General features: G+C 63.7%; 54 protein-coding genes (2 of these 54 only partly in view). 27 read left to right on the top strand and 27 right to left on the bottom strand.

Annotated features, from left to right (window positions below):
* A protein-coding gene (locus CTEST_RS02800) for an acyltransferase family protein (protein WP_047252448.1) crosses the window boundary here: on the bottom strand, positions 1-681 show its start. Its footprint begins 1,431 nt before the window's first position; the window shows 681 of its 2,112 coding nt (coding positions 1-681); its start codon is at positions 679-681; its stop codon lies beyond the left edge, outside the window.
* Between the two features lie 94 nt (positions 682-775).
* On the opposite strand from CTEST_RS02800, the gene CTEST_RS02795 reads away from it, so the two are divergent.
* Positions 776-1,186, top strand: a complete 411-nt coding sequence (locus CTEST_RS02795) for a DUF3151 domain-containing protein (protein ID WP_047252447.1) — start codon at positions 776-778, stop codon at positions 1,184-1,186.
* A gap of 7 nt (positions 1,187-1,193) precedes the next feature.
* Here the strand turns inward: CTEST_RS02795 and CTEST_RS02790 are convergent, their stop codons facing one another.
* Entirely contained in the window at positions 1,194-2,258 is a 1,065-nt protein-coding gene (locus CTEST_RS02790) for a Cj0069 family protein (protein ID WP_047252446.1), read from the bottom strand.
* A gap of 251 nt (positions 2,259-2,509) precedes the next feature.
* On the opposite strand from CTEST_RS02790, the gene CTEST_RS02785 reads away from it, so the two are divergent.
* The gene (locus tag CTEST_RS02785) at positions 2,510-3,367 is read left to right on the top strand and encodes a sulfurtransferase (RefSeq protein WP_047252445.1); all 858 of its coding nucleotides are present in this window, start codon (positions 2,510-2,512) and stop codon (positions 3,365-3,367) included.
* A 178-nt stretch (positions 3,368-3,545) separates the two neighbouring features.
* Positions 3,546-5,321, top strand: a complete 1,776-nt coding sequence (locus CTEST_RS02780) for an acetyl/propionyl/methylcrotonyl-CoA carboxylase subunit alpha (RefSeq protein WP_047252444.1) — start codon at positions 3,546-3,548, stop codon at positions 5,319-5,321.
* Positions 5,322-5,367: 46 nt separating this feature from the next.
* On the opposite strand, the gene CTEST_RS02775 is transcribed toward CTEST_RS02780, so the two are convergent.
* Together CTEST_RS02775 and CTEST_RS02770 are read right to left on the bottom strand one after the other, a co-directional pair.
* Positions 5,368-5,883, bottom strand: coding sequence for a PadR family transcriptional regulator (locus CTEST_RS02775; protein WP_083985400.1), 516 nt, complete (start codon positions 5,881-5,883; stop codon positions 5,368-5,370).
* A 101-nt stretch (positions 5,884-5,984) separates the two neighbouring features.
* Positions 5,985-6,881 (bottom strand): arsenic resistance protein, encoded by an 897-nt coding sequence (locus CTEST_RS02770; RefSeq protein ID WP_047252442.1) that lies wholly within the window; start codon positions 6,879-6,881, stop codon positions 5,985-5,987.
* 43 nt (positions 6,882-6,924) lie between these two features.
* Here CTEST_RS02770 and CTEST_RS02765 point away from each other — a divergent pair, with 43 nt between their 5' ends.
* Entirely contained in the window at positions 6,925-7,410 is a 486-nt protein-coding gene (locus CTEST_RS02765; RefSeq protein WP_047252441.1) for a GNAT family N-acetyltransferase, read from the top strand.
* A 55-nt stretch (positions 7,411-7,465) separates the two neighbouring features.
* Here CTEST_RS02765 and CTEST_RS02760 read toward each other — a convergent pair whose 3' ends face one another.
* The 4 genes from CTEST_RS02760 to prpD all read right to left on the bottom strand — a co-directional run bounded on the left by CTEST_RS02760 (position 7,466) and on the right by prpD (position 14,775).
* Positions 7,466-10,900 carry a pyruvate carboxylase gene (locus CTEST_RS02760; protein ID WP_047254172.1) on the bottom strand — a complete coding sequence of 1,145 codons (3,435 nt, stop codon included), beginning with the start codon at positions 10,898-10,900 and terminating at the stop codon, positions 7,466-7,468.
* 243 nt (positions 10,901-11,143) lie between these two features.
* Positions 11,144-12,295: a bifunctional 2-methylcitrate synthase/citrate synthase gene (locus CTEST_RS02755; RefSeq protein WP_407919235.1), complete on the bottom strand. Its 1,152-nt coding sequence runs from the start codon at positions 12,293-12,295 to the stop codon at positions 11,144-11,146.
* Between the two features lie 31 nt (positions 12,296-12,326).
* The gene (prpB, locus tag CTEST_RS02750; protein ID WP_047252439.1) at positions 12,327-13,259 is read right to left on the bottom strand and encodes a methylisocitrate lyase; all 933 of its coding nucleotides are present in this window, start codon (positions 13,257-13,259) and stop codon (positions 12,327-12,329) included.
* A 1-nt stretch (position 13,260) separates the two neighbouring features.
* On the bottom strand, positions 13,261-14,775 hold the full coding sequence (gene prpD, locus CTEST_RS02745) for a 2-methylcitrate dehydratase PrpD (protein ID WP_047252438.1): 1,515 nt from the start codon (positions 14,773-14,775) through the stop codon (positions 13,261-13,263).
* A gap of 171 nt (positions 14,776-14,946) precedes the next feature.
* Between prpD and CTEST_RS02740 the strand changes: the two genes are divergently transcribed.
* Positions 14,947-16,269, top strand: coding sequence for a short-chain fatty acyl-CoA regulator family protein (locus tag CTEST_RS02740; RefSeq protein ID WP_047252437.1), 1,323 nt, complete (start codon positions 14,947-14,949; stop codon positions 16,267-16,269).
* On the opposite strand, the gene CTEST_RS02735 is transcribed toward CTEST_RS02740, so the two are convergent.
* From CTEST_RS02735 to upp, 4 genes are read right to left on the bottom strand one after another with little or no spacing between them, the layout of a single operon-like run.
* On the bottom strand, positions 16,270-17,679 hold the full coding sequence (locus tag CTEST_RS02735) for an NAD(P)H-quinone dehydrogenase (RefSeq protein WP_047252436.1): 1,410 nt from the start codon (positions 17,677-17,679) through the stop codon (positions 16,270-16,272).
* A gap of 48 nt (positions 17,680-17,727) precedes the next feature.
* Positions 17,728-18,936: a M20 family metallopeptidase gene (locus CTEST_RS02730; protein WP_047252435.1), complete on the bottom strand. Its 1,209-nt coding sequence runs from the start codon at positions 18,934-18,936 to the stop codon at positions 17,728-17,730.
* Between the two features lie 42 nt (positions 18,937-18,978).
* Complete coding sequence (locus CTEST_RS02725) at positions 18,979-19,440, bottom strand: helix-turn-helix transcriptional regulator (protein ID WP_047252434.1); 462 nt, start codon at positions 19,438-19,440, stop codon at positions 18,979-18,981.
* Positions 19,441-19,496: 56 nt separating this feature from the next.
* On the bottom strand, positions 19,497-20,132 hold the full coding sequence (gene upp / locus CTEST_RS02720; protein WP_047254171.1) for a uracil phosphoribosyltransferase: 636 nt from the start codon (positions 20,130-20,132) through the stop codon (positions 19,497-19,499).
* A 62-nt stretch (positions 20,133-20,194) separates the two neighbouring features.
* Here upp and CTEST_RS02715 point away from each other — a divergent pair, with 62 nt between their 5' ends.
* From CTEST_RS02715 to CTEST_RS02705, 3 genes are read left to right on the top strand one after another with little or no spacing between them, the layout of a single operon-like run.
* Positions 20,195-20,473 (top strand): hypothetical protein, encoded by a 279-nt coding sequence (locus CTEST_RS02715; protein ID WP_047252433.1) that lies wholly within the window; start codon positions 20,195-20,197, stop codon positions 20,471-20,473.
* Positions 20,470-21,330 carry a C40 family peptidase gene (locus CTEST_RS02710; protein WP_047252432.1) on the top strand — a complete coding sequence of 287 codons (861 nt, stop codon included), beginning with the start codon at positions 20,470-20,472 and terminating at the stop codon, positions 21,328-21,330. The genes CTEST_RS02715 and CTEST_RS02710 overlap by 4 nt, the downstream gene beginning before the upstream one ends.
* A 31-nt stretch (positions 21,331-21,361) precedes the next feature.
* Positions 21,362-22,591 (top strand): hypothetical protein, encoded by a 1,230-nt coding sequence (locus tag CTEST_RS02705; protein WP_047252431.1) that lies wholly within the window; start codon positions 21,362-21,364, stop codon positions 22,589-22,591.
* Between the two features lie 9 nt (positions 22,592-22,600).
* Here the strand turns inward: CTEST_RS02705 and CTEST_RS02700 are convergent, their stop codons facing one another.
* Both CTEST_RS02700 and CTEST_RS02695 read right to left on the bottom strand, forming a co-directional pair.
* Complete coding sequence (locus tag CTEST_RS02700; protein WP_047252430.1) at positions 22,601-23,575, bottom strand: adenosine deaminase family protein; 975 nt, start codon at positions 23,573-23,575, stop codon at positions 22,601-22,603.
* Between the two features lie 10 nt (positions 23,576-23,585).
* Positions 23,586-24,419: an RDD family protein gene (locus tag CTEST_RS02695; protein ID WP_047252429.1), complete on the bottom strand. Its 834-nt coding sequence runs from the start codon at positions 24,417-24,419 to the stop codon at positions 23,586-23,588.
* A 164-nt stretch (positions 24,420-24,583) separates the two neighbouring features.
* On the opposite strand from CTEST_RS02695, the gene CTEST_RS02690 reads away from it, so the two are divergent.
* Positions 24,584-25,774, top strand: coding sequence for a D-alanyl-D-alanine carboxypeptidase family protein (locus tag CTEST_RS02690; protein WP_047252428.1), 1,191 nt, complete (start codon positions 24,584-24,586; stop codon positions 25,772-25,774).
* Positions 25,775-26,003: 229 nt separating this feature from the next.
* The gene (locus tag CTEST_RS02685; protein WP_144413203.1) at positions 26,004-26,354 is read left to right on the top strand and encodes a hypothetical protein; all 351 of its coding nucleotides are present in this window, start codon (positions 26,004-26,006) and stop codon (positions 26,352-26,354) included.
* Between the two features lie 155 nt (positions 26,355-26,509).
* On the opposite strand, the gene CTEST_RS02680 is transcribed toward CTEST_RS02685, so the two are convergent.
* The 6 genes from CTEST_RS02680 to CTEST_RS02655 all read right to left on the bottom strand — a co-directional run bounded on the left by CTEST_RS02680 (position 26,510) and on the right by CTEST_RS02655 (position 31,903).
* Positions 26,510-27,589, bottom strand: a complete 1,080-nt coding sequence (locus CTEST_RS02680) for a YhjD/YihY/BrkB family envelope integrity protein (RefSeq protein ID WP_047252426.1) — start codon at positions 27,587-27,589, stop codon at positions 26,510-26,512.
* An 81-nt stretch (positions 27,590-27,670) separates the two neighbouring features.
* A complete protein-coding gene (gene trpS, locus CTEST_RS02675) occupies positions 27,671-28,699 on the bottom strand; it encodes a tryptophan--tRNA ligase (RefSeq protein ID WP_047252425.1) in 1,029 nt (342 codons plus the stop codon).
* Between the two features lie 36 nt (positions 28,700-28,735).
* Entirely contained in the window at positions 28,736-28,930 is a 195-nt protein-coding gene (locus CTEST_RS02670; RefSeq protein WP_047252424.1) for a hypothetical protein, read from the bottom strand.
* 53 nt (positions 28,931-28,983) lie between these two features.
* Entirely contained in the window at positions 28,984-29,787 is an 804-nt protein-coding gene (locus CTEST_RS02665) for a trimeric intracellular cation channel family protein (RefSeq protein ID WP_047252423.1), read from the bottom strand.
* Positions 29,787-30,686, bottom strand: coding sequence for an exodeoxyribonuclease III (locus tag CTEST_RS02660; protein WP_047252422.1), 900 nt, complete (start codon positions 30,684-30,686; stop codon positions 29,787-29,789). The genes CTEST_RS02665 and CTEST_RS02660 overlap by 1 nt, the downstream gene beginning before the upstream one ends.
* 5 nt (positions 30,687-30,691) lie before the next feature.
* Positions 30,692-31,903, bottom strand: coding sequence for an MFS transporter (locus CTEST_RS02655; RefSeq protein WP_047252421.1), 1,212 nt, complete (start codon positions 31,901-31,903; stop codon positions 30,692-30,694).
* 98 nt (positions 31,904-32,001) lie between these two features.
* Here CTEST_RS02655 and CTEST_RS02650 point away from each other — a divergent pair, with 98 nt between their 5' ends.
* From CTEST_RS02650 to metX, 8 genes are all read left to right on the top strand, one after another.
* A complete protein-coding gene (locus tag CTEST_RS02650) occupies positions 32,002-33,045 on the top strand; it encodes an ABC transporter substrate-binding protein (protein WP_047252420.1) in 1,044 nt (347 codons plus the stop codon).
* Between the two features lie 94 nt (positions 33,046-33,139).
* Positions 33,140-34,051 (top strand): FecCD family ABC transporter permease, encoded by a 912-nt coding sequence (locus CTEST_RS02645; protein ID WP_201774827.1) that lies wholly within the window; start codon positions 33,140-33,142, stop codon positions 34,049-34,051.
* Entirely contained in the window at positions 34,048-35,070 is a 1,023-nt protein-coding gene (locus CTEST_RS02640; protein ID WP_047252418.1) for a FecCD family ABC transporter permease, read from the top strand. Before CTEST_RS02645 ends, CTEST_RS02640 begins: the two co-directional genes overlap by 4 nt.
* Positions 35,067-35,870 (top strand): ABC transporter ATP-binding protein, encoded by an 804-nt coding sequence (locus tag CTEST_RS02635; RefSeq protein WP_047252417.1) that lies wholly within the window; start codon positions 35,067-35,069, stop codon positions 35,868-35,870. The genes CTEST_RS02640 and CTEST_RS02635 overlap by 4 nt, the downstream gene beginning before the upstream one ends.
* A gap of 4 nt (positions 35,871-35,874) precedes the next feature.
* A complete protein-coding gene (locus CTEST_RS02630; RefSeq protein ID WP_047252416.1) occupies positions 35,875-36,750 on the top strand; it encodes a siderophore-interacting protein in 876 nt (291 codons plus the stop codon).
* An 80-nt stretch (positions 36,751-36,830) separates the two neighbouring features.
* Positions 36,831-39,044, top strand: a complete 2,214-nt coding sequence (locus tag CTEST_RS02625; RefSeq protein WP_047252415.1) for an NADP-dependent isocitrate dehydrogenase — start codon at positions 36,831-36,833, stop codon at positions 39,042-39,044.
* 132 nt (positions 39,045-39,176) lie between these two features.
* On the top strand, positions 39,177-40,484 hold the full coding sequence (locus CTEST_RS02620) for an O-acetylhomoserine/O-acetylserine sulfhydrylase (protein ID WP_047252414.1): 1,308 nt from the start codon (positions 39,177-39,179) through the stop codon (positions 40,482-40,484).
* Entirely contained in the window at positions 40,481-41,587 is a 1,107-nt protein-coding gene (gene metX, locus CTEST_RS02615; protein ID WP_047252413.1) for a homoserine O-acetyltransferase MetX, read from the top strand. Before CTEST_RS02620 ends, metX begins: the two co-directional genes overlap by 4 nt.
* A gap of 1,192 nt (positions 41,588-42,779) precedes the next feature.
* Here the strand turns inward: metX and CTEST_RS02610 are convergent.
* The 4 genes from CTEST_RS02610 to CTEST_RS02590 all read right to left on the bottom strand — a co-directional run bounded on the left by CTEST_RS02610 (position 42,780) and on the right by CTEST_RS02590 (position 46,081).
* A protein-coding gene (locus CTEST_RS02610) for an IS3 family transposase (protein ID WP_407919233.1) occupies positions 42,780-43,972 on the bottom strand; the annotation gives its coding sequence in 2 pieces (ribosomal slippage) (positions 42,780-43,685 and positions 43,688-43,972; 1,191 coding nt in all).
* Positions 43,973-44,514: 542 nt separating this feature from the next.
* Positions 44,515-44,694 carry a hypothetical protein gene (locus CTEST_RS02600; RefSeq protein WP_144413202.1) on the bottom strand — a complete coding sequence of 60 codons (180 nt, stop codon included), beginning with the start codon at positions 44,692-44,694 and terminating at the stop codon, positions 44,515-44,517.
* 210 nt (positions 44,695-44,904) lie between these two features.
* Positions 44,905-45,222: a DUF3017 domain-containing protein gene (locus tag CTEST_RS02595; RefSeq protein WP_047252411.1), complete on the bottom strand. Its 318-nt coding sequence runs from the start codon at positions 45,220-45,222 to the stop codon at positions 44,905-44,907.
* Positions 45,223-45,226: 4 nt separating this feature from the next.
* Positions 45,227-46,081 (bottom strand): bifunctional methylenetetrahydrofolate dehydrogenase/methenyltetrahydrofolate cyclohydrolase, encoded by an 855-nt coding sequence (locus CTEST_RS02590; protein ID WP_047254170.1) that lies wholly within the window; start codon positions 46,079-46,081, stop codon positions 45,227-45,229.
* Positions 46,082-46,105: 24 nt separating this feature from the next.
* Between CTEST_RS02590 and CTEST_RS13230 the strand changes: the two genes are divergently transcribed.
* Positions 46,106-46,576 carry a tRNA (cytidine(34)-2'-O)-methyltransferase gene (locus CTEST_RS13230; RefSeq protein WP_083985661.1) on the top strand — a complete coding sequence of 157 codons (471 nt, stop codon included), beginning with the start codon at positions 46,106-46,108 and terminating at the stop codon, positions 46,574-46,576.
* Here the strand turns inward: CTEST_RS13230 and CTEST_RS02585 are convergent.
* Both CTEST_RS02585 and CTEST_RS02580 read right to left on the bottom strand, forming a co-directional pair.
* Entirely contained in the window at positions 46,458-47,882 is a 1,425-nt protein-coding gene (locus CTEST_RS02585) for a PH domain-containing protein (protein WP_047252410.1), read from the bottom strand. The two genes, CTEST_RS13230 and CTEST_RS02585, sit on opposite strands and share 119 nt — an antisense overlap.
* On the bottom strand, positions 47,879-48,328 hold the full coding sequence (locus tag CTEST_RS02580; RefSeq protein ID WP_047252409.1) for a PH domain-containing protein: 450 nt from the start codon (positions 48,326-48,328) through the stop codon (positions 47,879-47,881). Before CTEST_RS02580 ends, CTEST_RS02585 begins: the two co-directional genes overlap by 4 nt.
* A 40-nt stretch (positions 48,329-48,368) precedes the next feature.
* Here CTEST_RS02580 and CTEST_RS02575 point away from each other — a divergent pair, with 40 nt between their 5' ends.
* The 4 genes from CTEST_RS02575 to CTEST_RS02560 all read left to right on the top strand — a co-directional run bounded on the left by CTEST_RS02575 (position 48,369) and on the right by CTEST_RS02560 (position 51,386).
* Positions 48,369-48,572, top strand: coding sequence for a hypothetical protein (locus tag CTEST_RS02575; RefSeq protein WP_047252408.1), 204 nt, complete (start codon positions 48,369-48,371; stop codon positions 48,570-48,572).
* Positions 48,573-48,866: 294 nt separating this feature from the next.
* Positions 48,867-49,322: a helix-turn-helix domain-containing protein gene (locus CTEST_RS02570; protein ID WP_144413201.1), complete on the top strand. Its 456-nt coding sequence runs from the start codon at positions 48,867-48,869 to the stop codon at positions 49,320-49,322.
* Positions 49,323-49,371: 49 nt separating this feature from the next.
* On the top strand, positions 49,372-49,875 hold the full coding sequence (locus tag CTEST_RS02565; RefSeq protein WP_047252407.1) for a PIN domain-containing protein: 504 nt from the start codon (positions 49,372-49,374) through the stop codon (positions 49,873-49,875).
* A gap of 665 nt (positions 49,876-50,540) precedes the next feature.
* Positions 50,541-51,386 (top strand): hypothetical protein, encoded by an 846-nt coding sequence (locus CTEST_RS02560; protein ID WP_047252406.1) that lies wholly within the window; start codon positions 50,541-50,543, stop codon positions 51,384-51,386.
* Between the two features lie 290 nt (positions 51,387-51,676).
* Here CTEST_RS02560 and CTEST_RS02555 read toward each other — a convergent pair whose 3' ends face one another.
* Positions 51,677-54,805, bottom strand: coding sequence for an error-prone DNA polymerase (locus tag CTEST_RS02555; protein ID WP_047252405.1), 3,129 nt, complete (start codon positions 54,803-54,805; stop codon positions 51,677-51,679).
* A gap of 140 nt (positions 54,806-54,945) precedes the next feature.
* Between CTEST_RS02555 and CTEST_RS02550 the strand changes: the two genes are divergently transcribed.
* The 4 genes from CTEST_RS02550 to CTEST_RS02535 form a co-directional block, all read left to right on the top strand.
* A complete protein-coding gene (locus CTEST_RS02550) occupies positions 54,946-55,830 on the top strand; it encodes a MetQ/NlpA family ABC transporter substrate-binding protein (protein ID WP_047252404.1) in 885 nt (294 codons plus the stop codon).
* A gap of 76 nt (positions 55,831-55,906) precedes the next feature.
* On the top strand, positions 55,907-56,959 hold the full coding sequence (locus CTEST_RS02545; protein ID WP_236686123.1) for a methionine ABC transporter ATP-binding protein: 1,053 nt from the start codon (positions 55,907-55,909) through the stop codon (positions 56,957-56,959).
* Positions 56,956-57,633 carry a methionine ABC transporter permease gene (locus CTEST_RS02540; RefSeq protein ID WP_047252402.1) on the top strand — a complete coding sequence of 226 codons (678 nt, stop codon included), beginning with the start codon at positions 56,956-56,958 and terminating at the stop codon, positions 57,631-57,633. Before CTEST_RS02545 ends, CTEST_RS02540 begins: the two co-directional genes overlap by 4 nt.
* 10 nt (positions 57,634-57,643) lie before the next feature.
* Positions 57,644-57,671: the 5' end (the start) of an HAD hydrolase family protein gene (locus CTEST_RS02535; protein WP_047252401.1), read on the top strand. Its footprint extends 731 nt past the window's final position; only the first 28 of its 759 coding nucleotides appear in the window; it begins with the start codon at positions 57,644-57,646; its stop codon lies off the right edge, out of view.

Below are 57,671 nucleotides of genomic sequence, written 5' to 3'. Positions count from 1 at the left end.
CAACGCCCCCAGCGTAAGCTGCCACAACCGCGACCACGTGGAGTAATAGTTTAGCTGCTGATCGACGCCATGCAGCATCCACGCATAGATAAACGACGCAACCGTGACCACCACCAGCAGTGGCCCAACCAGCTTGGAGATATCCAACCCAGCCCGGCGCACCCAGATGACCAGCATCGCCAGGCCGATCGCCATGAGATAGAACTGCCCCTGCACCGCCATCGACCACAGATGCTGCAGCGGGCTGACGTACAGCGAGGCCGAATCGTAGGCCGCATCCTGGGTGGCCAGTTCCCAGTTTTGGTAATAGCCCAGGCTGGCCCACAGTTGCCGCCCCAGAGTCGTCGTGCGCAACTCGGGGGCCACCACGACCAACGCGGCGACAGTTCCAGCCAGCACCACCACCAGAGTGGGCACTAATCGGCGGATCGTCCGCCAGATCGGCCACCACGGATTGGCACTCGCGTCCGCGCGGCGGGCATAACGCAACTGCGAGCCGAGGAAAAAATAGCCCGACAGCAACAGGAACACATCCACGCCGCCTGACACCCGTCCGACGAAGATGTGGAAAAAGACGACGAAGGCAATCGCGATGCCGCGCAGGCCATCGAGGTCATAGCGGTAGGAAACGCTCCGTGGACGGATACGCTCCGCCTGAGCTGCCGCCACACCTGAAACCATGAGCCCTCATCTTCACTGCTGAAATGTCCCGTAACAGAAACAGACTACCCACTCGCCTGACTTCTCCAGACATCTCCGCATATGGTGGGTGGACATGGAACTCAATGACATGCTCGCACCGCCCCCAGTGACACTGCCTGCCGACCCAGCGGCCGACCTCGATCCGACCTCTGCGGCCGCCGCGTTCGCCCACCCCGACAGCCCCCTCATCTGGGCCACGCGCGCCGAACAGGCCCTCGCCGACGCCGCCAGCGATGAGGACAAGCTCGTTGCCTACGCCTACGCCCGCACCGGCTACCACCGCTCCCTCGACCGACTGCGCGCCAACAAGTGGAAAGGCTGGGGGCCCGTGCCGTGGGACCACGAGCCGAACCAACCCGTCCTGCGGGCCATTGCTGCGCTCGCACAAGCGGCCGCACTCATCGGGGAAACCGACGAGTATGACCGCTGCCGTCAGATGCTTTCCGACGCCGACCCCGGCGCCGTCGAGCGACTGCTGAACTAAGCCCTTCTTAGGCCTGAGTTGCTGCCACCTCCACACGGCCAATGGCTTCCTTGGCTACGAGTTCCTGGATGCCCATGTCCAGCTCGGAGGTGAAGCCGACGCAGGAGCAGTTGATTTCGCCGAGCACGTAGGTGTCGGAGCCGTCCTCGCCGTCGGCGAGCATGAAGTCGGCGGTCCAGATCAGCGGGATGTTGTCGCCGCCGAGCTTCTCCGCGATGACGGGGCGGGCGTCGGCGAACTGGTCGACGAGCTCCTGCCAGGCCTCGGGCTTGTCGTAGGTGTACTTGGCGCCGGAGAACAGCGTGGCGGAGAAGTTGTCGCCACCAGCGGCCGGCTTCTTGTGCACGACGAAGACGGGGTGCGGGCCGACGAGGAGGATGCGGATTTCGCCTTCGACGATGCGCGGCATGAAGCGCATGTCGACGAGCATGCCGTTGTCGCCGATGATGTACTGGTCGCAGAAGTCCATGAACTCGCCGAGCTCACGGATCTCGGTGTGGTTGTCCACGGCTTCGGTGGCCTTGAGCTTGGTGTCCAGCGGCAGGGCGGTGCCTGGTTCGACGGAGGCGGCGAGGTCTTTGTCTTCGAGCTGGACGCGCCAGATGCCGGAGCCGGTGGAGCCGCGGTTCTGCTTGAGCACGCGCTCGCCGTAGGACAGCGACGTGGGGAAGGTGTTGTGGAAGCTCTCCACGTCGTAGTACGCGGCGGTATCGGCCGGGACGAGGTCGGTGTCGTTGAGCTTGACCAGTGCATCCTTGGCGCCGTAGGCCATCATCTCTGCCGGGGTGGACATGCCGACGAGGCCCGCGTCGGAAAGACGGGTCAGCAGGTCGAAGTAGCCCTTCTCGCCGCCGGGGATGTTGCCGGGGTTGACGCGGGAGATGTATCCGCCGAAGTTTTCGGATACGTAAGTGAACAGGTCCTCGGTCCATTCGGGGCGGTAGAAGACGACCTCGGCGTCCCAGCCGGCCTCCTTGATGGCGTTGACGATTGGCATGGTGTCCCTGCGGTGACCGTCGATGTACTTGTCAGATCCGCCCTCGACCTCGAAGACGACGATTGCCTTGTTCACTGAAGTATTCCCTTTCGCGAGAAAACGTTGACGTGGACCACTCCAAAAAATAGCGGTTCATCTGCGATTTTAGTGCCTAGGAACTCCGCCCGTGGGCACGGGGGTATTGGAGTTACCAAAGACACACTCCCCCGCCCACCATGCCTCCCCCCACTCATAAGCACTAGTCTCTAAGTGAACCTCTCTGAGATCTGTCAATCGATCCCAGAAACGCACTGTAAGTAGACCGTAAGTAGAAAGGCGTCACCGCCGTGGCCACTCCCTTTGACCCGTATCCCCAGTTCCAGGAGTACGCCCACCCGGAGCGTCTGGTGTCTGCCGCCTGGCTTTCCGCCCGGCTGGGTAGCCCCGGTCTGCGCGTCGTCGAGTCTGATGAAGACACTCTTCTCTACGATATTGGCCACCTTCCCGGCGCGGTGCGCATCGATTGGCGCAATGATCTCAATGACCCGGTCACCCGTGACTTCATTGACGGTGAGGCTTTTGCTCGCCTCATGAGCGAGAAGGGCATTGGCCGCGACGACACCGTTGTTATCTACGGTGACCAGGCCAACTGGTGGGCGTCGTACACGTTGTGGGTTTTCGAGTTGTTTGGCCACCCGGACGTTCGACTGCTGGATGGCGGCCGTGATGCCTGGATGGCTGAGGAGCGCGATACCTCGTTCATGGTGCCGGATTACCCTTCTACTGATTACCCGGTTGTTGAGCGCGACGATGTCTCCTCCCGGGCGTTGGTGGAGGAGGTCCGTGGGGCCATCGACACAGATGTGCTTATCGATGTCCGATCGCCCGAGGAGTTTGCCGGCACCGCCGACGCCAGCTCGGCGCCCACCCTGCGCCGTGGGCACATTCCCACGGCACGAAACTTCCCCTGGGACACCACGGTTCACCCGAATTCGCGCTTCCGCTCCTACGAGGAGCTGATGGAGATCTACGCTGATCTCACGGGTGAGGATCCGACGATTCTTTATTGCCACTTGGGTGACCGTTCGGCCCACACGTGGTTTGTTTTGAAGTACCTCCTCGGCTTCACCAACGTCCGTAATTACGATGGTTCGTGGTCCGAGTGGGGCAATATGGTGCGGATGCCGATCGCCCTGGGAGAATAATTACTCCTCTGCCACCTGGGAATATGCCCCTCCCTAGCCCCTTTTTTGGCGCGAAACACCAGACCTGACGAAATGCTCACGTTTTTGTGTGCAAGAATAGTCTGCATGCGTTGCGCGGCCCCCTGCTGTTGGCCGGCTAGCGCGACCCACAATCGCAGCACATGAAAGGGATTTCCCAGTGGCAGTTGAGACCAAGAAGATCACGAAGGTCCTCGTGGCTAACCGCGGCGAGATCGCCGTCCGCGTGATCCGAGCCGCCAAGGATGCGGGCATCGCCAGCGTCGCCGTCTACGCCGAGCCGGACGCGGATGCTCCGTTCGTCGCCATGGCAGATGAGGCCTTCGCTCTCGGTGGGCAGAGTTCCGCCGAGTCCTACCTCGTCTTCGACAAGATTCTCGACGCCGCCGCGAAGGCCGGCGCTGACGCCATTCACCCCGGCTATGGCTTCCTCTCCGAGAACGCGGACTTCGCGCAGGCCGTCATTGATGCCGGTCTCATCTGGATCGGCCCGCCGCCGTCCGCTATCGCTGATCTGGGGGATAAGGTCACCGCTCGCCACATCGCGGAGCGCGCTGATGCCCCGATGGCTCCGGGCACCAAGGACCCGGTCGCCAACGCTGGTGAGGTCGTCGCCTTCGCCGAGGAGCATGGTCTTCCCATCGCCATCAAGGCTGCCTTCGGCGGCGGTGGCCGCGGCATGAAGGTCGCCTATGAGATGGGCGAGGTCGCTGAGCTCTTCGATTCCGCCACCCGTGAGGCCGTCTCGGCTTTCGGCCGCGGCGAGTGTTTCGTTGAGCGCTACTTGGATAAGGCCCGCCACGTCGAGGCTCAGGTGCTGGCTGATCAGCATGGCAACGTCGTCGTCATGGGTACTCGTGATTGTTCCCTGCAGCGCCGTTTCCAGAAGCTCGTGGAGGAGGCCCCGGCTCCGTTCCTCAGCGATGAGCAGCGCGCGGCTATTCACGAGTCCGCGAAGGCTATTTGCCGCGAGGCTGGTTACTTCGGTGCCGGCACCGTGGAGTACCTCGTCGGCGCGGATGGCCTCATCTCCTTCCTGGAGGTCAACACCCGTCTGCAGGTGGAGCACCCCGTTACTGAGGAGACCACCGGTGTGGACCTCGTGCGCGAGCAGTTCCGCATCGCGGAGGGCCAGGAGTTGCGCTTCACCGAGGATCCGACCCCGCGCGGTCACTCCTTCGAGTTCCGTATCAATGGCGAGGACCCGGGCAACAACTTTATGCCGGCCCCCGGCTCGGTCACCGAATACGTCCAGCCCAACGGCCCGGGCGTGCGCGTTGACTCCGGCGTGACCAAGGGTTCGGTCATTGGCGGCCAGTTCGACTCGATGCTGGCCAAGCTCATCGTCACCGGTGAGGACCGCGATCAGGCGTTGCAGCGTGCTCGTCGCGCGCTCGATGAGTTCGTCGTCGAGGGCATGCCCACGGTCCTCCCCTTCCACCGCCACATCGTTTCCAATGACGCGTTCATCGGCGATGGCGAGTCCTTCGAGGTGTACACCAAGTGGATCGAGGAGGCGTGGGATAACCCGCTGGAGCCCTTCGTCGATCCGGCTGATGTGGACGATGAAGACGAGGCTGTGCCCGCCCACAAGATCGTCGTTGAGGTCGATGGTCGCCGCGTGGAGATCGCACTGCCCGGTGATTTGGCATTGGGTGGCGGGGCCGCCCCGAAGAAGAAGGCCAAGAAGCGTCGTTCAGGCGGCGGAGGCTCGGGCGCATCGGGCGACTCGGTTGCCGCGCCGATGCAGGGCACCGTCATCAAGGTCAACGTGACGGAGGGCGCCGAGGTGACCGAGGGCGACGTCATCCTCGTCCTCGAGGCTATGAAGATGGAGAACCCGGTCAAGGCCCACAAGTCGGGTGTTGTCACGGATCTGGCTGTCGATGCCGGGGCGGGCGTGACCAAGGGTCAGGTCCTGCTCGACATCAAGTAGGCCGTACACGCTACAACCTCCCTCGATTGAGGGAGGTTGTGGTGTTTTAGAGGGCTTCGATCTTGTCGGTTGCCTCTTGCAGGATCTCAACGATCCGCTCGGTGTTGTCGTCGTCGGCGCCGCGCACGGCCTCCTTCAGGCGGCGAAACGCCGCCCTCCGTTCGCCATGTGGGCCGCCAGGTTGTTCTGGGTCACGGTAGGCGTCCAGAATATCGCCGTCGTCGGCTCGCTTATCGACGCTCTCTTGTCCCCGATCAGTCAAGGTCGCCAACTTGCGGCCGTCGTTGACGGTGATGGTAATGAGGCCTTCGTCTTCCAGCATGGCCAGGCGCGGGTAGATGGCTCCGGCGCTGGGGGTCCAGCGCTGCTCGGTGCGCTCGGCAATGGTGGAGATGATTTGGTAGCCGTGCATGGGCTGCTCCGCGAGGAGGGAGAGGATGACATTTTTCAGGTCTCCCCGACCGGCGCGACCGCCGCGCCCGCGTCCGTGGCCCCGGCGTCCGCGTCCGCGGTGCTCCCGATGCTCGTGGTGGGGGTGGTGGTGATGGTGAAACTCGCTCATGATTGTTGAGCCTTTCTCGTTCGATGTCAGGGGGCGTGTCCCCCTGCGACATCGCTAACGATATATCACTAACTGTCGACTGTCAACGATATATCGCTAATTCATTTTTTCGGCACGACCCGGGGCACCAACCGAACCAAGATCACCATGGCGACCAGCTCCACGAGCGTCTGCGTGACCACCACCGGCGCGACCCCCGGCACCGCCAGGGCCAGCGGCAACACGACGAGCGAATTCCTCGTCACGCCCGAAAAGACGAGCGCCCGGGTCGCGGGGACGTCTTGGCCAAAGAGCCGCCCCACGATCTTTCCCAGGGGAACCATGAGAGCCACGAACACCACATAGATGGGCACCACCCTGAGCATCGACGCCTCCACTCCCCCAATCTGCGAGGCGACGACGACCACCAACGTCAGCATCATCAACGGGACCATGAGCGCATTCATCGCCACCATGACCCTGTTCAGCTTGAGCCACTGCGTACAAGCCGCCAAGCCCAGCGGAATGACAATGAACAGGACCAGCGCCTCCAAGAAGGGCCCCGCCTCGATGAGGTCCGTCGGTCCGCCCAGCAGCCGCACATACACCGGAATGAGCAGCATCTGGACGGCCATGAGGATCGGAGCCGCCGCCAACAGGCGCTCATTCGCCGCGCCCGCCAACCCCGAGAACACAATCACGTAGTCAATGCAGGGCGCCAGCAACACCAGCAGCACACCCAGCAACAGCACCGGATCACTGGCGACAAAGCGCGACAGCGCGAAGACGACGACCGGGACCACCACAAAGTTGAGGATGAGCAGGGCGGTGAGAAACCGGACGTCGATAAGCGCAGCCCGCAGGGCACGCAACGGAACCGCCAGGAACGTGGCGTAGAGCAACGCCATGAGGACCGGATTGATAGCCGGGGTGACATCACCAAGCGGGGCGATGAGCACGCCAAGGCCCAACGCCACGATGAGCAGGGGGACCTGCCAGCGCTCCAGGAATGCGACCATAGGCTACGACCTTAGCCAAGATAGCCTCCCTACAATGGTGCCCATGTCTGACTTCCACCTGCGCCCCGCAACCGAATCCGACCGGACCTACCTGGAACGGCTGTTTCACCTGGCCGACGTGTGGGGTGATGAGTCCCAGGCCCCGGGCGAGGGCTACGCCGATGACCTGGCAATGTACGTCGATGCCTGGACTCCGGACCAGGGTGGCATCATCGCCTACCAGCAGCGCGTGCCTGCCGGAGGTCTGTGGTTGCGCTCGGGCACAGACCGTCGCCCACCCTACGGATTCGTCGCCGAGGACATCCCCGAACTAGCCATCGCGGTGGAAGCTGCTTTCGGTGGCCTCGGTCTCGGACGCGAGCTCCTCAATGCGGCCCTTGATCTCGCCCGCAAGCAAGGACGCCAAGGCCTATCGCTAGCAGTCGACGAAGGGAATGAACGCGCCCGGCGCCTCTACGAGAAGATCGGGTTCGAGGTGGCGGAAGAACGCCCCGAGCTGCACACGACCACGATGGTGACGTACTTCTAGACCCAGAAAAAGCCAAAGCGCTGTCCCCTCATGGGGACAGCGCTTTGCTGATGAGCTAGCCGATGACGACGATCAAGTCGCCGCCTTCGACCTTGGTGGCCTTGGCCAGGGCCAGGCGCTCGATGGTGCCGTCGACCGTGGCGGTGATGGTGGCTTCCATCTTCATGGCCTCGATGACCGCGATCGGATCGCCCGCCTTGACCTCGTCGCCCACCTGCACGGTGATGGAGACGACGCCCGCGAACGGGGCGGCGACGTGCCCGACCATCGTCGGGTCGGCCTTCTCCGCGGAGGCGGTGACGGACTCAGCGCTGCGGTCGCGGACCTTCATCGGACGGATCTGGCCATTGACGTTGGCAACGACCTGGCGCATGCCCTTCTCGTCGGGCTCACCGACGGCGTCGAGACGCACGACCATCGGCGGGGTCCCCACATCAGAGGCGAAGCGGATGATGCTCTCCTCGCCCTCCTCCAGACCGTAGAAGAACACGCGGTCTTCCAGGGCTTCGGTGTTGCCGTACTGGCGGCGGTGCTCGAAGAACTCCGCGGCCTGCTTGGGGAAGAGGAGGCGGTTGAGGGTGATGCGGCGCTCGTCGCGATCCGGGCTCTCCAGCTTGGCCTCGTCCTCGGGGTTGACCTCGACGAGGCCCTTGGTGCCTTCCCCGCGACCAGCCAGCGCCTTCTCACGCAGCAACGGCCAGCCTCCGGGCGGGTTGCCCAGGCCACCGCGGAGGAAGTCAATGACCGAGTCCGGGATGTCGTACTTCTGCGGGTCCAGCGCGAAGTCGTGCGGATCCACCCCAGCACCGACGAGGTGCAGGGCGAGGTCGCCGACGACCTTGGAGGACGGGGTCACCTTGGTCGGGCGGCCCAGCATCTCGTTGACGGCCGCGTAGTTGTCCTCGATGAGCTCGAAGCGGTCCTCCAGGCCGAGGGCCTTGGCCTGCGTGCGCAGGTTGGACAGCTGGCCGCCGGGGATCTCGTGCTTGTACACACGACCGGTTGGGCCGGGAACGCCCGCCTCGAAGGGGGCGTAGAGCTGGCGGACGGCTTCCCAGTAGGGCTCGAGGTCGGAGACGGCGTCGAGGGAGATACCGGTGTCGCGGTGGGTGTTGGCGAAGGCCGCGACGATGGCGGACAGCGACGGCTGGGAGGTGGTGCCGGCGAGGGGGGCGGAGGCACCATCGACGGCGTCGGCACCTGCCTGGGCAGCGGCGTAGTAGGTGGCCAGCTGGCCACCTGCGGTGTCGTGGGTGTGGACGTGGACCGGCAGGTCGAACTCCCGGCGCAGCGCGGAGACCAATTTGGCAGCTGCCGCAGGACGCAGCAGGCCAGCCATGTCCTTGATCGCGAGGATGTGAGCACCGGTGCCAACGATCTCCTCGGCCAGCTTGAGGTAGTAGTCCAGCGTGTACAGGTTCTCATTCGGGTCGAGCAGGTTGCCCGAGTACGCCATCGCAACCTCGGCGACGGTGTCGCCGGTCTCCAGGACGGCGTCGATAGCCGGTCGCATCTGCGAGACGTCGTTGAGGGCGTCGAAGATGCGGAAGATATCGATGCCCGAGGATGCGGCCTCTTTGACGAAGGCGCGGCATACCGAATCCGGGTACGCGGTGTATCCGACGGTGTTGCGACCGCGGAGCAGCATCTGAATGTTGACGTTGGGCATAGCCTCACGCAGCATGTCCAAGCGCTGCCACGGGTCCTCGAAGAGGAAGCGCATGGCGACGTCGTAGGTGGCACCGCCCCACGCCTCTACCGACAGCAGCTGCGGGGTCAGGCGTCCGACGTGCGGCGCGGCAGCCACGAGTGCCGAGGTGCGCAGGCGGGTGGCCAGCAGCGACTGGTGGGCATCACGGAAAGTGGTGTCCGTGACGGCCAGGGCATCCTGCTCGCGCAGGTGCTTGGCAAACTTCTCCGGCCCCAGATCACGCAGGAGGTCGCGCGAACCGCGCGGCATCGGGCCGTCGTTACGCGGCGGCAGCTTCTTCGCCGGACGCACCTTGGTCGGGCGCTTGCCGTGCGGACGGTTAACGGTCACATCGGCCAGGTAGTTAAGGATACGACCCGGCTCATCATCAGCCGGCGGGGCCGACAGCAGGTGAATGTGGTCGTTGATGAAGTTGGTGGAGATGCGGTGGTGCTGGAAGTCATCCTCGCGCAGCAGCGCGCGGAGGAAGCCGATGTTGGTGGCCACGCCGGAGACGGTGAACTCATTGAGCGCGCGCTGGGCGCGAGCCACGGCAATCTCGAAGGTGGCACCACGGCAGGTCATCTTGACCAGCATGGAGTCGAAGTTCGGGGAGATCTCGCCGCCGAGGGACGCCGCGCCGTCGAGACGCACACCCGCGCCGCCCGGAGAGCGGTACGCGGTGATGGTGCCGGTATCCGGGCGGAAGTTGTTGGACGGGTCTTCGGTGGTGATGCGGCACTGCAGGGCCGCGCCGTGGAGCTTGATCTTGTCCTGGGTCAGGCCGAGTTCCTTGAGCGTGGCGCCAGCGGCCAGGTTCATCTGTGCCTTGACCAAGTCGATCGAGGTGACTTCCTCGGTGACGGTGTGCTCGACCTGGATGCGCGGGTTCATCTCGATGAAGACGTGGTTGCCCTTCTCATCAACGAGAAACTCGACGGTGCCGGCACACTGGTAGCCGATCGTCTCACAGAACTTGACGGCATCCGCGCAAATCTTATCGCGCAGCTTCGGGTCAAGGTGCTGCGCCGGGGCGATTTCCACGACCTTCTGGTGGCGGCGCTGGAGGGAGCAGTCGCGCTCGTAGAGGTGAATAACGTCGCCCGTGTGGTCGGCGAGGATCTGCACCTCAATGTGCTGCGGATTAATCACGGCCCGCTCGAGGTAGACGTGTCCGTCACCGAAGGCGGCCTCGGCCTCGCGGGAAGCCTCGGCGGCCAGCTGGGCCACGTCCTCGGGCTTTTCCACGAAACGCATGCCACGTCCGCCGCCACCGGCCACTGCCTTGACGAAGATGGGGAAGGTGAAGTCCTTGGACATTTCGACCAATTCGTCGATGTCCACGGAAGGCTCGGAGTCCTGCAGGACCGGCAGGCCCGCCTTCTTCGCCGCTTCCACCGCCGCAGACTTATCACCAGTCAGGTCAAGGACTTCCGGAGGCGGGCCGATGAAAGTGATGCCGTTCTCGGCACACTCACGAGCCAGCTGGGCGTTCTCCGAAAGGAATCCGTAGCCCGGGTACACGGCATCCGCGTGCGACTTCTTGGCCGCGCGGATGATCTCATCGATATCGAGGTAGGCCTTGACCGGGGAGCCCTCGGTACCGATGCGCACTGCCTCAGAGGCGAAGGACCGGTGAAAAGAGTTCCGGTCTTCGACTGGGTACACCGCGACGGTGGAGGAACCAGTTTCAAAGGCGGCGCGGAATGCACGCACGGCGATTTCGCCGCGGTTGGCGACGAGTACCTTCTTGAATGCTGGCGGGATGTAAGTAGCCACGTTGGAGTCCTTTCCAAGCATCATGCCGGGGTGGGCGGCATGCGGGAATTATTGGGGTGCAGACAAGAGCACAGTCTCTCGCTACTCCACATTAATGCAACAGGTGATTTCTGATTCGGGTGAGCTCAAATAGCTAAAACGGGGGTAGTCCGGCTATTCGTCAGTGGTCTGACCATAAAAGCATAATCCCACGACCAGTCCCCGTCATGGAGACCGGGACATTTGGCCGTGGGATCCTCTGCGAAGCAGGTAAAGCGGTGAAAATTAACGCTCCGCGATGGGGGTAACCTCGCGCTGTTCCGGGCCGACGTACTCAGACAGCGGACGGATCAGCGAGTTGCCTTCGAACTGCTCCACGATGTGCGCGGTCCAGCCGGCGATACGGGCGACGACGAACAGCGGGGTGAAGAAGTCGACCGGGAAACCGAGGAGGTAGTACGCCGGGCCGGCCGGGAAGTCCAGGTTCGGCTTGATGCCGGTGCGAGTATCCATGGCGGCAGCCATGTTCTCGTACATCTCGACCCACTTCGCGCCGTCGTGGCGGGCGGCGAGCTCACGGAGAGACTTCTCCATGCTCGGGACGCGGGAGTCACCCTTCTTGTACACGCGGTGACCAAAGCCCATGATGAGGTCCTTGTTGTCGAGTGCGTTGTTGACCCACTCGGTTGCCTTCGCCGGGTCCTCGATCTGCAGCATGGTGTGCATGACGAACTCGTTGGCGCCACCGTGCAGCGGGCCCTTGAGGGCACCGATCGCGCCGGTGATGGCGGAGTACACGTCCGAGCGGGTGGAGGTGATCACGCGCGCGGTGAAGGTGGAGGCGTTGAAGGAGTGCTCGGCGTAGAGGATGAGGGACTTTTCAAAGTCGCGCACATCATCTGGGTTGGAGGCCGGGGAGTCCGGGCCGGTACCGAAGACCATGGCCAGCAGGTTCTCCGCGACGGACTTGTTGGAGTCCGGGGCGATGATGTCCTTGCCTTCGCGGCGGCGGATGTCCATGGCCAGCACCATCGGCAGCTGGGCGAGGAGGTTGTGGCCGACGTGGGTGATGTGATCGACGTCGGGGGTGAAGTGCTCCGAGTCCTTGGTGCCCATGTAGGACACGGCGGTGCGCATGACGTCCATCGGGTGGCAGTCTTTGGGCAGGGAGTGGATGAGGGCGATGAGGCCCGCATCGAGGCAGCGGTAGGACCGGCCACGGGTGGTGAACTCGGCGAGTTGCTCCTCGTTCGGCAGCTCACCGTTCCACAGGAGGTAGAAGACCTCTTCAAAGGAGCAATGCTCCACGAGGTCCTGCACGGCGTAGCCACGGTAGGTGAGAGAGTTGGTTTCCGGCATCACCTTGGACACGGCGGTGTAGTCGGCGATGACGCCGTAGAGACCCTTGCGGACATCGGGATTGTTGTTCTCGGACATGGTGCTCATCCCCTTTCGAAGGAGTGAAGTGTTAAGGCTGGGTGAAGGTGGGCTGGTAGCTGTCGACCGAGTAGGTGAACACCTGCTGATCGAAGTCGTTGTATTCCGAGTAGCGCAGGAGCTCGTAGAGGCGGGAGCGGTGCTGCATGCGATCAAGCCAGTCGGTCTGCGTGCCGGTCTCGGCGATGTCGCCGAGGGCGGCTTCGACCTGTCCCATCGCGATGCGCAGGGTGGTCACCGGGTAGATGACGGCGTTGTAGCCGAGATCCTCGAGCTGCTGGGCGGAGAGCAGTTCGGACTTGCCGAACTCGGTCATGTTGGCCAGCAAGGGTACGTCGACGGCGGCGCGGAACTTCGCGAATTCTTCCGGGGTGTGCAGGGCCTCCGTGAAGATGAGGTCGGCTCCGGCGTCGGCGTAGGCCTTGGCGCGTTCGATGGCGGAGTCGATGCCCTCGACCCCGGCGGCGTCGGTGCGGGCGCAGATAACGAAGGTGTCATCGCGGCGCTCCTTGACCGCGGCGCCGATGCGTCGCAGCATGAGGTCGGTGGGCACGACCTCCTTGCCGTCGAGGTGGCCGCAGCGCTTGGGGTTGACCTGGTCTTCCAGGTGGCAGCCGGCGAGGCCGGCGTCTTCCAGGGCGGCGACCGTGCGGGCGGCGGACATGGGCTCTCCGAAGCCGGTATCGGCGTCGACAAGCACGGGGAGGTCGGTGACGCGGGCGATCTGCTGGGAGCGTCCGGCGACCTCGGTGAGGGTGGTCAGGCCGATGTCCGGCAGGGCCAGGTCGGCGGCGACGACGGCGCCGGAGACGTAGACGCCCTCAAAGCCGGCGTCTTGGATCGCGCGGGCAACCAGCGGGGAGAACGCGCCTGGGAGGCGCTGGATCTTGTCGGAGGCAAGTCCGTCACGGAATGCTTGCCGACGCTGCGTCGGGGTCACCGTGGAGGAGAAAAGTCCACTCATATCAGAACAGTCCCTTGCCCAGAGTCGGGGCCTTAGCCAGCACGTCAGCATCGAGTTCGATGTTGAGTTCAGCCAGGTCGGTGAGGTTTTCGGTGTTCTCGGCGGCGGCGAGGAAGCGGTCCTGCTCGGCCGGGGCGACGACGCCGTCGGCGAGGATGCGGAACTTCTCGATGTACTGCTCGCGGGCGAACGGGCGGGCGCCGAGCGGGTGCGCATCGGCCACGGCCAGCTCATCCTCCACGACGGTGCCGTCGGTGAAGGTGATGACAGCGCGGGCGCCGAAGGCCTTCTCGTTCGGGTCGGTGGAGTGGTAGCGGCGGGTCCACTCCGGGTCCTCGACGGTGGAGACCTTCTTCCACAGCTCGATGGTCTCCGGGCGGTTGGCGCGCTCCGGGGCGTAGGAACGCTCGTGGTGCCACGCGCGGTCCTCGAGTGCCACGGCGAAGATGTACATGATGGAGTGGTCGAGGGTCTCGCGGGAGGCCTGCGGATCGAACTTCTGCGGGTCGTTGGAGCCGGTGCCGATGACGTAGTGGGTGTGGTGCGAGGTGTGCAGGACGATGGACTCGACGTCGCGCAGGTCCTTGCCCTCGGCGAGCAGCTTCTCGCCCATGCGGCGGGCCAGGTCGATCGGGGCCTGGGACTGGTACTCCGCGGAGTGCTCCTTGGTGTAGGTGTCCAGGATGCCGCGCTTGGCTTCCCCCTCGCCCGGCAGCGGAACGATGTACTCGTGGCCCGGGCCGGACAGCAGCCAAGCAATAACGCCGTCTTCGCCTTCCCAGATCGGGGAGGGAGCGCCCTCGCCGCGCATCGCGCGGTCGATGGCCTCGATGGCCATCTTGCCGGCGAAGGCCGGTGCGAATGCCTTCCACGAGGAGATCTCGCCCTTGCGGGACTGGCGGGTGGCGGTGGTGGTGTGCAGGGCTTGGCCGATGGCCTGGTAGATCGTCTCGACGTCGAGGTCGAGCAGGGTGCCAATACCGGCGGCGGCCGAGGGGCCGAGGTGGGCAACGTGGTCGATCCTGTGCTCGTGGAGGCAGATGCCTCGAACGAGGTCGACCTGGATTTCGTAGCCGGTGGCGAGGCCGCGGATGAGCTCGCGGCCGCCCTTGCCGGCCTGCTGGGCAGCGGCGAGGATCGGCGGGATGTTGTCGCCGGGGTGGGAGTACTCGGCGGCGAGGAAGGTGTCGTGGAAGTCGAGCTCGCGGACGGCGGTGCCGTTGGCCAGTGCGGCCCACTCGGCGGCGTACTTGCCCGGGAGGCCGAAGACGGAGGCGCCGCGGCCGTCGGTGACGGGGCGGGCGGCGGCCATGGCGCGGCCGTCGGTGACGGGGCGGCGGATGACGGAGGCTGCCTGGACGGAGGCGTTGTCGATGATCCGGTTGATGATCATCTCTTTGGTGTCCGCGGGGACCTCAACGGGGTCGGCGGCGACGCGGGCGATCTTGTAGGCCAGGTGCTCCTCGTGGGGGAAGTCCTCAGCGGAGCGGTAGGTGCGAACGGTGTGGTTGATCATGTGGTTGATCTACTCCTTCACGAAGTCTTGTTGAGTTAGCCCTCACAGTACGGCGAATCTTGTGTTAACAGTCACAGCGAAGGATGCGTAAAGGAGTGGCACATTGTGGTCATTTTTGCGAAACTTGTGGAAACAGCAGGCCACAGCAGATTCCGGGCAGGAAGTACACCAATGGCGAAGCACTTTGCGGGGGCACGTATCCGCAACCTCCGGAGGGGGCGCAAACTTACTCAGCAAGAAATGGCGAAGCGCCTCAACCTCTCCACCAGCTACCTCAACCAGCTGGAAAACGACCAACGTCCCCTCACCGTCACCGTGCTCATGGCGCTGTCTCAGCACTTCGATGTTGACCCCGCCTTCTTCTCCCCCGACCACGAGGCCCGCACGGTCTCCGAGCTGCGCGACGCATTCCCCACCACCCCCGACGACCAGCTCGCGGACCTCGCCGCCCGCTACCCCGACCTCGTGGCGGAGATCTTAGAAATCGCCGATCGTGAGCCCCCCGAGGTGGAAAAGGGCCCCTACGGCCTGGTCCGCGACTTCTTCTATGAGGCGCGCAACTACATCGACAGCCTCGACCGGCTCGGCGAGGAACTGGCCAGCCGCCTCGGCGAACCGCAGCTGCGCGTCACCCGCCTAGCCACGGCCCTCGACCGCGACCTCGGGGTGACCGTCCGCTTCCGCAAGATCACCTCCGGCCCCCGCCGGATCTTCCACCCCGACACCCGCGAGCTCCACTTGCGCACCGGCCTCTCCGAGGCCCAGCTCACTTTCGAGTTGGCGCTCCAATACGGTCTGCTCGCCCACGTCTCGCTTCTCGACGACCTCGCGTCCCCCCTCCCCACCGAGGAGTCCCGCTCCATCGCGGTCCTGGCACTTGGCCAGTACTTCGCCGCGTCCGTCGTCATGCCCTACGGGGCCATGTTGGAGCAGGCCGAGGCCACTCGCTACGACATCGACCGCCTCGCCGATCACTTTGGTACCGGCTTCGAAACCACCTGCCACCGCCTCTCCACCCTGCAGCGCCCCGGTGCCCGCGGCGTCCCCTTCTTCTTCGTCCGCACCGACCGCGCGGGCAACATTTCCAAGCGCCAGTCCGCGACGGGCTTCCACTTCTCCCGCACCGGCGGCTCCTGCCCCCTGTGGGTCATTCACCGCGCGTTTGAAACCCCCGGCCGGGTGACCCGCCAGGTCGCCGGCATGCCCGATGGGCGCAGCTACCTGTGGATCGCCCGCACCGTCGCCGGGCAGCTGCGCGGATTTGGCCAGCCCCGCAAAGAGTTCACCGTGGGCCTGGGCTGCGACCTGGAACAGGCCCAGCGGCTGGTCTACGCCAATGGCCTCGACCTCAATCCGGCGTCCGCTATCCCCATCGGGCCGGGCTGTCGGGCGTGCCCTCGCGAGCGCTGCCCCCAGCGCGCCTTCCCTCAGGCAGGCCGAAGGGTGGCCGTCGACCTCGACGCCACCCTCGATGAGTCCTACGTTACGCTTTAACTACTCCAGATCGTCGTGCGCCACGAGGCGGCGCGCGGCTTCCGTGATGGAGCCAGACAGCGAGGGGTAGACCGCAAAGGACTCCGCCAGCTGCTTGACGGTGAGGTTGTTCGACACCGCCACCGCGATCGGCAGGATGAGCTCCGACGCCGTGGGGGCGACGATGACGCCACCGATGACGAGGCCGGAGTTCCGGCGGCAGAAAAGCTTGACAAAGCCGTGCTTGAGCGAACGCATCTTGGCGCGCGGGTTGGACTGCAGCGGCAGCACGACGGCGCGCGCGGACACCTCACCCGCCTCGATCTGCGCATGGGTGATACCCACGGCGGCGATCTCCGGCCGGGTGAACACGGCAGTAGCCACCGTCTTCAACCGGATGGGCGTCACTCCCTCGCCGAGAGCGTGATAGACGGCCATGCGGCCCTGCATCGCGGCGACTGAGGCCAGCGGGAACAGGTCAGTGCAGTCGCCGGCCGCGTAGACGCCGGTGACGTTGGTGCGCGAGACCCTATCCACGTGGATGTGGCCCGACGGGGTGAGCTCCACTCCGACGGCATCCAGCCCCAGATCCTTGGTCGCCGGGACGGAACCGATGGACATGAGCGCGTGGGAGCCGAGGATCTCACGGCCATCGGTGGTCCGCACACACACGCCGCCGTCCTTGGTGCGAGTGACTGACTCCACACGGGCGTGCTTTTCCAAAGAAACTCCGCGCTGGGACAGGACGTGCTCCAACACGTCCGCGGCATCAGCATCATCGTGAGGCAAGATTCGGTCGCGGGAGGCCACCATGGTGACCTTGACACCCAACTCGGCGAAAGCGGACACGAACTCGGCGCCGGTCACACCCGAGCCCACGACGATAAGGTGCTCGGGGGTTTCGGTGAGGTCATAGACCTGCTGCCACGTGAGGATGCGCTCTCCATCGGGCTCCGCGCCCGGCAGGATGCGGGGGGTAGCGCCGGTGGCCAAGAGGACGAGCTCCGACTCCAGCAATTCCTCGGTGCCGTCAGCGTGGGTGGCCACCACGGAGTGGAAGAGGTGCTCATCCTGAGCCTGCGCGAATCGGGCGCGGCCGTTGATGATGCGCACGCCAGCGCGATCGAGCTGCACCTGCACGTCATCGGACTGCTCCTGCGCGAGCACCTGCACGCGCTTGTTCAGCGCCCCCAGGTGGATGCGGGCTCGTCCGAGGAGGCTGTTGAGGCCCATGTCATCGGCCCGGCGAAGGTCAGTTTTAATGCCGGTACCAGCGATGAAGGACTTGGAGGGAACGCAATCGAGCAGGACTGAGGAGCCACCCATTCCTTGATCCTCAACGAGGGTGACCTCCGCCCCGTATTTGGCTCCGGCTAGTGCTGCTTCGTAGCCGGCCGGCCCGCCGCCAATGATGACGATCCGCTTGTTCAAAGAGGTCTCCTACTCGATTGCTGGTTCTTCGGCCACCGAGTCTAGTCGCTAGGACAGGAAACCGTCAGCTTGGCCTATGCGGGCGGGGCTGCTCCCGAACTGTTCCGCGATGGAGGCGAACAGACGAATGCCGACCTCAATCGAGCGTTCGTCGAAAATGATGTCACCTTGGTGCAAGTCATACACCCGGCCGGAGCCTGATCCGCAGCCAAGGCGAGCCATGGAGCCGGGAACGTGCTCGAGGTACCAGGAGAAATCCTCACCCCCGGAGGACTGCGGAGCCTGGACGACGGACTGCGGGTCGACGGTGCGGGCGGCGTCGGCAAGCAAGGCGGTAGCCACGTCGTCGTTGAGCACGGGCGGTACCCCGCGCTGGTAGGTGAGTTCGTGCGAGCAGCCGGTAGGCGCGAGCACCTGCGCGATGAGCTCTTCAAGCAGCACATCGATGCTCCGCCACGTGGAAATGCTGGCCGTGCGAACCGTGCCGGTGATGCTGCCGTTTTCCGGAATCGCGTTGGCGGCATAGCCGGCGTTGATGCTGCCGAAGACCAAGACGGTGCCCGTGCGCGGGTCGATGCGACGAGACAGCAATCCGGGGAGATCAGTGACCAGTTTTCCCAGCGCATAGACCACATCGGCGGTCAAGTGCGGTCGGGAAGTATGTCCGCCGGGGCCGGAGACGTTGATCTTGATCACGTCCGCGGCGGAGGTGATCGCGCCGGTGCGCACCCCAATCTTGCCGACGCTCAGTTTCGGTTCCACATGCAGCGCATAGATCGACCCCACGCCGTCGAGACCACCCCACGCGATGACCTCCGGGGCGCCACCATCCATGACCTCTTCACAGGGCTGGAAGATGATGCGGATGCCGTGGGTCAGCAGATCCTGATTGTCTGCCAAGGCACAGGCCACGCCCAGGGAAATGGTGGTGTGGATGTCGTGGCCGCAGGCGTGAGCGACACCGGGGACATCGGAGCTGAACGGGAGGCCAGTAACTTCGGTGACGGGGAGGGCATCAATGTCCGCCCGAAACGCCAGGCGGTTCGGGGTGTCCGGGCCCAGATCCACCATGAGGCCGGTGCCGGGGAAACGCACGGGGCTCAGGCCGCGCTCCCGCAGCCGCGCCTCGATGAAATCGGTCGTCGCGTATTCCATGTGCGACAACTCGGGATGGGTGTGGATGTGACGGCGCCAACCGATCACTTCGTCGTAGTTGGTGCGCAACCACTCATCGACACGTGCGGCAATTCCCTCCACGGCAGCGGTCCTTTCACCAACCCGAACACATCGCCGCTGAGTCTACTCGCCGGGCGGTAGCTGCTCACCATCTACCTCATCGATATCCAGGTCCTCGCGGGGCGCGGCCACCGCATACTCCGGCGGGTCTCCCGGCTTGGCCAGCTGGAGATACGCCGCGCTAAATGGCAGCGTGTCACGCTCCGCCCGCGGCCAGGTGATGGAGATGTTGAGCGAAGAATCCGGGCAGATCGCGTCGACGCGCTGGTCACCGGCAGGAATGAGGACCGATGGTGGCACATCGAGGACCTTGGCCAACCGGTAGAGCGTGGACAACTGCGGGTCAGTGGCCTGGCCGTTGTTGTTCTCATTGCGCTCAATGTTGGAAATGGTATTGCGGGCCAGGCCCGCGAGATCACCCAGGCGTTCCTGCGTGAGTCCGCGCAGGCGCCGAAGGTCACGCAGATTCTGGCCGAGCCGGTGACCGTAGCTCGGCCACGGCTTCCATGTCGGCTCCTGGCTCATGCCTCCACGGTGCCCACCGGAGTGGGAACTCACCGCCCACTACAGTGGGCGCGGGCTCAGATGTCGATGTTGCGCGGCCCATACAAGCGATCACCGGCATCGCCCAGTCCCGGCACAATGTAGGCATCCTCATTGAGCTCTGGATCAATACACGCGGTGACCAGGCGAACCGGCAGGCCAGATTGAGCCAGCGCATCCACGCCCGGCTGCGCGGAGACCATGCAGATCGCGGTGATATCGGTCGCGCCGCGGGCCGCGAGCAGGCGAATGGCATGCAGCAGCGATCCACCGGTGGCCAGCATCGGGTCCACGACGAAGACCGTGCGACCACTCAGGTCGTGGGGCAGCGCCTCCAGGTACGGCACCGGCTCGTGGGTCTTTTCATCGCGGGCCAAGCCGATGAAACCGACCTGCGCATCCGGGATCATGGACAGGGCCGGATCCACCATGCCCAACCCGGCGCGGATCACCGGAACGATGATCGGCGGATCTTCCAGGCGAATGCCCTCGGCCATGGCCACGGGGGTTTTGCACTCAAAGCGCTCCACGGGCAGGTCGCGGGAGGCTTCGTACACGAGCATGGTGCCCAGGTCAGCGAGGGCGGCGCGGAAGGCGGCGTTGTCACTGCGCTCGTCGCGCATGATGGTCAGACGGGAGGCGGCAAGCGGGTGATCAACCACGGTGATGTCCATGACCACCATGCTAAACCCCTTCGGTAGGGAACCGCGAAGCGGTTTTTCCGGTCCAATGGTGCATGAGAGCTTTCGACTTTGATCCCGACCACGCCCGCCTGCTCACCACCGAGCTTTTTGATGCCGCTGTTGCCCGCCCCCACACCCCCACCCTGCCGGTGGAGGCCCCCTCCCCCGCGCTGGACCGGTTCACGGATGCGCTATCGCGCGCCCTCGGGGGCGTGGAAAAGCAAACTCACCTGGTGCATGAGGAGGCGCTCCGATTGGCGGATGTCGCCTCCGTGGTCATTGATGCTGCGGTGGACACGGACGCGGACCTCGCCCGGAGGTTGTCATCGTGAGGGAGATCATCACGGCGTTAAGCCGCATCGCTGAGCTGGAACCGGCGTCGCTGTCGCCCCTGGCGTTGGACAGGCTGCCCGATTTCGCCACAGCCGCTCCGCTGGCTCACGTGCTGGCCAATGAAGCTCCTGGCGGGCTCCGCCTCATCGAGGCCGCCGCCGGGGTCAGCGCTGATCGCGAATTGATTGACACGATCGCGGCTACCGCCGGTGGCCTCATCGAAGGCACCCGCGGGGACCTTGTGTCCCTTGCCCTGGATTTGGGCCAGCAGGCCCTCCCCCTCCTGCCCGGCCTGCTATCCCCTGTCCCCGGCGTCCGAGCAGCCACCCTCACCCAGTTGGAGCAGTTGGCTCAGAGTTTCCTCGGTGCCGCCCTCGCCCGCTCCGATGGGCTGATGACCTCCCTCGATCCGCTGGCCGATGACTTGGATCGGATCGCCACCACCTCCCACGCGGGCGACTTCACTGCCGCCTCCTTCGAGGAGACCACCGAGGTCCCCAACGACGTCAGCGGCGGCAGCGGCGAAGCAGCCGTCGCCGCCGCCATGTCCGCGCTGGGCACCCCCTATGTGTGGGGTGGCACGAGCACCGCAGGCTTTGATTGCAGTGGCCTTACCCAATGGGCGTGGCGCCAGGCCGGGGTTGAACTCCCCCGGTTGGCGGAGCACCAGACCGTCGGGCGGCAGGTCTCCGCCGACCAGCTCCAGCCGGGGGATCTAGCCGTGTGGGACGGGCACGTGGCCATGTACGCCGGAAACGGGCAGATGGTCGAAGCCGGGGATCCCGTGCAAACCAACCCAGTCCGCACCACCAACATTGGGATGCCGTTCAAGGGATTCTGGCGGCCCACCGGATAACCGCAGGCCCCATTGGGTAGGATTTTGCCCCATGAGCAACCGCGCAATTGTTCCCGTCAAACTCTCCCTCACCGAAGGGGACTTCTACACGCTGTGGGCCCCCACGTGGAAAGAGCATGGTGCGGAATGGCAGGCGTTCCTCGGCGACGACGAGCACGTCCTCGGCTTCGCTTCCCCCGCCGACCTGCTGGTGTTTTTAGAGACGGGCACCAAGCACGACCTCTCCTCCCACCCCAAGTGGGGCGCCTTTGAGGCCAGCAACGCCGACCGGGTCGTCCCGGGCAAGCGCGACGATATCGACATTATCGGCGCCCCGGAGTACCTGGCTGGCCGCCCCTCCCATGAAAACGTTGCCTCCCTGGCCCGCGTTTTCGCCGTCACCCGCAGTCTGGCCGAGGTCACTGCCGCGAGCGATGCGGTGTTGTTCTTCGCGTCCCACTCCATCCTGGGCAATGTCGCCCGCGGTTCCGAGCACTACGCCGGTGAGCACGGCCTCGGCGAGTGGACGGCCGTCGGCCGCGCCGTCCTGAGCAACTGGGACAAGGTCGTTCACTCCCTTGACCCGCAGGTCCGCCTCGTTGAGGTCGACGCGAAGGCATCCGAGGATGCCTCCCTGCGTATCGACGCCGCGGTGGCCGCCGCCACCGAAGCCCGCGAGCGCCAGGAACTCGCCGAAAAAGAAGCCGCCACCCAGGCCGATCCCTATGATTCGACCCCGTGGGCCGCCGCCGGCATCGATCCAATCAAGATCACAATGCAGGGCAAGTCCGTCTACACCCTGCGCACCTACGTCGACGGCGCCCCGCTATTCCTGGGCAAGTACGGCGAGATCTTCACCTTCCCCAGCAGCAAGCACCTCGTGCGCTGGATGGTGGAAAATGACGATCATGACCTCGCCCGCACCGCCACCTGGGAAGACCTCATGGTCACTGCCAACGCCGGCGAGCTTGAGGTCATGGTGCACAAGGACAACTCGTACTCTTACTCCGGGCTTGTCGCCGACATTGAGAAGGGCCCGGAGGCCGTCGACACCGATCAGATGGCCCGCGGCTACGAACTCTTCGCTGATGCAGCCGACTGGGCAGCCGACGACTCCCTCAACTCCTTCTTCCTGGCCAACCCGCGCATGCAGGACTACATCTCTTACATGCTCGGCTCGACCGAAGCCTCCGGCTACGTCCCCTCCAAGCCCTACTCCGACCACGCCGCCGGATGGAAGGAGCTGGAGGAGATGCTGCTCAAGCGCTTCTCCAAGTTCTAGGCGAAGAACCTAGGCGAAGTCCGTCGCGTCGAACTCATCGAGGCCTGCTTGCATGTCCAGGGCCTCATACGCCGGGAGGATGATCCGCTCGAGCAGCTCTTGACGCTCGACCTCGGTGAGGTAGGACGCCTGGACCGCGTTGACAGTGAGGTCGAAGAACTCTTCCACCCCGTATCCGAAGGTATCGGCCAGGGCAAGGAACTGATCACTCATACCCGTGGCCGAACGAATGCCAGGATTAACGGTGCAGGTAAAGCCCAACTGTTGGAGCAGGGTGAGCGGATGATCCCCAAGGGAATCTGCTGCGCCCAGTTGGACCTCCAGGGTGGGGGCGATCTCTAGCGGGATGTGGCGATCCCGCACCCACGAGGAGACCTTGCCGGGGACGATGCCCTCAATATCGACCCCGAAGTCATCAACAATGCGAGTCGCGTGCCCCAGGCGCGTCGCCCCCAATTGGATGGCCTCCGCGATGGACTCGATGCCCGCGTCGAGACCGACATGGACAGAGAACGGGACGTAGTTCGCCCGCAACAACGCGAACGACTCGGAATCCCCCGCCAACGGGTAGCCATCCTCGGGCCCGGCGACATCCATTCCGACGACGACGCCACCGTGCCGGGCGACGGTGAGAGCAGCGACGTCGGCAAGCGACGTGCCAGAGCGCTGAGCAGTAAGCACCAGACGGACGTCGATGCCGTCGGCGGCGTCGAGTCCGCCAATGGCGCTGTCCACCGCCTCGCTGAGGGTGAGACCGCCCGCCGTGTAGAGCTCCGGGGACATACGCAATTCGGCGTAAACGACGTTATCGGCCGCCAGGTCACGAACGGCCTGCGCGACCGCGTCACGCAGCGCGGTCGGGGTCTGCAGGGCGGCGATATCGATGCCGGGGCCGCCCTCCAGGTGGTCATGGATGACCACCTTGGGCAAAGAGGTGACAATGTCGTGGATGGTGGGTTCTTGGCTGGTGGGTTCCTCGTGCATGCCCACCAGGCTACCGGCCGTTCTTCTTCACCACTTCCAACCCTGCCCAACGATCATGGGCGCCGAGGTATCCACTTCCGGGATTGATGGAGCTACCAAGAATGATGAGAGCCACAAAGGAAATCACGTTGCCGAAGACGGGCAGCAGACTCACCAGGCGCCACCAGTTGCGCTTGGCAGCTTGCTCGATGGTCGGCTTCTGACCCGTGGCGATATCACGAATCTGATAACCCGCCAATTGCTTCGCGGGAGTTCCTCCCATCCCTATTTCGAATCCGATGAAGTAAAGAACAGTAACGATGCCGCCGAAGAGATATCCGAAGATCGAGTACTCATCGATGTTGAAGGCCCCAAAAACGACACTCGAGGCAATGCCCACGATAAAGAGGTCACCGATGAACAGCAGTAGGCGCTTGCTGGCAGTGGGGCGATCAACGGCCACACCCTCAATAACTCCCATATTCGGGGCGGCCGCAAAGGGGGCAACATACGGCGCAGTGGTCTGGGGTTCAGCCGTGGGATAGCCGAAGGGGTACCCATAGTCCGGGGTCGACGCGGCTGGCATCGGGTTTTCGGGCAGCTCACCGACTTCTGCGAGCCATTCCAGATCATCCCAGGACAATTCGCGCCCGATGATGAGGGCCTGGTCGTAGATCCTTCGGCGGCTATCGTCGCTGAGGATACCGAACGCGATGACGAGGTGCCGACGGCGTTCATCGGTTTCGGCGACTCCCTCGCTTTCGAGCTGGTGGTCCTGGGCGGCAATCTCCACGGAGATTGCTTCACCGGGAAGTGATCGATTGAGGGAGAATAGGTCGTAGATGTTGATCTGCTGAGCGGGCATCGCGGGCAACCTTTCGCAGGAATCTGACGTGTAGCTCCACATTAAGCCACCACTGGGCCCTCGGGGCATCCGGGAATGCCCTGATCGGTCCCCTATTTCCCGGTGCGGTGTAAGAGAGTCGCACGCAGGGTCGGGCGAGATTCCGGGCTTAGAATGAGCTGGCCATGAAACCCTTCCTCATTAGCCTTGCCGCTGTCGCTGTCCTCGCGGTCGGTGTCCCCGCCAGTGCGGAATCCGATCAACCCGTGCCCTCGACCACTCGGGAACACGCCCCCGACACTGATAACTGCCCGAATCAGCTTTTCCCTCCGTCGGGCCGATCGACCTCCGAGACCCCCACTCCGCTGCCGGTAGCCGTGGCGGGGAACTGCGGTGTCACGGCCCCGGCCGGATTCGACGTACCCGAGGAGGTGCTGGCGAGCGCCTGGCTCATCGCTGACATGGACACCGGTGAGATCATCGCGGCAAAAGACCCTCACGGGCGCTACCGTCCGGCCAGCATTATCAAGGTGTTGCTGGCTTTGCTTGTCATCGACCGCCTCGACCCGAACCAAGAAGTCACCGTCAGTGAGGAATCCGCCGGGCAGATTGGCTCCGCCGTCGGTATCGGCGCCGGCGGGCACTACACCGTCGACCAATTGCTTCACGGCCTGTTGTTGGTCTCTGGCAACGACGCCGCGCATGCACTCGCCCAGGAACTAGGCGGGGACGACCAGGTCCTCGCCGACATCAACGAGCTCGCCCGCGAGCTGGGTACCACCGACACGGTGGCCGCCAGCTACTCCGGCCTCGACGCCCCCGGCCTGTCCACCTCCGCCTTCGACATGGGGCTGATCTACCGGGAGGCTTACTCGCGGCCGGAGTTTAGAAAAATCATCGATACGGACCACGTGCCTTTCCCCGGTTATGACGATCGCCCCGGCTACGAGGTGTGGAACGACAACGGCCTATTCCTCAATGACCCGGACGGCATCGGCGGCAAGACGGGATTTACAGACGACGCTAACCACACCTTCGTCGGCGCGATGGACCGTGATAATCGTCGGCTATTCGCCGTCATCCTCGACACCACGACCGACCGCGCCCGGCCGTGGGAGCAGGCCCGACTGCTCCTCAACACTGCCTACGGCATCCCGGAAGGCGAAGGCGTCGGACTGCTGGAACCAGTAGCAACCGAGGGTTCGTCCGCCACTCCCACCCCCGCGGCGGAACTGCCGGGGGAGGCGGTTGAGGAACCCGGCGTCCACCCGCAGGAATCAACCTGGCCCCAGGGGGCGATTCCGGGAATCATCGCCGTACTCGCAGTGGGTGTTCTCGTAATCCTCGGAATTACCGTCAACCGGCGCAGCCGCTGAGGTTTTCCCCCGCGATTGGCGGCGTTAAATCTGGAACATCATTCATTACCATCTAATTTTCGGGCAAAACAACTGCTACCACCAAGGCTCCGCCACTTCGTCATCCGGCATTCGCTTGTCCTCTTCATCAGATTGTGACGTGATTCCAAAGAATCGAGCAAACGAGATGTACCATCAGGACTATTACCGCAGGCTACCGCTTATTGAGTGCGTACTTTTAGTTGCCAGCATGTCGCTGATCATCTCGGGCAAAGTCATCGATTTAAGTTTCAGGCCCGACTTGGCAGAATTAATCCTGTTTGGTACCTGGGGAGGTTCCTTTCAGGCAATATTCTGGTCGCTGGCCTGGTCACATAAATCACTGGCATTCCACATCGGGATGACAATGGTGAGCACGTTGGTTGCGATCGGATCATTCGTTGCGGCTGCGGCAACGGGACCGACAGCGATGTTGAGCCCAATCCTGCTAGCCTGGCTCAGCTTGGGACCAGCTATCTCGGGGCTGTCCACCATGGCGAGTCGAACTTTCAGTAAAGGGAACGACGGACGACCACGGGCCGCGGACAAGGCGATCACCTAGCTAGGCATTCCCCTCCCCTGTGCGTTCTAGCGCCCGCTCGGATGCCACTTGTCCGAAACTAGCTTCCCGCCATCAACACACCGAATGCGCATGGGCAAGCCTGCCTGCCCATCATTTCGCCCGCTGGTGGTCTGCTCGACGAGAGCCGACCGGAGTTACTTGCGGGTGAGCAACGCGATGAGGCCGGCGCCTGCGGCTCCGAGGGCAGCGCCCACGCCGAGGCTCGTTCCCGTGCCGGGTCCCTGGTTGATTTCTTGGCGCACACGGATGATGGCGGGCTCCGGAACGGGAACCTGCGCCAGCTTGAGGGATTCCTCCGAGGTAGCGGCCCATGCGGAGACGTACATGACCAGGCGCCACACCAGATAGAGGATGACCATGAGGCCGATGATGGGGCCGAAGGTCGCGCCAGCCGGGTTGGAGAGAGCATTAGAGGCGAACAGCGAACCGAGCTGCTTGATCACTTCCAGGGCGATGGCGCCGATGAACGCGGCCTGCAGGCCGGAACGGCGCGGCACGGTCGTGCGTGGCAGGTAGAAGACCATCCACGCCATGACGAGGAAGTTCGCTAGGACTCCGACGAGGATCGCCACGGTGAGAGTGATGTAGCGGATACCGGGAACGTCCCCGAGTCCCACCAGGTCCAGCAGGGTTTCCGTGAGCCCGGAACTACCAACGGCGGTGACACCGAAGGCGATTGCGAACGCAACCATGAGGCCGACCAGGCCGAGGAGGTCACTGATTTTGGACTTGAGGAAGCCCCCGGTGTCGGTGGGATCGAGCTTCCACATCTTGGACACGCCGTAGCGGAGATTGCTCATCCATCCCAGGCCGGACCACAGGGCGGTCAGGGCGCCGATGCCCGCGACAGCGCCACGCTGGTCGATGGCGGTGGAAAGGATGTCGTTGAGGAGAGTGCCCAATTCGCCATCGACTGATTCGGTGATGCGGTTTTCAAGGTCGGCGAGCAATTGATCGTTGTTGGCCAAGACGCTGGCGGCGGCAGCCATCACGAGCATGAGGATGGGGAAGATGGAGACGACAGAAAAGTAGGTAATGCCTGCGGAGTATTGGTTTCCGCCCATGGTTCCGTAGCGCTCCTGCATGCGCATGGTGTGGTCGACCAGCTGTGACTTGCGGCGGACCTTGTCTACGGCGCCCGGCTCGTCCTGGTGGGCGCGCTCTATCCCAAATTCGTCGGTGTAACGATCATCTGGCTGCGTGCTCGTGGCCACAAGGGTTCCTTCCCGAATAAATCAGTACTGATGTATCAACGTTAGGTAATGATGTGGCCAGCCGCACATGAAGCGGACAATTTAGCGGCGCGGGGCGAGGAATCCGACCTTGGCGTACACCTCTTCCAGGAGCGGCTCGGAGACCTCGCGGGCCCGCTCAGCACCAGCGGCGAGAATGCGCTCGAGTTCGCCCGGATCGCCCATGAGCTCCTCGTATCGGGCCTTGAGCGGCGTGGTGAAGGCCTCCAGCGCTTCGGCGGTGTCGGTCTTCAACGCGCCGTATCCCTGGCCCTCGTAGCCAGCGACGAGGGCATCGACGGGGGTAGAAGTCAGGGCCGACTGGATGACCAGAAGGTTGGACACGCCGGGCTTGTTGTCCTTATCAAAGGCGATGACGCCGTCGTTGTCCGTGACGGCCGATTTGATGCGCTTGATGGACACCTTCGGATCATCAAGAAGGTTGATGCACCCCTTGGGGTTGTCCGCCGACTTGGACATCTTGGCGGTAGGGTTTTGCAGGTCAAGAATTTTCGCCGCGCCCTGCGGAATGAAACCCTCGGGCACGACGAAGGTCTCCCCGTAGCGGGAGTTGAACCGCTCCGCGAGGGTGCGGGTGAGTTCGAGGTGCTGGCGCTGGTCCTCGCCCACGGGGACGAGTTCCGGGCGGTAGAGGAGGATGTCCGCGGCCATGAGGACGGGGTAGGTAAACAGGCCGACCGTGGTGCGGTCCTGGCCCTGCTTTGCGGACTTGTCCTTGAACTGGGTCATGCGCCCGGCCTCACCGAAACCGGTGATACAGCTCAAGACCCAGTTCAGCTCAGCATGCTGCGGCACGTGGGATTGCACGAAGAGGGATGACTTCGCCGGGTCGATGCCCAGGGCGATCAGCTGGGCGGCTCCGGCGACGGTGCGGGCTCGCAGCTCCGCGGGGTCCTGCTGGACCGTGATCGAATGCAGGTCGGGGATGAAGTAGAACGCCTCATACGTGTCTTGCAGATCGATCCATTGCTTGAGCGCACCGAGGTAGTTGCCCAGGTGATAAGAATCCGCCGTGGGCTGAATCCCGGAAAGGACGCGCTGGCGAGTATCGGTCGACGTCTGCTCACTCATGGGGAACAAGTCTAGTCCCCCACGAATGTGGAGGTACTACTTACCCAGTTTGCGGGAGGTGGGGCTGAGCTTGTCCAGGCCCATGGCAATAGCGGCGACGATCAAGGCACCGCCGATGCCCATGACGATGGCCGCGACCATGGTCATGACGGAGTGGCCGAGATCGGCGGCCCAGAAATAGCCGCCCACGAGGAGGACAGCACCGAGAACGAGCGAGATGAGTGCGCGCATGAGCGGATTCCACTTCTGTTGTTGTGATTTAAGGCAATATCGGGGTCATTCTATCAACCGGCTGGCTGATCTGGGTCATCTCTCCGCCTCCACTTCTGCTTCTTCTCCCCCTCTGGTCGTTTTTTCCGGTCGAGGAGGGAGTAGCGGGAGATGTCGAAGGAGACGCGGCGGATGCCGCGGCGCATGTAGCGGTAGGAGCTGCGCAGGCGGGGGTCGATGGGCTGGTCTTTGCCTTGGTAGTCGAAGACGGGCAGGCTCCAGCCGCGGTACATGGCCAGCACGCGCACGGCGAAGGCGGTGATGAGGGTGATGACGATGACCCAGTTCTCCCCCAGCCCTAGTTCCAGCAGGCTGACGTAGGTGATCGTGGCCAGGATGGAAATCGACGCGTAGAGCTCCTTGGAAAACACCAAGGGCACCCGGTCGGACATGAGATCGCGCAGCACACCTCCGGAGACACCGTTGACCACGGCAGCGACGCAGGCGATGACGAACCCGTGTCCCATCTCCAGGGCGACCTGGGTGCCGATGACGGAGAAGGCGGCGAGGCCGACGGCGTCGGCAAGCAAGAACAGCTTGCGGAAGTAGTGCATGATGAAGGACAACGCGACCGTCGTTAAGGCGGCGGCGACCACGATGATGAGGTAGCGCGGCTCCGCGACCCACGCCAGGGGGTAGTGGTCAAGGAGGACATCGCGCATCGTGCCGCCGCCGAGGGCCGTGAGGCCGGCGAGGGCGATGACTCCGAAGAGGTCCATGCGCTGCCGGCCGGCTGCCAGGGCCGCGGTGATCGCTTCGGCGGTGATGCCGATGATGAACAGCGTGGTCAGCAGCTGCGCGGTGTCCAGGGCATCCATTAGCGGTAGGTGACGTTCAGCGGCGAGTGGTCGGACCAGCGGGTTTCCACGGATGGTGCGCGATCAACCCAGGAGCGCTCGGCGCGCTCCAGCATGGACGCGGTGGCGGCTTGGTAGTCGATGCGCCACCCGGCGTCGTTGTTGAAGGCTTGCCCGCGGAAGGTCCACCACGTGTAGGGGCCCTCGCCTTCCGGCTGGAGGCGGCGCGCAACATCGAACCATTGCGGCTGCGTGGCGGCGGTGCGGACGGTGCGGCCGGGGTAATCAACCACGCCGAAGTACTCTCCCAGGCCGGGCTTTTCTTGGCTGGTCTCTTCTGGGAAGGCGCCGAATACGGAGTCCATGAAGGCGCGCTCGTCGGGGAGGAAGCCGGACTTCTTCTGGTTGGTCTTCCAATTCTTCAGGTCTTCGCGGCGGTGGCAGATGTTCCAATCGCCGCCGATGACCATGTCACCGAACTCCTCGGCGCGGGCATCGAGGATCCCGGTGAACTCGTCGAGGAAGGTGTACTTTTCGTCCTGCTTAGCCGTACCGGCGGAGCCGGACGGCAGGTACAGGGAGGCCACCCGCACGCCCTCGTAGGTGCCTTCGATCCACCGGCCGGAATCGGGGAAGGAACCGAAACCCACGCGGACGTCGAAAAGCGGGGAGCGAGAGAGGATTCCCACACCTGCGCGGCCCTTCGCTGCGGCAGGTGCGCCGACGTAGTGCCAGCCGGAATCCAGCGCCGGCTGGAGGGCTGCGACCGTCTCCTCCACGGTGGCGCGCACCTCCTGGAGGAGGACCACCTCGGCGGCGGTCTGATCAAGCCAGGCATGCATGCCCGGGTTGTCCTCGTTGCGCTGTTTGACGGCGGCGCGGATGCCATTGACGTTGACGGAGGTGATGGTCAGACTCATTCCGATCACCTTAGTCGGGTGGCTGGGATCCAGATGAGGATGGCCAGCACTGCGAGCCCTGCACCGGCGATGGCGGGCGCGGAGTAGCCCCAACCGGCGGCGATGACCACGCCACCCAAAGCCGCGCCGAATGCGTTGGCCAGGTTGAGCGCCGAGTGGTTGAGCGAGGCGGCCAGAGTTTGGGCATCCCCGGCGACATCCATGAGGCGCAGTTGCAGGCTCGGGACGAGACTGGCGCCAAAGAAGCCGACGAAGGCGAAGGCGATGGTGCCGGGCACGACCCAGGCGGAAGCCCAGGAGAAGGTGAGGAGGATGACGCCGATCATGATGAGGGCGAAGAGGATGCCGCGATCGAGGTTGCGGTCGGCCAGGCGCCCACCAAACCAGTTGCCGGCGACGCTGCCCACGCCGTAGGCCATGAGCACCAGCCACATCCAGGACACGTCCATCCCTGCGCGCTCGGTCATCGTCCAGGAGATGTAGGTGTAGACGGCGAACATGCCGCCGAATCCCACGGTGCCCATGGCTAGCGTTAGCCACACTTGGCTGCGGGTGAGCGCGCCCAGTTCGGTGCGGACCGAGGTGGTGGGCATCTGGGTCATGTGCGGCATGAGGAACCACAGGGCGGTGACGGTCATCGCCGCCAGCACAGCCACGAGGACATAGGCGGTGGCCCAGCCGAAGGCCTGGCCGAGTGCCTGCGCGGCCGGAACACCAGCGACAGTGGCCACGGATAGGCCCATGCCGACGAAGGCGATGGCGCGGCCCCGCTGTCCGGCGGGCGCCATCGACGCCGCCGAGAGGGCCGCGACGGAGAAGTACGCGCCGTGCGGGAGGCCTGCGATGAACCGGGCGGCCAGCAAGGTGGCGTAACTATCGGCCACTGCGGCGAGGACGTGCCCGAGGGTAAAGGCCGTCATGAGGATGAGCAGCAGGCGACGCCGGGGAACGAATCCCGTGAGCGCGGTGATGAGCGGGGCTCCGACGACCACGCCGAGGGCGTACGCGGAGATGATGTGTCCGGCTTGGTTTTCGGCGATGCCAAAGTCGTCGGCGATGAGCGGGAGCAGGCCCATGGAGACGAATTCGGACGTGCCGATGGCGAAGCCGCCGAGTGCCAGGGCGATCATGACGATGATGCGGCGGGGTTCGGATATCTCAGTCTGCCGGGGAACGGGTTGGCGGGTCACATGCACGGGGCGCCACCATACACCCACTCCGGCTCGTGCAAAACTCTCTTCCGCAACCGAATAAGGGCGTGCTATCTTTGCCTAGCCTTACCTACTTATCTCATTCTTCCAGCGAAAGGTCCGCCATGCGCGCTGCCATTCCAGTTATCCTCGTCGCCTCTGCCCTCACTCTGGCAGCATGCGGTTCCGCGTCCGAGTCCACCTCTACCTCGGAGTCCGCCGACGCCAAGACGACCGCCACCTCGGGCGAGTTCCCCGTGACCCTGGACCACGCGTTCGGGTCGACCACCATCGAGTCCCAGCCCGAGCGCGTGGCCACGATTGGCTGGGCCAACAACGAGGTGCCCCTGGCTCTCGACGTGGTTCCCGTCGGCATGTCCAAGGCTGCCTTCGGCGACGATGACGGCGACGGCATCCTCCCCTGGGTCGAGGAGAAGCTCGAGGAACTGGGCGGCGAGACCCCGGTGCTCTTCGACGAGACCGACTCCATTCCTTTCGAGCAGATCGCTGACACCCAGCCCGATGTCATCCTCGCTGCCTACTCCGGCATCACCCAGGATGACTACGACAAGCTGTCCAAGATCGCTCCCGTCGTCGCCTACCCGGGAATCCCGTGGGGCACCTCATTGGATGAGATGATCACTCTCGATGCCACCGGACTGGGCATGGAGGACAAGGGCACAGAACTCAACACGGCCCTGGACACCGAAGTCGCTGACACCCTCAACCAGTTCCCCAATCTCAAAGAGGCCAAGGTCCTGTTCACCGCCTTCGGCGGCCAAAACGACAACTCCAAGATCGGTTTCTACGGCACCAAGGACCCGCGCGCGGGCTTCCTCGCCGACGCCGGAATCGGCGTCCCCCAGATCGTGCAGGACGAAAGCGGGCAGGCCGAGAGCTTCTGGATCGAGCGCTCCGCCGAAGATGTCGAGGCTTTCAGCGACGTCACCCTCATGATCTCCTACGGCTCCGATGATCCGGCGGAGAACGCCAAGACCCTGGCCGAGCTCCAGGCCCACCCCCTGCTGGGACGCATCCCCGCCATCCGCGACGGCCACGTTGCCTTCCTGGGCAACGGTCCCCTGGCAGCAGCCGCCACCCCGTCCCCGCTGTCCATCCCGTGGAGCATCCAGGATTACTTCTCACTGCTCAACGACGCCCTGAACTAATCTCTTGGACCGCTCACACCCGCGCCGTCTCCTGTTCACCCTCGCGCTCATCCTCGGATTGGGCGTGGTGGGTGTGGCCTCCGTGGCCTTCGGCATGCGCGATATTTCCTTCACCGACGTCTGGGCCGCGTTGCAGGGCCACACCGACACCGTCGACCAGGCGGCAGCTCACCAGCGGATCCCGCGCACCATCCTCGCGATGATCATCGGGGCAGCACTGGCGGTATCGGGAACCACGATGCAGGCGATCACCCGCAATCCCTTGGCTGATCCCGGCATCTTCGGCGTCCTCGCCGGCGCCGCGCTGGCCGTGGTCATTGGCATTGCCTTCTTTGGGCTCAACAATCAGGTGTCCACGTTTTTCGTCGCCATCATCGGTTCCGCCGCCGCGGCGATCTTCGTGTACACCGTGGGATCGCTCGGCGGGGCCGGGGCGACGCCGCTGACGCTCGCCCTCGCGGGGGCTGCGACGGCTGCGGCCGCTACCTCGCTGGTCAGCGCCATTCTTCTCCCCCGCGTCGACGTCATGGACACCTTCCGTTTCTGGCAGATCGGCAATGTCGGCGGTGCGGACTTTGAGCAGATGGCACTAGCCGCCCCCTTCCTCATCGTTGGTGGCCTGTTGTGTTGGGGAAGTGCGACCGGCCTCAACGCCCTCGCGCTCGGCGATGACATTGCTACCGGCCTCGGCGCTCGCACGGGCACCACACGGCTGGTTTCCACCCTCGGGGCCGTGACCCTCTGCGGAGTGGCCACCGCCTTGGCCGGGCCGATTGGCTTCGTCGGGCTCATCATCCCGCACCTGTGCCGCCTGCTCGTTGGTACCGATCACCGCTGGCTCATGCCGATCACGGCGCTCGCAGGGGCAATTCTCTTGGTCAGCGCCGATACCCTCGGCCGGGTGGTCAACCGTCCCAGCGAGATCGCCGTGGCCGTGCTCACCCCGATCATTGGTGCCCCGCTGTTCATTTGGATCGTCCGCCGAACGAAGGCCCGCGAACTATGACCACCTCTCTGCGCGCCGGCCGCGCTGCCCGTCGCCGCTCTCGTGTCATCACCATCAGCGTTCTCAGTCTCATCCTCGCGGCGCTCGTCGCCACCGCCCTCATGGTCGGTGAGACCTTTTACCCTCCGGGCGATGTCATCGCTGTCATTGCCGGCGAGCGAGTACCCGGCGCGTCTTATACGGTCGGTGAGCTGCGGCTGCCCCGCACTGCACTCGCCGTCGTCGCGGGCGCGTCCTTCGGTGTGTCTGGCGTGGTGTTCCAAACCATGCTGCGCAATCAGCTCGCTTCGCCCGATATCATCGGCATCTCTTCCGGCGCTGGTGCAGCAGGGGTCGTCGGCATTGTGTTCTTCCATCTCAATCAGGCCACGGTGTCCCTCCTCGCCCTTCTCGCGGCCCTGCTCGTTGCGGCCTTGATTTATGCCTTGTCGTTGCGCAGCGGCTTCGCGGGAACCCGGCTCATTCTCATCGGCATCGGCGTCGCGGCCTTGCTGCAATCGGTGGTTACCTACACGCTCTCCCGCGCCGCGGCGTGGGATCTTCCCACCGCCACGCGTTGGCTGACGGGATCGCTCAACGCCGCCAGCTGGACGTGGGTGGTGCCGGTGGCGATCACCGCCGGGTTGATGATCCCCCTCATTGTGGTGCTCAGCCACCGTCTCTCCGTTTTGCGCATGGGCGATGATCTGGCGTCCGCGCTGGGCATCCCGGTGACCGCCACCCGCATCACGATCATTATCGCTGCCGTGGCCCTCATCGCCGTGGCTACGGCCGCGTGCGGTCCCATCGCGTTCGTCGCGTTCATGTCGGGTCCTATCGCCATGCGGCTCATTGGCCCCGGCGCCTCCCCCATCGCGGCTGCCGCGCTCGTTGGCGCGCTGCTCGTGCTCGGGGCGGATCTGCTGGGCCAGTTCGCGTTGGGCACCCGCTACCCGGTCGGCGTCATCACGGGCATCCTTGGCGCGCCGTACCTGATCTTCCTTCTCATTCGTTCCCAGCGCACCGGAGGTGCCTCATGACCGCATCCCATTCGTTATCCGCCCGGGATCTCACCCTCGGATACGGTACCCGCCAGGTCGCCACCGACCTCAACGTTGAGATCGCGCCGGGCGCCGTGACCGCCATCATTGGCGCCAACGGCTGCGGCAAATCAACCCTCCTGCGTGCGCTGTCCCGCCTGCTCACACCCGAGTCCGGGCAGGTGCTTATCGACGCCGCGCCGATCAACGATCTGCCCACCCGCGAGCTGGCCCGCATCCTGGGTCTGCTTCCGCAGACCCCCACCGCGCCCGACGGCATCACCGTCGCCGATCTCGTTGGTCGCGGCCGCACACCCCATCAGGGGTTGTTCGGCCGGTGGAGCACCACAGACTACGAGGTCGTTGCCGATTCCCTCGCCGCCACTGGACTCACTGAGCTGGCTGAACGCAGCGTCGATGAGTTGTCCGGCGGCCAGCGGCAACGGGTGTGGATCGCCATGGCGCTGGCCCAAGATACCGATATTTTGCTCCTCGACGAACCAACTACCTACCTCGACGTCGCCAACCAGCTCGACATTCTTGATCTCTTGCTCGACCTCAATGCCCGCCGCGGCACCACCATCGTCATGGTGTTGCACGACCTCAACTTGGCGGCCCGCTACTGCGATCACCTCATTGCCATGCGTGAGGGGGCGATCGTGGCCTCCGGTACTCCCGACGAGGTGGTGACCGCCGCGACGGTCAAAGAGGTCTTCGCTCTCGAATCCCATGTCATGCCCGACCCCGTTTCCGGCCGCCCGATGGTCATGCCCATCGGCCGTCACCACATCCTGAGGTAATCCAGTGACTTTTCAGCCCTTCACCGTCCGCGTCCATTCCCTCGAGCGCCTGACCCCCACGTTCCTGCGGCTGGTCCTCTCCGGCGATACGCTCCACGATTTCACCATCAATGGGCCCATCTTGGATCAGCGCATCAAGTTCATCATCCCCACCGCTTCCGGCAACCTGCCAACGCTGCCCACCGACGGCACCTGGTTCGACTACTGGCGCGGCCTCCCCGAGGACGAGCGAGGCCACATCCGCACCTACTCCGTCCGTGAGCTGCAGGACAACCTGCTCACTGTCGACGTCGTCTTGCACCTCAAGGAGGGCGAGTCCGGCCCCGCCGCCACGTGGGCCGCCAACGCTGAGATCGGCGACGAGCTCATCGTCATCGGCCCCGGGCCGGAAAGCCAGTACGGCGGCGGCATTGAGTTCTTCCCCGGCCGCGCCACCGAGGTGCGGCTTATCGGTGATGAAACCGCCGTCCCCGCGGTCGCCCGCATCCTCGAAGACCTGCCCGCTGATGCCCGCGGCGAAGTCCTCCTCGAGGTACCAGCGGCAGAGGACCACCTCCCACTCCAGGCCCCGCCCGGTATCCGGGTGACCTGGCTCGACCGCAACGATGAGCCGTTTGGCGCACCCTTGACCCGCCACCTGCACATCGCCCTGGATGGTGATGACACCGACGAAGTGACGTGGGAGACCCCGACGTTTTCCGCGGCGGGTGAGCCCGTGGACGTCGATAAGCAGCCCGGTGAGGGCATCTACTACTGGATCGCCGGTGAGTCCGGCGTGGTGACAGCACTGCGCAGGCATTTGGTGAAGGAACGCGGCATCCCCCGGCACCAGGTGTGCTTCATGGGGTACTGGAAAGTGGGGGTCCCCATGGGGACCTAGCTTGGTAGGTGGCGCGTATCGGCCACCAAACAGGTATCCTGGTGGACTGACTCTATCGCCAAAACTTTAAAGGGAGACTCATGGCAAAGATCATCTGGACCCGTACCGACGAGGCACCGCTGCTGGCGACCTACTCGTTCAAGCCGGTCGTGGAGGCCTTCGTTGGCACCGCCGGTGTTGAGGTGGAAACCCGTGACATTTCCCTGGCCGGTCGCATTATCGCCCAGTTCCCCGATCGCCTGACCGATGAGCAGCGAATCGATGACGCTTTGGTGGAGCTGGGCGAGCTGGCTAAGACTCCGGAAGCCAACATTATCAAGCTCCCGAACATCTCCGCTTCCGTCCCGCAGCTCAAGGCCGCGATCGCCGAGCTGCAGGCCCAGGGCTATGATCTGCCGGATTACCCGGACAACCCGTCCACGGATGAGGACAAGGATGTCCGCAAGCGCTACGACGCCGTCAAGGGCTCGGCCGTCAACCCCGTCCTGCGTGAGGGCAACTCTGACCGCCGCGCGCCGGAGGCAGTGAAGAACTTCGTCAAGAAGCACCCGCACCGCATGGGCGCCTGGTCCGCTGACTCCAAGACCAACGTCGCCACCATGGATGCCGATGACTTCCGCCACAACGAGAAGTCCGTCATCATGCCGGCCGCAGACACCCTGACGTTCCAGCTGGTCGACGCCGCCGGGAACACCACCAAGCTCCGCGAGGACCTCGACGTCCTCGCCGGTGAAGTTGTTGACGGCACCGTCATGCGCGCCGCATCGCTGCAGCAGTTCCTCAACGAGCAGGTCGCCCGCGCCAAGGAAGAAGGCGTGCTCTTCTCCGTGCACCTCAAGGCCACGATGATGAAGGTCTCCGACCCGATCATCTTCGGCTACGTCGTTCGCACCTTCTTCGCCGACGTCTTTAACAAGTACGGCGATGAGCTCCTCGCCGCCGGCCTCGACGGCGAAAACGGCCTCGGCGCCATCTACTCCGGCCTGGACAGCCTGGACAACGGCGCGGAGATCCGCGCCGCCTTCGACGCCGCTCTGGCCGCCGGTCCCGAGCTGGCCATGGTCAACTCCCACAAGGGCATCACCAACCTGCACGTCCCCTCCGATGTCATCGTCGACGCCTCCATGCCGGCCATGATCCGCACCTCCGGCCACATGTGGAACAAGGACGACCAGGAGCAGGACACCCTCGCCGTCATCCCCGATTCCTCCTACGCCGGCGTCTACCAGGCTGTCATCGAGGACTGCAAGGCCAACGGCGCCTTCGACCCGACCACCATGGGCACCGTCCCCAACGTCGGCCTCATGGCACAGAAGGCCGAGGAGTACGGCTCCCACGACAAGACCTTCAAGATCGAGACCGACGGCACCGTCCAGGTCCTCAACGCTGCCGGTGACGTCCTCATCGAGCACGAGGTTTCTGCCGGTGACATCTGGCGCGCCTGCCAGACCAAGGACGCCCCGATCCAGGACTGGGTCAAGCTCGCCGTCGACCGCGCCCGCATCTCCGGTATGCCCGCCATCTTCTGGCTGGACCCCGCCCGCGCGCACGACCGCAACCTCATCTCTCTCGTGGAGAAGTACCTGGGCGACCACGATACCGAGGGCCTGGACATCCAGATCCTCTCCCCAGAGGAGGCCACCAAGGTCTCCATCGAGCGCATCCGCCGCGGCGAGGACACCATCTCCGTGACCGGCAACGTGCTGCGCGATTACAACACCGACCTCTTCCCCATCCTCGAGCTGGGTACGTCCGCCAAGATGCTCTCCGTCGTGCCGCTCATGGCCGGTGGTGGCCTCTTCGAGACCGGCGCCGGTGGCTCCGCCCCGAAGCACGTCCAGCAGGTGCAGGAAGAAAACCACCTGCGCTGGGATTCCCTCGGCGAGTTCCTCGCCCTGGCTGAGTCCCTGCGCCACGTCGCCCGCACCGAGGACAACGATCAGGCCGCCATCCTGGCCGACGCCCTGGACAAGGCCACGGAGAAGCTCCTCAACGAGGGCAAGTCCCCGTCCCGCAAGGTCGGCGAGATTGACAACCGCGGTTCCCACTTCTACCTGGCCTCTTACTGGGCCGAGGAACTGGCCGCGCAGACCGAGGACGCCGCACTCGCGGAGGCCTTCGGCCCGATCGCTACCGCCCTTAACGCCGACGCTGCTGTCATCGACCAGGAACTGATCGACAACCAGGGTCAGCCCGTTGACCTGGGTGGCTACTACCAGCCCAACGATGAGAAGACGAGCGATGTCATGCGTCCGTCCTCGAAGTTCAACGAGATCATTGACGGCTTGAAGTAGGTTGCAGTATCAAAGGCGCCCTTCGGGGCGCCTTTTTTATTCATACGGTGGCCTGGGTGTTTCCGAGAATTCTAGACAGCTCGGTTTGTTTGCCGCGTAGGGTGATTGCAACCAACCCGAAGGAAGCACACCATGACCAAGTACGACAACACCCAGGCCGCCGAATGGGCATTTGATACCCGCGCTATCCACGCCGGGTCCACGCTGGACGCCGATAACCGTTCGCGCAACCAGCCGATCCACCTCACCTCCTCATATGTCTTCGAGTCCGCCGAGCACGCCAAGCAGCGGTTCGCACTAGAAGACCTCGGCCCGGTGTACTCCCGCCTCACCAACCCGACGGTGGAGGCTTTAGAAAACCGCCTGGCTTCCCTCGAAGGCGGCGTGCACGCCGTCGCGTTCGCGTCCGGCCAGGCCGCGGAGACTGCCGCGATCCTTAACCTCGCGGGCGCGGGCGACCACATCGTGGCCTCCCCCCGCCTCTACGGCGGCACAGAGACCCTCTTCCAGGTCACGCTCAAGCGCCTGGGCATCGAGGTCAGCTTCGTGGAGAATCCCGACGATCCAGCCTCCTGGCAGGCCGCCGTCCGCCCGAATACCCGCGCATTCTTTGCCGAGACCTTTGGCAACCCCATCGCCGACGTCCTCGATATCCCGGCCGTCGCGGAGGTGGCCCACGCCAACCAGGTCCCGCTCATCGTCGACAACACCCTGGCCACCGCGGCCCTGGTCCGCCCGCTGGAGCTCGGCGCCGACATTGTCGTCGCCTCCTTGACCAAGTTCTACACCGGCAACGGCTCCGCCCTCGGCGGCATCCTCGTCGACGGCGGCACCTTCGACTGGTCCACCTTCGAGCAGTTCACCACCCCGGACCCCGCCTACCACGGCCTGCGCTACGTGGATCTCGGCCCGGCCGCGTTCGGCCTCAAGGCCCGGGTGGGCTTGCTGCGTGACACCGGCGCGGCCCTGTCCGCCTTCAATGCCTGGACGACCCTGCAGGGTCTAGACACCCTCTCCCTCCGGGTGGAGCGCCACAACAGCAACGCCGCGGCCGTTGCAAAGTTCTTGTCCACTCATCCGCAGGTGGCGTCGGTCAACTACGCCGGCCTGGCAACCTCCCCCTGGTTCGCCGTCAAGGAGAAGCTCGGCCTCACCCACACCGGCTCGGTGCTCAGCTTCGACCTCACCGGCCCGACCGATGACCACACCCGCGCCTGGGCGTTCATCGACGCCCTCAAGCTGCACTCCAACCTCGCCAACGTCGGCGACGTCCGCTCCCTCGTCGTCCACCCCGCGACCACCACGCACTCCCAATCCGACGCCGCCGGGCTCAAGCGCGCCGGAGTCAGCCAGGCCACCGTGCGCCTGTCTGTGGGCATCGAAAACATCGATGACATCCTCGCCGACCTCGAGCGCGGTTTCCAGGCGGTGAGCTCGTGACCCTTCACCAGGTCACCATCGGCGACCTCCCCACGGAAGCCGGTGCGCTCATCCCCGATGTCACCATCGCCTACCAGCAATGGGGCACGCTGCGCATCAACGACGACGGCACTAACAACCTCATCCTCGTCGAGCATGCTCTCACCGGCGACACCAACGTCGCCGAGTGGTGGGGTCCGCTGCTTGGCCCGGGAAAGGCCCTGGACACCGATGCCTGGTGCATCATCTGCACCAACGTCATCGGCGGCTGTCAAGGCTCCACCGGGCCCGGGTCGCCGCACCCCGACGGCGGCCGCTGGGGGTCGCGCTTCCCCGCCGTCAGCATCCGCGACCAGGTCACGGCAGAAAAGATGCTTCTCGACGCCCTCAGCATCACCCGAGTCCACGCCGTCCTCGGCGGCTCCATGGGCGGTGCCCGCACCCTCGAATGGGCGTTGATGTTCCCCGAGATGCTCGACACCGCTTGCGTCATGGCGGTCTCCGCCCGCGCCAGCGCCTGGCAGATCGGCATCCAATCCGCCCAGATCTCTGCCATCGTCCGCGACCCGCACTGGCACGGCGGCGACTTCTACGAGACGGGCTCCTCCCCCGACGCCGGTTTGGCCGCCGCTCGCCGCATCGCCCACCTGACCTACCGCGGCGAGCAGGAACTCGAAGAGCGCTTCGGCGCCCGCCCGCAACACGGCGAAAACCCCCTGGGCCCCTACCGCGATCCCTCCCAACGCTTCGGAGTGGATAGTTACCTGCAATACCAGGGCCAAAAGCTCGTCGAGCGCTTCGACGCCGGCAGCTACGTCACCCTCAGCGAAGCAATGAACCGCCACGACATCGGCCGCGGGCGGGGAGGCCTCAACAAAGCACTGGCCTCCTGCACCGTCCCCACGATGATCGTCGGCGTCGACACCGACATCCTCTATCCCTACCACCAGCAGGAACACCTCTCCCGCAACATCGGCAACCTCTTGGGAATCGCCCGGATCGTCTCCCCCGTCGGCCATGATGCCTTCCTCGCCGAGTTCCGACAAATGGATCGAATCCTTCGCCGCTTCCTCATCCTCAGCGTCCTCACCGAGGAAGAACATGAGGATGGCTACATCATCTAGAACGGTGTGGGCGCGCAGAGCCTCCAGACGTTTTCGGCGTCACTCCTTTCCGGGACCTGTCTAAGGCCATTGTCGCCAGGCCAAAATCCGATGGGCCTGGCGTCACCAACAAAGGAGACTTCGGGAAGAAACAGCTTGTTGTCTTGGTAGGCTAGTACACAACGAACCAGGCACTCACAATCGAAAGTCATTCACCGCTGGCCTTGGCGTTGCTTTTCGCCACCGGCTCATTGCCCGAAGCTGTGCTATTCGTGTCAAAAGCTCGTCGAGGAACGTCCAGTCACGAAATCCGATCTCATTACTGAAACGGAGACCAGACGAATCTTCGACCACGTGTCGAAAACCACAGAAAGTGGCGACGAGATGATTATCAGCGAAAGTCTGGAATGACGATTCGGCGTCTACCGCAAAAGTCACATCACCACAGGTCACAGTTACTGTTGGAGAGTAGGTTTGCAAAAATGAGTACTGTGGAATCTCTCTGACGCCAAAGTCAATATATCCAACCATGAAAACGATGAAGCCCGATTTCCCGAGGTACCACTCCGGCCCACTTCCGGCGGCGACGATAGCCTCAGCTGGGCCATCCTCTTCGTTTAGTCTAAAAAGATGAGGCGAAAGAAGCTGCCCAGCGCCACATGACGACGAATCCTCAAATTTAAGCGGTAATGGGTGATGGAGTGGCTGGACCTGGAGAAGAATCGACTTAACCGTCGAGTCTGGCAAGGGCAGGTGTGCCGAAATCTCCCCTCCGACAGCCCTTCTCACCCGAGCCATTAACCTATACATGGGCGCCGAGCCTGGTTTGAGAAGTCCCGACAAGCCCTGGGACCAGCCCACGCCAGATTCTTGCTAGGCGTACTTGTTCGGCTAGGGCGAACGCCGCCAACAACTCCATCGTTCATACGCGATTGTTTCCGCAAGGTGGAGACAACCCTTCACTTCGCCAATGTTGCCTTATTTAGGTTCTTCGCAGATCCTGATCCGGTTTAGTGAAAGAAGGCCACTCTCACGATATATCTGCTCAAGACAGTGTTTTCCGGTTCTTCCTACTCAACCACAGCGTGTACAAAATACCAGCGATCGCTCCGGTTATCGACAGAGACCGACCGGCGGACAGTACCGGGTTGGACCAATCGCCAGTAATAATCTGGATCACGGGTCTGCTGCACGATCAGGTGACAGTGGTTAGTCACGCAGCCTGATCGGCTGGTGTGGTCATGATTGTCTCGAACTCGATCGGGGTCAAGCGGCCTAGGCGGTCCTGTCTGCGGCGTCGGTGGTAGGTCCTCTCGATCCAGGTAACGATGGCGATCCGGAGCTCTTCTCGGCTGGCCCATGCGCGGCGGTCGAGGACGTTCTTCTGCAGGAGTGCGAAGAAGCTCTCCATGGCTGCGTTGTCCCCGCACGCACCGACGCGGCCCATGGATCCGGTCATGTCGTGAATGCCCAGAGCGCGCACGAATTTCCGGCTACGGAACTGAGACCCGCGGTCGGTGTGGACCACGCAGCCGGCCACGTCGCCGCGGCGGGCGACCGCGTTGTTGAGGGCAGCCACGGCTAGGCGGGACTTCATCCGCGAATCGATCGAGTACCCCACGATCCGGTTGGAGTAGACATCCTTGAACGCACAGAGGTAGAGCTTGCCCTCATTGGTCCAGTGCTCGGTGATATCGCCGATCCACAATTCGTTCGCGCCATCGGCCTTGAACTCGTGCCGGGTTCTGCCCTCCTCATCGGTGACGGCGCAGAGGTCATCGTGGACCGGTGGACCGGGCTTCTTACCGTTCTTGCCGCGTTTCTTCCCGAACACCGACCACCAGCGGTTGTCTGAGCAGATCCGCCACGCAGTGCGCGCTGCCATCGGTTGACCGAGATCGCGGGCCTCATCCACCAAATAGCGGTAGCCGAACTCGGGATCATCCCGGTGGGCGTCGAACAAGGCATTGGCACGGTAAGCCTCATTCAGCTCTGCATCGGTGATCGGGTCCGCCAGCCACCGGTAGTAGGGCTGGCGAGCAAGATTGAGCACCCGACACGTCACCGTGACGGGGACACCGTCCACGGCCAACTCACGAACGAGCGGGTACATCATTTTCCCGGCAGATTGGCCTGCGAGAGATACGCCGCGGCACGGCGGAGGACCTCGTTCTCCTGCTCCAAGAGACGGATCCTCTTCTTGGCGTCGCGCAGTTCAGCCGACTGAACCTGAGTCGAGCCCAACACTTCACCGTCCTCGAGGTCAGCCTTCTTCAGCCACGAGTACAGGGTAGTGAAGTGGACCCCGAAGTCCTTGGCGATCTGGGAGAGCTCGACACCGGGCTCACGATTCCGTGCGACACGGACAACGTCATCGCGGAACTCTTTGGGATAGGGCTTGGTCACGGTGTACATCCTTCCAGCCCAACCATCTGATTAGGCTGCTCGGTTGTCACCTGATCGTGCAGCAGACCCCACGGATAGGACTATGCCCACCGCGATGACCAGCATGAGGCAAAGCCCAAGCTTCCCTGGGTTCGTCATTGTTCCTCCCTTGCTGCGACCTTCGTCCACGAGTGGCGAAGATTTTAGGGCCGATAGTAACAGAGCTAGCCGATGGAGCTTCAGCACTCAGACTGCCGCTAGCAGTCTATCAAGTCTTGACCGGGGGAAATAGTCGCTTGAGGAGTGGCCCCCAGGCCAGGAAGAGCACCCTAAACTGCGCATCTGCAATGTCGAGATGGGGGCGGTCATTCTCCGCAAGACCGCTCGCCAACCAGAACTCCAGATAGAGAGCAACTGCTGGGGCATGAGCCTGTGCAGGTGTCGGTTGTGTGTCGGCTGCTAGGGCCGTTAGGCCTCCAGTTTTATCGGAAGGTAGAAATACCACGTCCGTGGACTTGACCACCCTTCCCGGACCCGCAAACTAGCTCACCCGACCAGCTAGGTTAACCCTCGATTGAATCACTTTGCTTCGTGCCTCGTAATTTCCGGGGGTCCCACAGCATGAAGGCGGCAACGATGAACGCACCCCAAGCAATGATGGCGATCGTTGTTTCATCCGATGTCATTGCGTAGATCGCAACAAAGAACGCGATCACGAACAGGGTGAGCCAGGGCTTTTTCAACTTACTGAACCTTTCCTTCGAGACTGTCCAGGGAAACACGGCCCCACCGTGGGGCCACGCCCGATCCTATTCAGATCCTCTTTCGCTATACAAGCAGCACCATCGAAATGAATTGAATACATGGACAGGTCCGTTCCCCGGCTGGCGCCCTTACATAAATGCCAGCAGTTCAGGCACTACCGTCAGGCCCAGCCCGCGGAATCCGCTCGCCTAGGATCCCAGCGCGTCGACCGAGGCCGATAGGAAGGCCATGGTTCCGCCGATGAGGAGGCAGAAGAAGGCGTCGAAACGCCGGGAGCGGACCGCGAATACTCCGAGGACGCGGGAGTCGCAGGTCAGGCGCAACAGGGCCAGCCACAGCATGGAGGCGCCAAGGACGAAGGTGGCTCGGCGCCAGTGTTCGGTGGCGGCGAATACGGAAGCGACGACGACGCCCACGACGAAGAGGATCATGCCCGCCCACTGCACCACGCGGGGGATGCGGGAGGGCGGCAGGTCCAGGTCGTGGGGGTTGTCGAGGGCTCCCATCGGATTATTCACCGGCGAGTAGTTCCGCCCTCTCGACGACGTTGCGCACGAGGAACGCGCGGGTCAGGGGGCCGACGCCGCCGGGGTTCGGGGAAACAAAACCAGCCACCTCCCAGACGTCGGGGTGTACGTCGCCGGCGAGTTTGCCGTCGAGGCGGGAGACTCCGACGTCGAGAATGGCGGCGCCTGGTTTGACCATGTCGGCGGTGAGCATGTGGGGGACGCCGGCGGCAGCGACGATGATATCGGCCTCCCGCGTTTCTGCGGCAAGGTCCTTCGTGCCGGTGTGGCAGAGGGTGACGGTGGAGTTTTCGGAGCGGCGGGTGAGCATGAGCCCGATGGGGCGGCCAACGGTGACTCCGCGGCCGATGACGACGACCTTGGCGCCGTTGAGCTCGATATCGTAACGCTTGAGCAGGTGGATCGCACCGTTCGGGGTGCACGGCAGCGGCGCGGTTTCGTTGAGCACGAGCTTGCCCAGGTTCATCGGGTGCAGGCCATCGGCATCTTTGTCGGGGTCGATGGCAGCGAGTACGGCGTTTTCATCCAGGTGTTTCGGCAGCGGGAGCTGGACGATGTAGCCCGTGCAGGTGGGATCATTGTTGAGCTCATCAATGACGGCCAGCAGCTCTTCTTGCGTGATGTCCTCGGGCAGGTCCTTGCGGATGGAGTTCACGCCGATTTGTTCGCAATCGCGGTGCTTCATCTTCACATAGGAGTGGGAGGCGGGGTCGTCGCCCACGAGCACGGTCGCCAGGCCCGGCACGATTCCCTTCTCTTTGAGGGCGGCCACGCGCTTGGTCAGGCCGTCAAAGATCTCGTCGCGGTAGAGCTGTCCATCAAGTTTCGTCGCAGTCACGCACCCCATCCTAGACTCATGGGCATGCCCATCCTGCACGTCATCTTCGATAATCCCGTCATTCCCCCGAATACGGGCAACGCGATTCGCATGTGCGCGGGCACCGGGGCGCACCTGCATTTGGTGGAGCCCCTGGGATTTGATCTCACGGAGAAGAATCTTCGCCGGGCGGGGTTGGACTATCACGATTTGGCGGATGTCACGGTCCATCCGGACTTTGACAGCTGCTTATCGACGCTCCCCTCCTCCCGCATCTTCGCCTTCACCACCACGTCAAGCACGTGGCACACGGCGATTGACTACCAGGAGCGTGATGCGTTGCTGTTCGGCACGGAGCCCTCCGGGCTCCCCGCCGAACATCTAGCTCATCCCCGGATTACTGGGGAGGTGCGGATTCCCATGCTTCCGGGGCGTCGGTCGATGAATCTGTCGAACTCGGCGGCGGTGGCGACGTATGAAGCATGGCGTCAGCTGGGGTTTCCTGGCGGGGTGTAGGGAGCTTTCGCTGGCGCAGGGTATCCACGAGCGTCCGGCCGTCCTCCGGGGTGAGGTCTTCACCGGCCATCATGACGGGGCCGGGAACGAGGTCGAAGCGGACGGTGCACAGGCCAAGGGCCTGCTGCAACGGGCCGCGGGTGAGCGATAATTCCTGGATGTGGGCGGGGGCGACGACCTTGACGCGGCGGGCGAGGCGCCCGCTGTGGACCACGACGGCGTCGATAAGCACAGTGACAGCTTGTTGCTGCAGGTCGATGGGTGACACCCACCGGGCGGAAGCCGGCGACGTAAACGTCGGTGTGGTGGCGCCCTCCGGGCGGGCGGAGGCCTCGATCTGCTCCGGGTCGAGCGGACTGACCAGTGCCAAGAGGGCGACGGCCTGCTCACGGGAACCAACGGGCAGCAACGTGCTGCTTGATTCCTGCTTGGTATCCACGCCGTAGCCGGCGACGGAGACCTTGACGTACCACCAGCCGAAGAAGCGCCACAAGATCGGCTGATGGACTGTCACGCCGTGGATGCGGTGGAGCGGGATGGATTGGCGGCGGCGATCGGCCAGACCGTAGGAGAGGTTGAGAGTGTCGCCGTCGAGGAAGGCGGTGAACTTCCAGCTGCGGTCGATCTGGCCCCACACCGTGGGGAAGATACCGATGATGATCGGCACGGAGGCGGCCCAGGTCAGCGGGCTGAGGAGGAAACCGATGATGACGGCGACCGCGCCGATCAGCGAGCCCTGGAGGGCTGCACCGGCCAGCGAGCGGGCGATGGGGATTTCGGGGACGAGGGGCGCGCCGACTTCCACGACCTCCTCCTGAACCGCTACCTCACCCTTGGCCCTAGCCAGCACCTCGACCCGTAGTTCCTCCGCTTCGGCGCGGGGCAGGAAGGCGATCTCAATGACGGAATCGCTACCACCCGCGGTCTCCACCCGAACCGACGCGAGACGGAAGATCCGCGCGATAACCGATTCGACGACGTCGACGGCCTGGATCCGGTCGTAGCGAGCAGTGCGCAACTGGCGGCTCAGCACGCCCTTCTTCAGGGAAATCTCTTCATCGGTGAGCCGGAACCCGGTGGCCTTCCACCACACCTGCGACACGAGCCAGATGATCCCGCACAGAGCGATAAAACCGGCGACCCCGAGGATGACCGGCAGGATGTTCCCCGCGGTCAGCCAGCCGTAGGCAATACCGAGCATGGTCGCGTTGATGTTGACGGCCGCGACGGCGATGGCAGCCAGGATGACCGTCCAAAACCGCAGCAGCGGAGTCAGGCGATGAACATGACGAAACTCCTCATTCACAGGCCGCTCATCCTCTCGCGGGCCTTGATGGCCAGGCGATCGCGCAAGGCATCCGCCACTTCGGCGGGCAACCCCTCGACCGAAGAATCAGAGGTGGCCGACGCCGTGTGCAGCTCCAGGGTCTTCATTCCCAGGGGCCGATCGATGGGCCCCGCGGTGACGTCGACGAACTGAATGCGGCCATAAGGCACAACTGTGAAGGTGTGCCAGAGCTTGCCCTTCGTGATCAGCAGCTCATCCGCCGTTTCCTGCCAACCCAACAGCTTGACCTGAGCAGGGATGAGCCACAGCTGCCAGAGAAAGAACGCCACAAAAACCCCAGCCCCGATCCACAACCACGGGCTCAGCAGCCAGGCGGCAACGGCGAAACTGATCCCCAGCACGGCAATCCAGGGCAATCGGCTGAGATATCGGGCAGTGACCAGCTTGGGAGAAACGGGATTCATACCTCTCACCTTAACGATCCCTTAACTACAATGATCTCCCGTGACCGCGTTCGAGTACTTTCTGGCCAAGATCCCCACGGGGGCGACGATCGCTGTCGTCATCGCTTTCATCTCCACGCTGGTAACCCAGGATATGCCGCTGAACATCTTCAGCATCCTCTTCTTCCTGGTCACCTGGGCCACGCTGACCGTCATCGCCTCCGCGATCCTCATGGCCATCGAGCTGATTCGCGATCGGCTCTGACCCTGGTCGCTCCAGGGCCAGACTTCGCGGTAGAGCACCCAGCTAGTGGCTCGATCTTTGCGTTGACGGCGGGGATGACGTGTTCCAGCAGGAGCACTCTGAGCATCTGTTTCGCTAGCTCCTTCCCTGTGGTTATGTTGGGAAATCCCGGCCTAAGTTCGTAGATATTCAGGCCATGCGGGGCTTGTTCCGAGACCTCATTGTCAAGTACCAGGTGGCAGGTGATGGCACGGCAGGCATAACACCGCCAACGCTACCGTTTCGTTTATTGCGTTTAATGGATAAGGTGGAATTGTGTCGGATCTCCAGGGCAACGAAACCACCAACAACATGGCTGTCGACCACGCTCGCGAGGCGTTGGCAAAGATCAACTCCGTGCTGAGCGGAACGTCTACCCGCCAGGATGTCTACGTCGCCGTGGAGAATTCTGATGACGTGATTCGTCTCTCCAGGGAGGTTGCGACGGTACTCCAGAAGGTCCTAACCAATGTGGTGGCTGGAAGATCGGTGAGCGTGGTGCCTACGAGCGCAGAGCTGACCACTCAGCAGGCAGCAAATTTACTCAATGTCTCCCGCCCCCATGTGGTCAAGCTGATAGATCAGGATATTTTGCCCGCCCACAAGGTCGGCACTCATCGGCGTATATATGCGGCTGATGTAGAAGCCTACAAACACCAACGGGACCTCGACGCCCGCGCGGCCGCAGACGAGCTCGCCGCCCTCACCGAGGGGATAGACCTCTACGAGTGAGTAGCTTCACCGTCATCGGGGTGACGTCGATACGCTCTACCCCAACACATTGCGCGACATCCTCATCAGGGTGGCTGGCATCGGCATCTTCCGAGCCCGGTGGACCAATGAAATCCTGGATGAGGTCTTTCGCAATCTCCAGGCCAATCGGCCAGACATCGACCCCGAAAAATTCCGTCGAACTCGTCAACTGATGTGCCGAGCCATAGATGACTGTCTTGTGACCGGATATGAGGGTCTAGTTGAGTCGTTGATCTTGCCAGATCCTGATGACCGGCATGTCCTGGCTGCTGCGATCAAATGCGGTGCTCAGGTGATCGTCACCGAGAACAAGCGAGACTTTCCCCAGCACGTGATGAACCAATACGACATCGAGATACAGGGGGCAGACGAGTTCTTGTGTGATCAGATTGATCTCCACAGCACTCTTGTCACCCAAGCCGTCACCTATGCGACGGCTGCTTTCAAGAATCCACCCAAAACGATCAATGATGTGCTTGATTCTTTGGCCAGGTCGGGGGCCCCGAACGCGGCAGCCCTACTCCGGCCATAGATGGACTCCCCTTAAATCTGTAGGCCACATATTGTGCCGCGTCCGCGGGATTTGGTGGGGCGGATTTAGAGGCCAGGCGGTAGCTTGACCGTCACTTGAAACCTATGTCCATCTATCTGCACCCCACCCCGCAACCATCGCAGTTCAAGGACAGTTCAAGGACATTGTTTTTTAGAAGGCAAGATATCGCGTGGCTCAAAACGTCACCACGGCAGCACCCAGGTATCCACAAAAGCCGCAAGGCCCCGGTTATCAGCCGGGGCCCGCAGCGGGCGTACCTGAGCCACGAATCCCACCTCCACCCATGGGAGAGAGAAACGAACTAGCAGACAAGAAGCACTTCGCGAACCGCTTCCGACTACACCCTGACACATCGACATTGCGCACGCACCCTATCTTGACGCTGCCCCCGCACCTCGGGGATCACCAGGACGTTTACGGCTATTTCGTTGTGCCTGAGCCATAGTGTACCAAGCATTTGCATGATTCATAGCCCCTACCACTGCAAATAGGAGGATTGGCAACTGAATTATGCACGTTACAGCACCTCAACTGAGCTCGTTACTGCCCTGTAGGTAGGTGCGTTAATGCGATCTAACAAGTACAGTCAGAGAGTGAAGTAAGGAGATCCAATTTAACTTCGCAGCGTACACCGGGAGGAATTGATGGTAGCAGAGAGAACTAACCTCACGACCCAGCCGTCATCTGAGGAGATAGTAACCAGGGCCAAAAGGCGTGCGAGGGAGATGAAGAAGGGGTCAAGGCGAGAAGAGATTCCCGTGCGAACCCGTTTCATCCGTGACGTGGACGCGAAAAAGGGAGAGAAAGCAGACACACCCATGGGGCGTCTGGTGAAATCCGGCAGCCGGGACGGGATCACGCTCCGTTTGTACCTGGCGCTCCTATGGCGGTGCAGCGCCGAGCCGTACACTACCAACATTCCTGCACGGCAGTGGGCGGAACTCCTCGGCCTTGCAGAACCAGAAGAAACCTATGCCCGGCGGATCACCAACGCGCTGCGAAGGCTAGAAGAAGCGAACCTCATTGCGTTGGAGCGCAAAAAAGGTCAGCCATCAATGATCACACTGCTCGATGAGTCTGGCGATGGGTCACCATACCTACCGCCAAGGGGTTCGAAAGACAAGAGGAACCGGTGGGTAAAGATACCCATTACGTTGTGGCAGAACGACGAGTTCTACGATCTGGGCACACCCGGCCTCGCAATGATGCTGGCCATACTCGCAGAGAGAAACGACCCGCTCGAGCCGATGTGGTGGTCGATCGCCCGTTTCGAGCAACGTATTGGGCTTACCCCGTCGACACGAGCACGTGGGTTGAACCAGCTGGAGAAGGCCGGGCTGCTAACTGACAAAAAGCAGAGGATGCCCAGCAAACCTGGCGGCTTCGCTAGAGAGGCCGTGCGGAGTACATACCTTCTTCACCTGGAGGAGCACTCCACCCCAAGAATCACCACTGTGCAAACACTGAAAGAATTCAAGTCTCGGCCCTGATACATGCCCCATCTCCCTTTCTGACAGCTGCCATACTTCGGCGCGCCAGACGTGACCACTTTTTAGGAGGCACTGTGGTGCAAAGCAATACTCCGGCAGCCCCAGCCCTCAACCCACGGGGGACTACCAGGAGGTCGTTGGCATCCTTGGCAAGCAGCTTTCCCTCGATCGCTTCGGGGCGTGGTCATGCCGAAGTCGTCGCTCAAGTTTATCTCTTTGACGTAAGGAATCCCCGACGCACAAACCTTCTGGCACTCTCCGACCGTTTACTAGTTCCAGCTTCAAGCGAGCTAGCGGAAGTCCCGCGAACCGCGGCTAAACCACTCCCCGATCGTCAGGGGCTCCAGCCGGTCCGCCACAACACTCGTCGCCCCGGTCGCGTTCTGCACGATTCCCCGCACCACCAGCACCTTTGAGGTCCGCGCGACTACCCGTTGCCGCTTCCATAGTCCCACCGAGACCATGACGTTCATCAGCCCGGTCTCATCCTCCATGCCTAGAAATGTCAGCCCTGAGGCGGTCTGTGGTCGTTGCCGATGTGTGACCACGCCCGCGATGCGTACCCGCGTGCCATCCGGCACGCTGCGCAGGTCGCAGGCCCGGAGGATGCCTGCCTCTGCTAGCTGATCGCGCACCATCGCCATCGGCTGCGTCTGCGGGGTCACCCCGGTGCTGCTGACATCGGCGACGAGGAGCTCCAGTGAGCTCATCCCGGGTAACGCTGGGGCTTCGATGGCCGAGAGCCCTGGCAGCATTCCCTCCCGCTCGGTCGCCGCCACCCCGGCCTCCCACAATGCTTGCCGTCGGTCGATGCCAAAGCAGTCCAAGGCCCCGGCCCGCGCCAGGGCTTCGACGTGCGCCACCGTGAGATCGGCCCGGCGCGACAGGTCCGGGATGCCGGTGAAAGGGGCGGCGGCTTCGATGCGAGCGGCGGCTTCCTTCACGCCGTTGATGAGGTTGAGGCCCATCCGGATCTGGCCGTCCACTACTCGGGCGTGCTCACCGGATTCGTTGACGTCCACCGGTAGTATCTGCACCCCGTGTCGGCGGGCGTCCTGGATGAGCGATTGTGGGGAGTAGAAGCCCATCGGTTGGGCGCGGAGCAGGCCAACGCAGAACTCCGCCGGGTAGTGGTGTTTGAACCACGCCGAGAAGTACACCAGGGAGGCAAAGGATTGGGAATGCGATTCGGGGAAGCCGTAGGCGGCGAACGCGACGATCTTGTTCCATAGTTTCTCCGCGACGGCCCCGTCGATGCCGTTGGTTTCGTGTGCTCCCCGGAAGAAGCGATCGCGCAGCGCCGCCATCCGGGCCGGGGATCGCTTGGATCCCATGGCGCGGCGCAATTCGTCGGCTTCGGCTCCGCTGAAACCGGCGGCGTCGACAGCCACCTGCATCAGCTGTTCCTGGAACAGTGGGATGCCCAGCGTCTTTCCCAGGGATTTTTCCAGCACGGGGTGGTCGTAGGTGATCTCCTCCAGGCCATCCCGGCGGCGCAGGTAGGGGTGGACGGATCCGCCCTGGATGGGGCCGGGGCGGATGAGCGCGACCTCCACCACGAGGTCGAAAAAACAGCGGGGTTTGAGCCGCGGGAGGGTGGACAGCTGCGCGCGGGATTCGACCTGGAATACTCCGACGGCGTCGGCACGGCAGAGCATGTCGTAGACCGCCGGCTCCGCCAGGTCCAGCTCCCACAGGTTTACGCGCCGGCCGTGTTGTTCTTCCACGAGGTCCATCATGTGGTGCAGGGCTTCGAGCATGCCCAGGCCAAGCAGGTCGAACTTGACCAGGCCGGCGGAGGCGCAGTCGTCTTTATCCCATTGCACAACCGAGCGCTTTTCCATCCGGGCCCATTCGACGGGGACAACGTCGGCGATGGGGCGATCACAGATGACCATGCCGCCGGAGTGGATGCCCAGGTGGCGGGGTTGCCCCTTGAACTGGGCTGCCAGCTCCAGCACCTCCGGCGGCGGTTCGGCGGTGCCCTTGCTCCAGGCATCGGCGCTGCCCTGCGGGTAGCCGAGGGCGCGGGCGGCGTCGCGAACAGACCCCTTGGTCCGGTAGGTGATGACGTTGGCTACTTGGGCTGCTTTCGCCCGCCCGTGGCGCTCATAAACGTACTGGATGACCTCTTCGCGTCGCCCTGACTCAATGTCGATATCAATGTCGGGTGGGCCATCTCGGTTGGGTGAGAGAAAACGTTCGAATAACAGCCCCGCACTAATGGGCTCGGCGTTGGTGATGCCGAGCGCGAAGCACACTGCCGAGTTCGCCGCTGAGCCCCGCCCCTGACAGAGAATGTTGTGATCGCGACAGAAGTCCACGAGGTCACAGACGATGAGGAAGTACCCGGGGAAGTTCAGCTGTTCAATCACCTCCAATTCGTAGTCGATCTGCCGGTGCGCCCGCTCCCGGATATCCTCCGGGCGGGTGGCGTATCTGCGCCGCGCCCGCTCCCGGGTCTTCTCCCTTAACCAGGACATTTCGCTGTGCCCATTCGGGGTGGGAAAGTCTGGCAGCTCCGGGGCCACCAGGTCGAGGGTGAAGGCGCACTCCCGGGCCACGGCGAGGGTCTGCTCCACCAATGATTCTCGGCCCGGCAGGAGTCGGACCATTTGGTCGCCTGAGCGCATCCAGGGCGCACCCATGGGGTGCAGGTCTGGCTCGGCGTCGGGAAGCGAGAGCCGACGGGCCAGCGCGCGCTTCGCCCCGGCCAGCCGGGAGCGATCCCGGGTCGCCGCACCGGGAACCGCGGTGGCGACCGCGCGGAGGTTGTTCCACCTATCAAGAAGTTCGTGGTGGTCAGCGTCTTCCGGGGTCATGGTGGCGGTATATTCCAGGACCACGTTGTCGGTCCCGAAGGCCGCAATGACCTCCCCGATGTCATCAGACCATTCCCATCCAAGCAGCACCAGGCCGTGCCCATCGAGGGCTTCTGCCACACCCTCCAGGGGAGGATAGGACACCTCGCCTTTCACCCCGGTGATCATGTGCGCATCGGTCATCAGGTGCGATAGCCGACGATAACCCTCGGGGCTGCGGGCCAACACGGTGAGGATGCGATCCCCCATCGTCAGCTCCGCCCCGAAGATGGTGGGCAGGTCCACCGCGGCGGCGGCCTCGGCAAATTTCACCGCGCCATAAAACCCATCGCGATCCACCAACGCCAAGGCGGACAAGCCAAGTTCGACGGCCCTGGTCACCAGCTCCTCCGGCTCGCTGGCCCCACCCAGGAAGCTGTAGGACGAGACGGCATGAAGCTCGGCGAAGGGTGTGCCCGACTGACCCGACTGGCCCACCGGGCGACGAGGGGCCTCCGTACCCAGGTGATCGACCGGGACCGGCGTGGGGCCCTCGCGGCCGGAGAGGATGCGCTCCAGCCGCGACCAGTTGAGGGGCGCCCCGCCATTAAATCTCATAGCCTTAAAAGTAGCGGAATCGAATGTCTGTACCAACCTCCAGCCCTACCCCCTGAATTCAAAGTAGACAGAGCTGTACGGGCGGTGCTAGGTTGTGCAATCAGCGATATCACCACCCAACTGTTAAGGATTACTTCGACATGAACTTCCGTCGCATCTTCGCGGGCGCCGCCGCAGCCGTCATCGCTGCCACCGGGCTCGTCGCCTGCTCCTCGTCTGACTCCAGCTCCGACTCGGCCTCCGGTTCCGACAACGCTCCCATCCGCGTCGGTACCACCGACGCCAGCCTCGGCGAGTGGGACGCCTTCACCGACCTGGCCAAGGCGGAAGGCATTGAGGTTGAGATCGTCAACTTCTCCGACTTCACTACCCCGAACGATGCCCTCGCTCAGGGTCAGATCGATGTCAACAAGTTCCAGCACCTGCTGTTTTTGAACAACTACAACGAGGGCACCGGCAACGACCTCGTCCCGATCTCTGCCACCGAGATCTACCCGCTGGCCCTGTACTGGAAGGACCATGATTCCCTCGACGGCATTGAGGGCCAGAACATCACCATCCCCAATGACCCGACCAACCAGGGCCGCGCCATCAACGTGCTCGTGCAGGCTGAGCTGATCACCCTCAAGGAAGAGGGCCTGCTCAACCCGACCCCCGCCGACATCGACGAGGCCGCCTCCAAGGTGACCATCACCCCGGTTGATGCCGCGCAGACCCCGACCTCCTACCACGAGGGCACTCCGGCGATCATCAACAACTCCTTCATCGAGCGCGCCGGCATCGATCCCCTGTCCTCCATCTTCCAGGATGATCCGTCCACGGAGCAGGCCGAGCCCTACATCAACGTCTTCGTCACCACCGCCGCCAAGGCCGACGATGAGAAGATCAACCGTCTGGCCGAGCTGTGGAAGGACCCGTCTGTCGCCGAGGCCGTGCAGAAGACCTCCGGCAACACCGCTGTCGCCGTCGATCGTGACCGCGCCCAGCTCGCCGAGATCATGGACCGTCTGGCAGCCAACAACTAAGACGCTCGTATCTCCATCCCTGCCCCGTCGTCTTTCCAGCGGCGGGGTTTCCCCCATCATGAAGGGCTGTAAAGAAGTGACAGCACCCACTAGTCGACCCACTACTCGCGGCACGCGCATCGAGTTCCGCGGCGTCGAAAAGGTCTTCCACACCCCGAGCAAGGCCGAAGTGCGCGCCGTCGACGGCGTCACCTTGACCGTTGAGCCCGGCGAGATCCTCGGAGTCATCGGCTACTCCGGTGCCGGCAAGTCCACCCTCGTGCGCCTGATCAACGGCCTGGACAATGCCACCGCTGGCGAGTTGCTTCTCGACGGCACCGATGTCGTCGGCCTCCCCGAGGCCAAGCTGCGCTCCATCCGCCGCGGCATCGGCATGATCTTCCAGCAGTTCAACCTTTTCCACTCGCGCACCGCGGCCGGCAACATCGAGTACCCGCTCAAGCTGTCGGGTATGCCCAAGGCGGAGCGCAAGCAACGCGTGGCGGAGCTCCTCGACTTCGTGGGGCTGGGCGATCGGGGCGGTTCCTACCCGGAGCAGCTCTCGGGTGGACAGAAGCAGCGCGTCGGCATTGCTCGCGCCCTGGCCACCAACCCCAGCCTGCTCCTGGCGGACGAGGCCACCTCAGCGCTTGACCCGGAGACCACCCAGGACGTGCTCAACCTGCTGCGCGAGATCAACCGCGAGCTGGGCATCACCATCGTCGTCATTACTCACGAGATGGAGGTCGTGCGCTACATCGCCGACAAAGTCGCGGTCATGGAAAACGGCCGGGTCGTCGAGTACGGCAGCGTCTACGAGGTCTTCTCGCAGCCGCAGACCGACGTCGCCGCCCGCTTCGTCTCAACATCCCTGCGCAATACGCCGGACCGGGTGGAGGCCGAAGATCTCCTGGCCCACGACGGGCGCCTGTTCACCATCGACCTCACCGAGGATTCCGGTTTCTTCGCCGCGGCGGCGAGGGCCCGGGAGGGGGGCGCCCGGATCGGCATCGTGCACGGCGGTGTCACCACCCTGCAAAAGCACTCCTTTGGCAAGGTGACGGTTCGCCTGTCCGGACCCGATGAGGCCATCGAGGGCTTTTACAACGCCCTCACCCGCACGACCGATATCCAGGAGATCAAGCGATGACCACCACCATTCTCGCCGCGAACTGGGACCGTTTGGGCGGTACCTTCCTCGAGGCGATCGTCGATACGCTCATTATGGTGTCGCTGACCATGGTGGTCGGCGGCCTCCTCGGCCTCCTCGTCGGCGTGCTGCTCTACACCACTCGTTCGGGCGCGGTGCTGCAGAACAAGCCGGTGTATTGGCTCCTTAACCTGCTGGTGAACTTCATCCGACCGATCCCGTTCATCATCATGATCGCCATGTTCGCACCACTGACCCTGTCGGTGGTGGGCACCACCATTGGCCGGTCGGCGGCCGTGTTCATCATGTGCATCGCCGCGACGTTCGCGGTGGCCCGCATCGTGGAGCAAAACCTCGTCGCCATCGACCCCGGCGTCATTGAGGCCGCCCGAGCCATGGGCGCTAGCCCGCTGCGGATCATCACCACGGTGATCCTGCCGGAGGCGCTCGGGCCGCTCATCCTCGGCTACACCTTCATATTCATCGCCGTGGTTGATATGTCCGCCATGGCCGGCTACGTCGGCGGCGGCGGTATCGGTGACTTCGCCATCGTCTACGGTTACCGCAACTACGACCTGGAGGTTACCTACGCGGCGGTCATCGTCATCGTCGTCATCGTCCAGATCGCTCAGCTGCTGGGCAACTGGATCTCGCGGAAGATCATGCGCCGCTAGGCTGGCACGCATGAAGATGGCGGCGTTCGACATCGATG

It is taken from the genome of Corynebacterium testudinoris, assembly GCF_001021045.1.
Lineage (GTDB): Bacteria > Actinomycetota > Actinomycetes > Mycobacteriales > Mycobacteriaceae > Corynebacterium > Corynebacterium testudinoris.
This window is presented reverse-complemented; position numbering and strand designations above follow the sequence as displayed.

Coding starts and splice junctions, on each gene's coding strand:
- CTEST_RS02795 (WP_047252447.1), top strand. CDS start 776: ATGGAACTCAATGACATGCTCGCACCGCCCCCAGTGACACTGCCTGCC.
- CTEST_RS02775 (WP_083985400.1), bottom strand. CDS start 5,883: ATGAGCGAGTTTCACCATCACCACCACCCCCACCACGAGCATCGGGAG.
- CTEST_RS02770 (WP_047252442.1), bottom strand. CDS start 6,881: ATGGTCGCATTCCTGGAGCGCTGGCAGGTCCCCCTGCTCATCGTGGCG.
- CTEST_RS02765 (WP_047252441.1), top strand. CDS start 6,925: ATGTCTGACTTCCACCTGCGCCCCGCAACCGAATCCGACCGGACCTAC.
- CTEST_RS02760 (WP_047254172.1), bottom strand. CDS start 10,900: ATGCTTGGAAAGGACTCCAACGTGGCTACTTACATCCCGCCAGCATTC.
- CTEST_RS02755 (WP_407919235.1), bottom strand. CDS start 12,295: ATGTCCGAGAACAACAATCCCGATGTCCGCAAGGGTCTCTACGGCGTC.
- prpB (WP_047252439.1), bottom strand. CDS start 13,259: ATGAGTGGACTTTTCTCCTCCACGGTGACCCCGACGCAGCGTCGGCAA.
- prpD (WP_047252438.1), bottom strand. CDS start 14,775: ATGATCAACCACACCGTTCGCACCTACCGCTCCGCTGAGGACTTCCCC.
- CTEST_RS02740 (WP_047252437.1), top strand. CDS start 14,947: ATGGCGAAGCACTTTGCGGGGGCACGTATCCGCAACCTCCGGAGGGGG.
- CTEST_RS02725 (WP_047252434.1), bottom strand. CDS start 19,440: ATGAGCCAGGAGCCGACATGGAAGCCGTGGCCGAGCTACGGTCACCGG.
- upp (WP_047254171.1), bottom strand. CDS start 20,132: ATGGACATCACCGTGGTTGATCACCCGCTTGCCGCCTCCCGTCTGACC.
- CTEST_RS02715 (WP_047252433.1), top strand. CDS start 20,195: ATGAGAGCTTTCGACTTTGATCCCGACCACGCCCGCCTGCTCACCACC.
- CTEST_RS02705 (WP_047252431.1), top strand. CDS start 21,362: ATGAGCAACCGCGCAATTGTTCCCGTCAAACTCTCCCTCACCGAAGGG.
- CTEST_RS02700 (WP_047252430.1), bottom strand. CDS start 23,575: ATGCACGAGGAACCCACCAGCCAAGAACCCACCATCCACGACATTGTC.
- CTEST_RS02695 (WP_047252429.1), bottom strand. CDS start 24,419: ATGCCCGCTCAGCAGATCAACATCTACGACCTATTCTCCCTCAATCGA.
- CTEST_RS02690 (WP_047252428.1), top strand. CDS start 24,584: ATGAAACCCTTCCTCATTAGCCTTGCCGCTGTCGCTGTCCTCGCGGTC.
- CTEST_RS02685 (WP_144413203.1), top strand. CDS start 26,004: ATGTCGCTGATCATCTCGGGCAAAGTCATCGATTTAAGTTTCAGGCCC.
- trpS (WP_047252425.1), bottom strand. CDS start 28,699: ATGAGTGAGCAGACGTCGACCGATACTCGCCAGCGCGTCCTTTCCGGG.
- CTEST_RS02670 (WP_047252424.1), bottom strand. CDS start 28,930: ATGCGCGCACTCATCTCGCTCGTTCTCGGTGCTGTCCTCCTCGTGGGC.
- CTEST_RS02665 (WP_047252423.1), bottom strand. CDS start 29,787: ATGGATGCCCTGGACACCGCGCAGCTGCTGACCACGCTGTTCATCATC.
- CTEST_RS02660 (WP_047252422.1), bottom strand. CDS start 30,686: ATGAGTCTGACCATCACCTCCGTCAACGTCAATGGCATCCGCGCCGCC.
- CTEST_RS02650 (WP_047252420.1), top strand. CDS start 32,002: ATGCGCGCTGCCATTCCAGTTATCCTCGTCGCCTCTGCCCTCACTCTG.
- CTEST_RS02645 (WP_201774827.1), top strand. CDS start 33,140: ATGCGCGATATTTCCTTCACCGACGTCTGGGCCGCGTTGCAGGGCCAC.
- CTEST_RS02640 (WP_047252418.1), top strand. CDS start 34,048: ATGACCACCTCTCTGCGCGCCGGCCGCGCTGCCCGTCGCCGCTCTCGT.
- CTEST_RS02635 (WP_047252417.1), top strand. CDS start 35,067: ATGACCGCATCCCATTCGTTATCCGCCCGGGATCTCACCCTCGGATAC.
- CTEST_RS02625 (WP_047252415.1), top strand. CDS start 36,831: ATGGCAAAGATCATCTGGACCCGTACCGACGAGGCACCGCTGCTGGCG.
- CTEST_RS02620 (WP_047252414.1), top strand. CDS start 39,177: ATGACCAAGTACGACAACACCCAGGCCGCCGAATGGGCATTTGATACC.
- CTEST_RS02595 (WP_047252411.1), bottom strand. CDS start 45,222: ATGGGAGCCCTCGACAACCCCCACGACCTGGACCTGCCGCCCTCCCGC.
- CTEST_RS13230 (WP_083985661.1), top strand. CDS start 46,106: ATGCCCATCCTGCACGTCATCTTCGATAATCCCGTCATTCCCCCGAAT.
- CTEST_RS02580 (WP_047252409.1), bottom strand. CDS start 48,328: ATGAATCCCGTTTCTCCCAAGCTGGTCACTGCCCGATATCTCAGCCGA.
- CTEST_RS02560 (WP_047252406.1), top strand. CDS start 50,541: ATGGTAGCAGAGAGAACTAACCTCACGACCCAGCCGTCATCTGAGGAG.
- CTEST_RS02555 (WP_047252405.1), bottom strand. CDS start 54,805: ATGAGATTTAATGGCGGGGCGCCCCTCAACTGGTCGCGGCTGGAGCGC.
- CTEST_RS02550 (WP_047252404.1), top strand. CDS start 54,946: ATGAACTTCCGTCGCATCTTCGCGGGCGCCGCCGCAGCCGTCATCGCT.
- CTEST_RS02540 (WP_047252402.1), top strand. CDS start 56,956: ATGACCACCACCATTCTCGCCGCGAACTGGGACCGTTTGGGCGGTACC.